Genomic DNA, 48,555 nt, shown 5'->3' with positions numbered 1-48,555 from the left:
TAGTCGGTAATCTCAAGGACGGCTGGTTGTGGGCTTTTACCGGCTGTTCCTTTTTTTATGACTTTAACAGTAATGGATTCAAACAGCGTGTGTATGGCTTTTTTCTGATTTTCAAAATTCAACTCATTCCACTCATCTTTTAGATTTTCTAAAATTTCACTTATGGCTTCCGTAGATATTTGTTCGTCGGCTTCATTCATTATTTCAAGAAGCTTTTTTTCTTCCTGGGCGTACCCGTCCATTAACTCCTGGTAGCGATTTTTCGATAAGTCACCTTCAATATATAATTCCTTAGCACGTTCTTTTTTATTTTGAAGTTTTATTATGTTCTGTTCGAGATCAACTGGATCTACATCTCGATCAGCTGCTATTTCATCTGGCTGATCTAATGTGTATTCTAAGCTATTTAGAAACGCTTCATTCATTGATTCTTCTGAAAAAGAGGAGGAATTACATATTCCGTATTTTCTGCGACCTGAACATGAATAACTACGGTATTTTCTATTGCCGGGTTGCCTGATTTCAGTACGACCAATATATTTATGACCACATTCAGAACAACGCAAAATGGTTGAAAAAGGATAGTGTGTAGTTGATCTAATCTTATTTTTGTGTCGTTCTTTCAAAAGAGAACGTGTTTGTTCATATACTTCTTTTGTAATAATCGGCTTAAAATCTTCTTGCTGCAATTCAGTGAGTATAGGTTCATCATTGAAAACTCGCTTTCCACCACTGATTCCGCGATAGTCCCAACGTAGAAAACCAGCATAAAGAGGGTTATCTAAAATGTACCGTATACTAGATCCGCTCCAGTGATCTCCTTTTTTATTCCGTATACCCATCTGATTCAGCTCTTTTGCGATAGTTTCGGCACCAGTAGAGATATACTTCTCGAATATCCATTTAACCCATTTAGCCTCGTTTTTGTTGACGACAAGTTTACCATCTTTATAATCATAACCGTATGGCCTCGGGGATCCTGGTCTTATTCCCTGTTCAACCATTTGCCTGGTACCGAATTTAACTCGTTCAGCTAGATTTTCACGTTCCCATTGAGCTAAGGACGCAATTAAGGTAAGGAATAAACGACCTGACGCTGTTGAAGTGTCATAAATTTCTGTAGCGGATTTAAAATGGCATCCGTGCTTTTCAAAAGTGTCTAATAGTTTATACAAATCAAGAACAGAACGCGTTAATCGGTCTAAACGGTAAACTAAAATGATATCGATGTTCTCTGTTTTTATATCTTTAAGTAGCGTTTGAACTTGTGGACGATTTAAGTCTTTTGCGGACCAACCTTCCTCGATGTATTCACCAGCTATTTTCCATCCCTGGCTTTTACAGAATGCTCTTAGTCGTTCTTTTTGTGCAGGAATAGAGAAACCTTCATTGGCTTGTTCATCTGTGGAAACACGAATATAAATAGCGCAACGCATATTAAAACACCTCACTTGTCTAAGGATATGACACAATCCATATTAAAATTCTTTGCGTTGCCATACTACTGGTAAAGGTTGTTAAATGTTAAAGAGGTCTTGTTTTACATCCATTTGCATTACTTCTTCGATATCAGCAACGAGGAAGATAAACTGTTCAACGTCAAGCGGATCCCCACCTAATTCCTTTATTTTTTTCTTTACATTCGGAAGATAAACTCCAACATGCTCAGGCATTTCACTTCTTTTAGTTAAATCTCCAATTGAAATTGAAAAACTAAGGGTGTCATCATGAAAGTCTTGGGCAGCCTGTTTTTCAAAGGGAGCATAAACAGGTACATATAAATAATCTTCCTCCCACTTTATCTTTCCAGCGCCAAAATAGAGCACAAACCAAACGGGTACTTGTTCTCCCTCATGGTAATCGTAATAAACAGTCGCTCTAGCCATTTATAACAGCGCCCTTCTTTATCATTTTTTGATTGATTGCTAGTTTTACCAGTTCTTTTGTTTCATATGACCAATTGTTAGGATCAGCTTTCCTGTATTGACTTTGAATTTTATTTACTAGTACCTGATGATTTTCTTCATAAGTGATTCGATTTTTTATTTGTTCCATTCTTTTAGTTACGAGTACTTCTGGAAGTGCAAAAGCTTCTGATACTATTTTGACAAAAACAGAGAAGGGGATATCGTTAAATTCTTCTAACATGTAGATAGGTAGTGCAGCGTACAATTGAAAGTTTCCTGCTTGAACTTCTTGTAGCTGATTAAATAATTTTGATACATTAGGTTGGCTGCCTACATGCTTCAATGGGTGGCACAGTTCATGAAAGAAGTCATAACGCTGTTTTTCAACCCTTTGATATGTATTCAAAAATATTACAAAATAATTTGAACCGTCATCAATCCAACGGGCGTGGGAAGTTCCTTTTGTACTAGCTAGTTCGCCCCCGAAAATTGTAATAATCTTTTCCATATCCAGGTCGTCAACAGAGTAAATTCCATTCGCTTGATATTTGTGGTATATCCATTCTTCAAGTGGAGTAGTTTTATATAGTGCTAGATTCATTGTAATCACCTCAATACTATTCTAAGAATATATGTTCGTCTTGTAAATAAAAGAAAAAGCCCAAATAATAGGCTAAGATTTTATTAATTCAGGGTACTCATCATAAACCTTATCGTCAAGTAACCTACCTGTACGATGTTTTTGTACACCGCCCCATTGTTTAAAGAAGAATGCAACTTTCTGTTCTTTACACTGATCCCTAATATCTCGAACCCAATCGGCTTCCATTGGTCTTGCGCCAGGACCGGATTCTCCACCAACTATAACCCAATGTATTCCATCAAGATTTAAATCCTTTAATGGACCTAATAGGGGTTCAACGGACAAAAAGCGAATATGCCCTGGCACTTTTCGTAAAAAATCAACTCGATCTACTACGGAATCATTCTCTACACTCGTTCCAATCCAAATGTTTGGCGACCAATGAAGTTGAGGAGATAACTCTAATAACCTCTCTGGTCTTTTTGTTAGAACCTGAAAAGAGTGTTGCGATGCCAAATTCATTGTTCTAAAAACATCTTTAATAAAATTTACTGGAATTTCATGGTGGAATAAGTCTGACATAGAATTAACAAAAATTTTTCTGGGCTTTTTCCAAGAAAGAGGCTTAGATATTAAGTCAGGATGCAGAGTTACCTTAAATTCATTTACATACCTTGGATTACCCATAGCGTGAAGTCGTTTTGCCATTGTTGCAGCATAACAATTTCGACATCCTTCAGAAACTTTAGTACACCCTGTGACGGGATTCCAAGTGACTTCGGTCCATTCAATATTAGAGTTTCCGGCCATAATAATCCCTCCTTATAAGTTATTGTAACACACGGAAGGGAATGTATGTTCCTAATTATTAAATTTAATTAATACATCTTTGAAACTACCTTTGTTCCGTCTTTGTCCGTTTATTTTTACCACTTCAGCTATCTTATCTTCATTTTCAAGTAGTTTAAGAGAAGGAATCAAATAATTCTTTATTGGGTAAATTGTTTTTAACAATACAAAATCTTCGATATCCTCTTTTGTGATATGGTCTTTTCCTCTAAATTCTTCAAATACCTTAGATGATAAATGCGAAATGTGTTCTTCTTTTTCGAAATCTTTAAAAAAAGTAAATTGGATTTCGTCTGTTAATGAATTATCATCAAACATGTAAGATCCTGTATCGTCCACATCCCACATTACATCTTTCATCAATTTCAAACCGTTTTTGCTTTTGGTTCCATAAAAGAGAATCAATTTTGTTTTGCCTTTCTTTTTTATTTCAAAATTTAATACATGTTCAATTGGTGAGTTTTTAAGTAATTGAGAAGAATAATAATCGACAACAACTTCTTTTCTAAGTTGGCCAGATTTGTCTCCGATTTTTTCTCGAAGTTGTTCTAGGTTTTCAACGCCGAAAAGTTCACTAATATGTACTTCAATTTTTTCTGATTGAAGTTTTATAAATCTATTAGTTTCTTCAAAAATAAAGTTTAGAAATATTTCAGCTTTTTGATTTTGAAGGTACCTAGAAATTAATGAGAATGGAGTATGACTAAAACCAAACGGATCAATAAAGCAAAAGCTAGGAATCAACGTCTCATTTGATTCAATATTATTTAATAAATCGTTCATCGCTTCTTTGAAATTATTATTTAGACATTTAACATATATACTTTTCCCTGGTATTGGGTAGTAATCTTTATCATTTGGGATATCTAAACCTGTGAACTCAAATATATTAGATTTTAATTGTTCATAATTAGTTTTATTATTTTCAATTAGAAGAATGTATATTTGAGGTTTTTCCCAGTTATTACTAACGCATTGGTCGTAGAAGTTTAGTGCCTCTTTTAAAATAATTATTGGTGAACCTACTTGTTGATCTGACTGGTATAACCCAGCACCAGCAAACCCATCAATAATTAAGCATTTATTATTATGATTCCATCTATCAAGAACTATCTTCCTCATCCAAGGAACTAAATATTCCCTCATAATTGTGAGTTTTATATTACTATGTTTTTGAAGTGCTGAAAAAAAATCGCTTTCTAGGTTTTTTACAGACAATAGAATCCCTCCTAAAAAATGTATAAAGCTACACCTAAACATCTATTTTTTAAGTTACAAAGTGCCAGTTATTTACCTTTGCTACTAACACCACCTTTTTAGAATAAAGACACGCCCTCACATGCTGCGTACCAGGTCTTTTTTTATTTATGTTTTAACTGATTCCTTTATCCTTCTTCATACTTTCAATTAAATAAATAATCCGATCGATCTCTTCATTACTCAAAGTTTCAAAATGATTTAATTCATTTTGTATGTATTGAATTGTTGAGTTTTTTTCTTCACTTCCGATCAGAAAGTAAGTTGCAATTGAACCAGTAACCATGCCAATTAATCCAATACCAAAAATCATGAGAATTATTGCGATTATTCTACCTATACCAGTTACAGGAGATATATCTCCATACCCAACAGTGGTAGCAGTGACAACGCTCCACCATAGACCGTCAGCATATGTTTCCATTGAAGGCTCAGCTATTGTAATTGGTATTGCACAAACAAATATGAGAATACTAGTAAATATAATCACTTTATGAAGTCCGTTTGTTTTTAATATTTCAACCACTGGTTTAGCATATTTTTGGGCTATTGCAGCAAATCGTAGTATTCGGATTAACCTAACTAAACGAGCTAATTGGAAAATAGAATCTAATGGAATAATTGCGATTATATCGAAAGGATTTTTCTTTATATAAGCCAATTTATCCTTGGTTAATATAAAGCGTGTACTGACATCGATAAAAAATATAAACCAAACAAGGTGATTCATCCAAATAGTTGTGTCATTCCATATAAAAGCTACAGAGATGAGTGCCGCAGAAAACATGAGTAGTTCATAAATGACATACAATTTATTCAGTTTTTTCAAAATATCCCCACCTAAAACTTTTAAAAAAAGGCACGCTCTCACATGCTGCGTGCCTCTCGTTAGTCTTTATTCTTATTAGCTTTTGCCTTCATCTTTCTAAACAATTCAAGCGATTCCTTCAAGTATTCCTCTTCTTCTTCAGTTATGTCCTCGCCACCACCAAGGAAGGCTAGTCCATCATTTTTATCTGATTCTTCGTAATTGGGTTTGTCAGATCTGCCTAAGAGATAGTCGGTAGAAACATCGTATAGCTCTGCGATTTTAACAATTGTTTCATTGTCAGGTTGACGAAGTCCATATTCCCAATTTGCATAAGTGGAAACAGTTTTGATGTGCAATAGCTTAGCTACATGTGACTTTGTCCAACCTTTTCTTTCACGTAATTCAGATAATCTTTTGCCTGTTACCGTGGACATGTCATCACCCTTATTTGCATTATATGTGTAAATTTTATCACGTTTTACACATAGTAAATAAATACTTTCACAAAAAGAATAAAAAAGTGTTGACTTACACAAAATGAGTAAGTATTATAAACTTAACAAGTTACACAAAACGAGTAAAAAGGAGTGAGGATAAAATGGTTTTAGAAAAATTGCGTGATACACGTATTTCAAAGGGTGTTAGCCAAACCTTTATGGCAAAACAACTTGGTTATAAATCGGTTAGCGGTTATGCAAACATTGAAATGGGTAGAAACAAATTAAGCATAGATAAAGCTAAGGAGATCGCCGACCTTTTATGTGTTGATGTGAATGAGCTTTTTTTTGAAGAAAAGTTACACAAAAAGGGTAACGGAGAACCTGCTTAATCCATTGCGAACATAACACTTAATTAGTTTACCCAAACCCACATTCAAAATGAGGAGGGACATTATGTAATGGATTACCACAACAAATGGGTAATTTGCGAAATTAAGACCTTGGTCCTTCAAATCTTTTGTGAATTAGAAAATGGGTATGAACTGAATGATGTGAAAAGCAACTTTGAAAAATTAATTGAATCTCTAGATAACCTGGAGAACAAAGGTAAATAAATCAAGGTTGTTAGACAACTTTCGATACACATATAAATTAATATCGAGCGGAAAGGGGATGACATCGTTGGGAGTAAAGATTCGTTTGAATGCTGAACAAACGAAAAAATTCAAAGCTTGTTTTATTGATGATGCTAGGCGAATCCAAGCTGATCGCCAGCGAGCTGCTCGGGAACAACTTGAGAGTCAATCAGATAAAGAGAGCAGTGCATAGAATGAATGCGGTTCAGGGATGTGAATCCCTAAATTTTTTTAGCTGAATTTTGTCGATAAAATACGATAACTAATTGGAATAACTTTTAGGAGAGTGAATAAGAAATGGAATTTACAAAAGAGGACAAAATCAGTCTAACTGTCGGTCTAGTAATTGTGTCCATTACATTGTTTGCTGGTATGTTAAAAAGTTTCGGAGTTTTTTAGGGGGAGATTATGAGTTTAGAAGATCAGGTACTAAAAGAAGATTTAGCAATGACTGTGACATTACGTAATTGGGCTAAATATTGCGCAGCGCAATTAAGTTGTGCTGTAAGGTTAGGGAATTTCGATGATGTCGACTTCTGGACCTATGAATATAAAAGGGCAGTGAACGACCTTAAGTATTACCAGTTTAAGAAAACTGAAAGCGAAAGGAAAAGTGGACATGCCTAATTTATTAAGATACGAAATTTTGTTTCTTCAATTAGCTGAAGAGTTTAATAGAATTGGTGATTACGAGAATTATGTTGAATACATGGAGGAGGCGCTTCGAGTCAGAGGGGAGCGAGTACGATTAGAGGCTAAAAACACAAAAGTGGCAAGCGCTTAAAGCACTTACCACCACATGTTTATCGTAGTTTGGCGACTAACGATTGATCCGTAAATTAATTATACCACTTTACATATGCGGGCGGCAATACTCTGGTCATGCCGTTGGGAACATGACTGTACATCCCCCAGCACTTAATTTAGTCGTGTTTCCAACGGTGTTACCGGGACACCTATTCTTCAGAAGGGAGTTTACTTTTTTTGAAAGACCTAAAACATGTTGTATGCATTAATGGGTGGCCACCCATATTTTTAAACAGAAAGGAGAGGGAACTATGAACAAAGAGTTTGTTTCAAAAAGGGAATTATCACAAGGGGAACTATTTTACATGATTAATCACATTGATGTGTTAGGAGTAGACAGAGGGTGTTTACAAATTTCTCATCGCCTTAACATGGATCCAATCCATATAAAGTATAAGTACTTCGAGGAAAAAGAAAAGGGCCTCAAACATGGCAGTGTAAGAGGTCGATCCGTTAACAAAAACATTATAAATATAGTTTAAGAGACATTTAGATTTAAATCAATGTTTTTGTAAATAGAGGGGAAGGTATAGGTGAGAGTGCTACCGGATGTCATGATTACGATACCACATCAATATCAATGTCTAGCGAATGGAAACAAAGAGCTGTTTATCGGTTATGTGAAAGGTTTTATCAGAAAAAACCATCCAGAACTAAGACCTAAACAAATTCGCGGGATATACGTCATTTGTGAAAGGGATGAAGAGTTTGAAGAGCGGAAAGCGATTAAACAAAAAACAAAAAGTGCTAGTTCAAGAAAACGGACTAAATCCAAGTGAGTGGTTGGTAACAAAAAATTTATCCGACAAGCTTTATTTAGTTCATCGAGAAACCGGAAAAGAAAAATCAGTAGATAATTATTAAACATCGGAATGGGCGTGAGAACGTGAGGAAGTACTTACTTGATGAATATCCATTGATCATAATAAAGTCTCTTGCTGAAGAAGTGGGATTGAATAAATCAATTGTATTACAACAGTTACATTACTGGCTTGAAAAGAGCAATAACCTAATCGATGGCTACAAGTGGGTTTATAACACTTATGAAGATTGGCAACTTCAATTTCCTTTTTGGAGTATTAGTACTATTCGTAGAACAATTACTGAATTGGAAAAAGACGGTCTAATTGTTACAGGAAATTACAATAAAGCCAAAATGGATAAAACAAAATGGTACCGAATTGACTATGAAAAGTTCGACCAATTAATGAACAGTCCATGTGTTCAAAATGAACAGTCGAAGAACCACGAAGAATCCTTTTCTAATGAGGTTTCATCAATGAACAGTCCATGTGTTCAAAATGAACAGTCGATGCGTTCAAGTTGGTCAGTGGAAGAGGTCAACTTGAACAAAGCAATACCAGATATTACTACAGATAGTATTACTACTGCTACTGAAGAAGAAAACCTTGAACACAAAAATGAAGATGGCATAACAAATTCTTCACACGATGATGTAGACACACTTTCTAACCGATTTGTCCAATTACGTGGAAAAGGATTGTTTCTTAACAGTAATGACTACAATTCTATTTCTAGAGTTGTAGAAGAGGTACCAATTGGACAAGCATTGCAATTGCTAGACAGTTGTTTTAAAGATTACAAGCCTAATAGACCTAGAGATACGATAAATGCATTTGTTTATTGTGAAAAATACATTTTGGATAAATACCAGGCACTTGTTTCAAGAGAACAAGCAAAGAAGTCAGCTTATAAAGGGGGAGGAAAGCATGCACGGAATCGAGGAGGTTCTAAACAAGCTACGGGAGAGAGCATCACTGGCGGAGCAGTCGGTAGGATCGGAAGAAAAAACAAACCATAACTATCAATGCGAAAAGTGCAAAGATCAGCTTGGTTACCTAAACGTTAAGGACGGTATAGAAGTTTGGACGAGGTGTAATTGTATTGCCCTTAAACGTGTAGAAAAGTTGATGAAATCCAGCGAGATTACGTCAGAGTTTAGAAAAATGAGTTTTGGAAGTTTCCTAACGGGTGGTAAGCATCCCCTCATAGTTGCTATGTATGTATGTGCAATGGATTACTACAAAGACTTCGATCACGTTCAGAAAAATCGTCAAAATAGTGTCGCGCTTTTAGGTCAGCCAGGATCGGGTAAAACCCATTTGCTTACTGCAATAGCTAACAATCTAATTCAAAAAAAACACCTAGGCGTTCTGTATTTCCCTTACGTAGAGGGTTTTAATGATTTGCGAGATGATTTCGAAGCCCTTGAGGAGAAGCTCGGGAAAATGAAAAAAGTTGATGTTCTTTTCATCGATGATTTATTCAAAAAAGGTTCGACCGAATGGGAAATAAAACAAATGTACGCTGTAATTAACCATCGATACCTGAATCATAAGCCAATCATGATTTCATCTGAACTTGATGTTGACGGTCTATGCGAAGTTGACGAGGCACTAGGAACAAGAATTTGTGAAATGTGCAAGGATTACACTGTAGTCGTAAAAGGTGATCGGAAAGTACTTAATCATAGGCTTGAGGGGTTGGTTTAGATGTGCGCGACCTGCAATGATCTAGGCGTGCTTCATGAACAAGAAGAATCAATAACGATTTTTCTGACATGTCCTTATTGCACATTAGAGGAACGGGAGAAGAGGCAAAATCAGCGGTTAGAAATGATAACTGAGTGGAATAGATTTTTAGCTAAAACCAATGACCAGGAGCCGCTATTGTGAGTGCAGCCCGTCCAGTATACCCAGAAGCCAGGATTCAAACTGGTGACAAGTTAAAGTCACGAAGAAAGATTTATATCATTCTAGAAGAGCATGACTTAGTTGTGGACTATGATGACGTTAAAGAGTTTGACCGATTGTGGGAGGAAGGGTATTCCATTGTTGCAATCGCAAAGCAATTAGAGATGACGTTACCTGTGATTGGAGCTCTTGTAATTGATCGAGAGTTTGAAGGAAAAATAAAACCGCGTTCGGGCGGGTTACGAGGTGATAAGGATGGGTCACCTGAGAAACGCACTAGCAAGAGAAAAGGACAAGCTAATCGGAAAACTCCTGTCTAGCCATCAGTTTGAAGAGAAAGATCGTGAATCATTGGAACAGTTTACTTTAACTGAATTAAAAGAAGAGGTCAGGTGGTTACAGAAAGGATTTGGGGATCATGAATAATTACTCTGAGATTTGTACTGTTTGCCGTAGAAAGTTGAAAGACCCAAAGAGCATTGCAATTGGCATGGGTCCAACTTGTGCTAAAAAGGCAGATATGGAAGGCGTTCAGACCGATTTAATAAAAGAGTTGGTAGGTGACGATGATGGAAAAGTACTTGCTTAAAGTCCATGTCTACGAGTGCAATGATTGTGACGCGATCTTTGCAGTTGATCAAGACTTTGAAGACCATTCTGCAGTACAGTGTCCTATTTGTTTAACCGATAGGAAGTTGAAAGATGTCAGTGAAGGGGAAATACGCATCTAATGGCAAAAAAAATAACCGCTATGCAGCGGTTGAATGATTGTAGAATAGCTCATTCCTTTTGCCTTTCATAAAATTTAAAAGCAATACGTTTATTATAGCACGTTTACCGGTAAGGAGGGGAAACAATGAATTCAGTTAAGTCAATGGGGAAGTGGATGAGTGCTAAGGTCGAGAACATCGCACCGTCATTTGTTGAATTGAGTGACGATGAACTGATCAAAAAATTTAAAGACTTTAAGAATCGTTATAAAACAGCTAAAGAAAATTATGAGTTTACGGAAGCGGAAATGTTGCTTGGTGAAATTAAAATCATCAAAAAAGAATTGAAACGCCGTAATGTAACGAGATAGAGAGTGAGGTTTATAGACATGAATCGAGCGGATCGTCGTAGGATGCAACGGGAAGTAGAAAACGGAAGAACGATTAAAGGTTGGGTTGAGCATCCGTCACCAAAACAATTAAAGAAATTTGGAAGCGGTTGGTTTACAGAAATGAATAAGGTATATAGGCAAGGGGACGAATACGTCGTTATGACAAGAGCAGTAGATACCGTGTGGGGATCCGTTACTCACGCTTGCATGAGAAATCAGGCGGGAACTGATATACCTTGGGCTGAAAAGCAACGTATAAAGAATGAATTGTTCGGTATAGAAAGTCAAGCTATAGAAGTGTTCCCGAAAGAAAGTCAGCTAGTTGATGCCGCAAATATGTATCATTTTTGGGTATTACCAAAAGAAATGAAACTACCTTTTACGTTAAAAGAATGATTCCTGTTAGACGAATAGGGAGGAATGAAAATGCGTTTGAAAGATCGTCTTCCAGAAGAAGAGCAAGACGTTTATGTATTAATGGAAACACCTGAATACAAACATTATAAATTGAATTACGGTTGGCTTCCTGGAACTAAACTTAAAAGAATTTCACGTTGGCTTTCAGGGAATGGTTGTGGAGTAAAACAAGCTTATTTTGTTCCGGTAGATGATAGCACCTATGAGCATACCGCCTGGGAAGATCATGTACTCCCTTTAGTTGGTTTGTTTAGTGAATAGTCGACAACGAAAGGATGAGCGATTTGTCAATTAGAGAATTTAGTTTAGGTGACATTGTTGAATGTGAGCATTGTGGTAAGGAATTTGAATTAAACAACCTTGATGAAGATGAATTCGACGATTTTGATGGTTACTTTGAGCATATCACAACATGTAACGGTTAATGAACAGTCGACAAATGAAGCGCAATAAAAAATATATGAAACGAGGTAGCGAAATGGACTTAAATAAAATGGTTATGGAAAGTTTAGCGAAAATGGAAGCTGAAGGGAAAGTACAGGAAATTGTTGAGAAACACGTTTCATCAACAGTAAATGATGTAGTTAAAGACTTATTTGGTAGCTGGAGCGACTTTTCTAAAGAACTTAAAAATGAAGTGAAAGAAGCTTTACAAATTAACTTTAAAGAGTTGAATTTGAAAACTTACAACCATTTAATTTTACAAGCTATTAAAGATAAATTAGACGATGAAATTACGAATCAAGGTGTCGCTCAAATTAAAAATCAAATCGAAGGGTTGCTCTCTGACGCTAAGCGAAAATACAAATTATCAGAACTTGTTAAGGAACTGGTTCAAGAAGTTGAAGATTTAGATGAACTTGGTTATGAGGAATATCATGAAATGACTCTTCATGTAGACGATTCATACGGATCGTACTGGATAGGTTTAGATTCGAGGAATGATATTAGCGAATACTCTTGTAAATACAGATTACATGTAAGTAAAGAAGGTCTGCTTTATTCAGTGAAGATTAATGAGAAAGAGTATAGTAGAAATCGTTCTAGTGAAGATTTTGATCTTAAAACAGTAATGAAGGGACTTCATGGGCTTGAAGAAACTTTATTTAAAATTTATGCAAGTGGAGCAAAGTTGGTTATTGATGAAGATAAATGTGAATTAGAAATAACTAATCCCGAATATGACTGATACGCATTTCGAATCTTATGCGAAGGAGGAATAAACGTGGAACTTAAAGAGCTGTTACAAATGAAACAAGGTGTAGTTTTACAAAAAGACAATAGGAAACGAATTGTTGTTGGTTTTGATGGAATGTTTGTATATTACAATACACCGTCTTCAAAAGGAACTACTGGTGTGTCCTTTTCAAAAGTGGTTAAAAGGTGCGGAAGTAGTTAGCGAATAGCGAGTTTTTAAATGATACGTGAACATACGTGATGAGGTGAAAGGATGGTTAATAAAGCAAAACGTAAAAGGAGATTAAGGAAAGCGTTGAAACGTCGTTCTAATATTCATCTAAATAAGTGCTGGAGAAACATCTTTATAAAAGCAGGTATTATTTAAAAACCAAATATGAGGAGGAATTTGAGTATGAAATTAGCGGGTAAAGTTGCACTTGTTACCGGTGGGGGATCTGGATTAGGTAGAGAAACTTGCTTCTTGTTTGCGAGTGAAGGAGCTAAGGTGATCGTTGCAGATTACATCGAAGATTCAGCAAAACGTGTTGCAAATGAAATCCAAAGAGAAGGCGGCTCCTCATATTATGTAAAAGTGGACGTATCAAACAGAAATGAAGTTGAGGCTGCAATAGAATCGATCGTCCAGCAATATGATCGAATTGATATTTTAGTGAATAATGCAGGAATTACAGCAGATGCAAAGTTATTAAATATGACCGAAGAACAATGGAATAGAGTCATTTCTGTTAATCAAACCGGGGTTTTTAATTGTGGTCAAATTGTAGCTGCTTATATGGTTAAGCAAGGATCGGGAAGAATTATAAATACAAGTTCAATCGTCGGAAGATTAGGAAATTTCGGTCAGACAAATTATGCAGCTGCAAAAGCGGCGGTAATTGCGATGACTCAAACATGGGCTAAAGAGTTAGGCCGAAAAGGAATAAATGTTAATGCTGTTGCTCCAGGATTCATACTTACCTCAATGACGGAAAAAATGCCAGATAAAGTTCTATCGATGATGAAAGACAAAATTCCTTTGCAACGTTTGGGAGTACCTAGTGATGTAGCTAAAGCTTATTTATTCTTAGCCAGTGACGATGCAGCATATGTGAATGGGACGGTTATTGCTGTTGATGGTGGGCTAGTCATATAACATTCCAAGGGGTGTTCAAATGGATGTAGACAAATTAATGGACGAAACGAATGAGCACTACCAAAAGAAGTTTGATCAATTACATCAAGAGTCAAAGCAACTCCGAAAGGCTAATAGTAAATTGAAAAATGAAGTCAGGGCTCTTAAACGCTCGGTTCATAAATTAAAGCAGGAAAAACAAAAGAATCACTACAAAAACGGCCGTAGAGGCTCAAAATTTAATGGATAAATGGAGGTAATAACAATGAACTATGAATTTATCTTAGCGAGTTTTCCAATGATGGATGAAAACAATATTCTAGAGCAATTGAACGGAGGTAAATAATGAGATTTGTTCATTACAAAGGTGGAATTTATAGGTTTTTAAGATATGCAAAATGTTCCGAAACTTTGAAAACACTGGTAGTTTACCAAAGTGAAGCAAACGGAGATGTGTGGGCTAGACCTCTTGAAATGTGGAATGAAAAAGTTATGGTAGACGATATAGAAATGCCGAGATTCCAATTAATAAACGGTTATCCGGATATTCCTAGACCGTCATCTGATTTGAGAAATACTGATTAATGGAGGAGAAATAATGGTTAGAAAAAATATTAATACATTATGTTTAGAAGCATATGAAACTGCTAAGTCTAAGGGTTGGCATGATGAAGAAAGAGAAACTGGTACTCTATTAGCATTAATTCATTCTGAGGTATCGGAAGCACTGGAAGCCGATCGAATAGGAGATAAAGATAATTTTGTTGAAGAGCTGGCTGATGTATGTATTCGAATTTTTGACTTGTGTGGATCTAAGGAAATTGATTTAGAAACTGCAATTTTAAAGAAGATGGATCGGAATAAGCAAAGATCTTATAAACACGGCGGGAAGGCTTACTAATGTCAGCTGTTAAATATAGGTCGAAAAAAAATGCAAAGCATTCGAAATACAAAAATAGAAAAGTTGAACTCGATGGATATAAATTCGATAGCATAATGGAATCTCAGTATTATAAACAACTCGTATGGCTAAAAAAAGCACGGCAAATCAAAGGATTTATCCTACAACCAAGATTTGTACTCCAGGAAGCATTTGAAAAAGATGGCGTAAAATTTAAGAAGATTGAATATGTTGCAGATTTTGAGATTCATAATCTTGATGGAACAACTGAGATTATTGATGTAAAAGGAGTAGAAACAAAGGAGTTTTTACTTAAAAAGAAATTATTCCACGCCAAGTATCCTCATAAATTAACAGTCGTCACCAATGACTCTACATACGGATGGATAGAATTAGACCGGTTAAAAACGTTGGAAAAATCAAACAAAAGACGGTGATTAGGTGTCTAGAAAGCGAAAAAGAAAACCGACTTGGTATCTGTTATACCGCCGAGAGAATTTTCAAGAAGTTTTTCTGTATGAACCGTTGCAAAAACACGAATTGAATAGCCGGAAGAGAAATGGTTGGAAAGTGATTTAAGAAAGGGGGAAAGACATGGGACAAGCTAAAAATTGGTCTCAAGAAGAATTAGATTACCTGCAAAATAAGTGGGGTGTCATATCGATAAAAGCGATATCGAATCAGCTTGGTCGGTCAGTAAATGCTATTAAATTAAAGGCACGAAAACTAGGCTTAGGTGATGCATCGCTTCACTATGACGGGATAACTGTGAGTCAACTTTGTAACGTACTAAATGTTAGTTATTCGTATACGATGAAGGTTTGGATAGAGAAGCATAATCTCCCCATTAAACACAAAATATTTGCCGAGAAGAGTAAGGTCAAGGTTATAAAATACGATGATTTCTGGAAATGGGCTGAAGCGAATAAACAAATGATTAATTTCGCGAAATTGGAGCCATTATCTTTAGGACCTGAGCCTTCCTGGGTAGAAGAAAAAAGGAACGCTGATTTAATTGATGTACAAAGAAAAAAACAACGATCCTGGTCAACAGAGGATGAACAAACGCTAAAAGGAATGATTAGTGCATTCAGCTATACCTATGCCGATATTGCCAATCGCTTAAATCGTACAGAGGGAGCGGTTAAACGACGGATACAAGAACTAGGATTAAAAGGGCGCCCCGTTCAACGTAACAATCATACTAAGTACACGGATGAAGAAGTTAAGTTGTTAATTGAGATGTATCACAAAGGATATGGATTTAATACAATCGCAAATAAATTAGGTAAAAGCGAGCTAGGAGTAAGAGGTAAGCTTGAAAGAATGGGATATAGATTTAAAAATAAAGTCCCTGTAAAAGTTGGATAGACCTTACCAAGTTCTAATACCAATAAATTATATGTGGAGGGACTCTAATGACAAAAGAAATTAAAGTTGATCCAAAAACTATGAAAGCTGAAATTGATGTTATGAAAGAAAATACTTTATATATTGTTAAGCAAGGGAAGGTAATTTCATTTGAATTACCTGCATTCGGTTCATCGGAAGTGATTTCTTTTGGAGGGAAAGTTGATCGGATTGAGACTAAAACAAGTACAAAGATTTGATTACTTAAGGTTCGAAATGATTAGATAAATGCTATTCAATAAAATTGAAATGGAGTGTAAAACCATGAACACTGTATTTGCTACCAGTAATATTTTATCCAAAAATGACCAAATGATGTTCCAAGTGCTTAAGGAGCTGAGGTTAGTTCGCCAAGAGCTAGACGAATTAAAAAGAACGGTTGTTGCTTCTCAAATGGAAGAAGCTACTGACTTAATTGAAACTTCACTTGAATATAAAAGTAGTGGTTCACTAGAAGAAAAAGTCACTAACTTGCTTCGCAAAATTAGGATTCCTGCAAATTTGAAAGGATATTACTTTCTTAGGGAAGCAATTATGATAAATTATAATGGCTGTGGACAAATGATGAAATCAATTTATCCAAATGTTTCACAAAAATTCAATACTACACCTTCCAGAGCAGAACGAGCGATGAGACATGCTATTGAAGTGGCTTGGAGTAAGCGAAATGAAACATGTATAGGATCGTTAATTAGCTATAGGAGTGGTAGACCAACTGTTAGTGAGTTTGTTACAGGTATTGCCGATAGAATAAGATTGGATGACGGATCATTAGAAAATAAATAAAGCCTAACCGAAAAACGGAGGGCGCTGATTGAATAGTAGTTTGCCAGCTACTGTTAATTAGTGCTCTTTTTCGTTTTTACATAGAGGTGATAATGATGGATATGTTTAAAAATCAGTTAATATCTTGGTGTGATAAAAATGGCATGACAATAAAGAAAACACCACCGAAGAAAAAGCAAATAAAACAACGAAACACTAAGCCGACAAGATCTAGCTGAATTAATGGGTACTAACCGGAGGATACATAAACGCGGTCGTGGAGGAGCATTAAAACAGTAATAAAGGCGGTAATATTTCATGAATGATAAGGATATACAGTCGGATGTAATAGAAGAATTGCGAAATTATAGGGCGTTGAGAGTTTGGATGGAAAACAAAACTGAACAAGAAAGCTTTGGCATCACTGGTTTATTTACCCCAGTAATAAAATGTGAAAAAAATGAAGTGATGGACGAACTAAAAGTAAAACAAATAAATAGAGCTCTTCAGCACAGCTTAGATGCAATAGAAAGAAAGATTATTGAACAAAAATATCTTTCTTCAATTGAAACTAATGACATACAAATATATATGGATCTTGGCCTTAAAAAAGGGAAATTTTATGAAAAGAAGAGGTCAGCATTATTAAGTTTAGCTAAATCTCTTGGGAAAATTTAATTTTTGGAGAAATTTCGGACAAAAACCGAACAAATAGGGTACCAAATTGGGTACCTTTTTTTATTGGAGAAATTTGTATCCTTATGGATAAGGGGAGATACGTCGACCTCCCTTATCAACGGCGTACTCGAATGCGATCTATAGATCTGTGAAAAATGTTGGCTGAACGAGAGGAACATTTGGAGATCTGAACGCGCTAGTCTAAAAAGGTCCTATTTTGGATCTGCGACGGTCGATGCGGGGACTAATACTTTGTGTATTAATTTTTTCAATATGCATGTATTACGTTCTCAATCTCAAGCCCGCCCTCTCGGAGTATTGGGTAGAGTAATACTATGTATTCAGTGCCTCTATAGTGTAACGGAAGCACATGACGCTTCTATCGTTAGAGTCTGGGTTCGAATCCTGGTAGGGGCTTATATGATAAATAAGGTTGTGATTAAATGAATTTTGTGCAGCCTATTCGTGATCAAGAAAAAATAAGTAAGATGAAAGAGTATTTCAAAAGGTGTAATCAAAGAAATTACATCCTTTTTTTATTGGGTATTAGCACTGGATTGCGAATATCTGACATACTGCAACTTAAAAAAGAAGATTTGTTAGGAACACATATTATTATCAGGGAAAGAAAGACACGGAAACAAAAGCGCATTAGAATACCGCCATCATCCAGAAACGAATTATCAGAGTACGCAAAGAGTCTAAATGATGGTGATTATATCATTAAGAGTAGGCAAGGTTGTAATAATCCTATTGATCGTTCAACAGCTTACCGGATATTAAGGCAAGCAGCCGAGTTTATAAATCTTAAAGAGATCGGCACTCACACTTTACGTAAAACATTTGGCTATCATTTTTATAAGCAAACAAAAGATGTTGCAATGCTGCAGGAACTTTTCAATCACTCGAGTCCAAGTGTCACTTTGAGGTATATCGGAATTAACCAGGACTCAATGGACAAAGCGATGGAAAAGTTCAAAATCTAATTTTTTTACCTTCACTACAACATAATTTAATAAAGAGTGCAGTCAATTAGAAAAGTGAAATAAAAGTAGTGATAACAAGGCTTAGAGAAATTATCTAGATGCAACAGAATATATGATATGGTGTAGTCATTATCAGTATAAGTGAGAATATGTGTTGGAGACAGGCTCTGTGTTGCAACGAAATCTAAAACCATGATGAGTTGTCCGTATAAGTGCAAATATGATTTGATATACTGAAAGTGCCATGAGGCCAGTCATACCAAGGGTTTCAAGCGTTTGGGTCCTTCTGAGCATTTATAAACCATGCGGGTGCGTACGAGCCCGAAAATGGTCCAGTTTCTGTGCGGAAAAGGTCATTTCGTTTTCAGTCAAAAAAAATGTGGGAAATAATTTGAGGGGGTGGGAAAAGTCCATGTCTGTCAAGGGTTTAGAAGAAAAAAACTATATTGTAACAACGAAGGAAATTAGCGAAATCCTAAGTCTGTCAACCCGAAGAATTCAGCAATTGGCAAACGAAAATGCTCTTGTAAAATCGTCACGTGGAAAATTCGACCTTCCAGCCTCAATTATTGCCTATATAGACTATTTGGTTGAAAAAGAAAAACCGGATGAAGAATTGGATAAATATGAGGAAGAAGCGAAGTGGACTCGTGCTCGTCGGCAAAAAACTGAGCTTGAATTACAAATCATGAAGGGTGAACTTCATCGTTCTGAAGATGTTAAAAGGGTTATGAATGATATGCTGGGGGCATTTAGGGCAAGGTTGTTATCACTCCCTTCTAAAACGTCACCTCAAATATTAGGAAAAACTGATATACCGGCAATAAAAGAAATTCTAAAAGATGCTGTATACGAGGCCATGAACGAACTGTCTGATTATGATCCTCATGTTTTCTATGATTACAGTAAGGACAAGCTGTATTTAGATGATGAAGAGCTAGAGGAGGAACCGGAAGAAAACGAGCTTGCGGACAAGGAGTTCAAGCATGGTCGAAAAAAGAAGAAGAACTAAAAGTACTGAAGCTCTTTTTCGGGACATTGCTAAAGAAATTCTATCTCCTCCTCCTGATTTGACAGTTTCAGAATGGGCCGATGCATATAGAAAACTTTCTAGTGAATCATCAGCTGAGCCTGGGCAGTGGAGGACAGATCGTGCTCCATATCAACGTGAAATATTAGATTCTGTTAATGATCCAGAGATTGAAAAGATCGTTATAATGGCAAGTGCCCAAGTCGGTAAGACCGAATTGATACTAAATGCGGTTGGATATCATATAGATTTTGATCCAGCTCCTATTCTCTTAATGCAACCTACTGAGGCATTGGCAAAAAGTTTTTCTAAAGAGCGTCTGGCACCTATGTTAAGAGATTCTCCAGCATTAAAGCATAAAGTTGCCGATGTAAAAACACGTGATGGCGGTAATACTACACTTCAAAAGTCATTTGCTGGTGGTTATATTGCGTTGGTTGGTGCGAATGCTCCTTCTGGTTTGGCATCAAGACCAATAAGAATATTGCTTGCTGATGAAGTGGACCGGTTTCCTGTTAGTGCTGGAACTGAGGGTGATCCTTTATCGCTAGCAGAAAAAAGAACAAACAACTTTTATAACCGAAAAAAGATAATGGTTTCTACTCCAACAATTAAAGGAGCATCAAGAATAGAGGCTGAGTATGAATTAAGTACTCAAGAGCATTGGAATTTACCTTGCCCTTCATGTGATGAGTATCAACCATTACGATGGGCACAAATTCACTTTGATTCTGTGACACACGCTTGTAAACATTGTGGATCTATGCATAACGAATATGAATGGAAAGCTGGCAAAGGGAAATGGATTGCTGATAAACCAGTTGCTGAAAGCCGTGGATTTCATTTGAATGAGTTGGTGAGTCCTTGGCGTAAGTGGAAAGAGATTATCAGGGACTTTTTAGAAGCAAAACGGAAAGGCCCTGAAGCAATGAAGGTATGGGTTAATACTTCATTAGGGGAAACATGGGAAGAAGAAGGAGATCAACTTGAAGAGGATGATCTTCTTAAGCGTTCAGAAGGGTATCGTGCTGATGTTCCTGAAGGTGTGAAAGTTCTTACTGCAGCTGTTGACGTACAAGATAATCGTTTTGAAATTGAAGTTGTTGGTTGGGGCGCTGATAAGGAATCATGGGGAATACAGTACCATACGATTTTCGGTGATTTAAAATCAAAACAGATTTGGAACGAGCTTGATGAATTTCTTTCTCGAACCTGGTCTAATGAAGATGGCAATCATTTTGGGATTGCTTGTACATGTATTGACTCAGGTGGACATTATACTCAAGAAGTATATCGATTTGTTTCACCAAGAGAATCCAGGCGTATATTCGCAATCAAGGGAGAAGGAACTACAGGTCAATACATCCCTCTTATTAATGGGGTTACAAAAAAGAAAAGGGAAAAAGTCAATCTATTCAGGATAGGCGTAGACGAAGGAAAAGCAAAGGTTATGTCTAGACTGAAAATTAATGAAGTGGGACCCGGTTATTGTCATTTTCCGATTGACCGAGGTTACAACTTAGATTATTTCAAGGGACTAACTGCAGAAAAAATGGTTAAACGATACAAAAACGGTGTCGTTTATTTTGTTTGGCAGAAAGTAAGAGAACGAAATGAACCGATTGATTTGCGTGTTTATAATACAGCAGCACTCGAGATTATAAATCCTAATTTAGAAAAAGAATATAAGAGTGATCCTAAACAACAGAAAAAGCGCCCTTCAAAACGTAGGAAAGTGGTATCAAAAGGCGTGAAAGTTTAACATCCATTGATCATGGGTGTTTTTTTATTGGAATGAGGTGAAACGATGGATGGAATAACTTTAGATCGAGCAAAACAACATTTACAAGCATGGTTAGATGCCGAATTAGCTGTTTCAACAGGGCAAGCATATCGATTAGGTACAAGGCAACTACAACGTGCAAATTTACCGGAAATCCGCAAACAAATTAACTACTGGAGAAGTGAAATAGCTAAATTACAAGGTAGCGGCCGCAGGAAGGTTACGAGAGCAATTATTAGAGATTTGTAAGGGTGTGATATGAATTGAGTATAAACAGAGTAAGAAGTCCTAGTGGTAGAAAAAGAGCGAGGGTAGTCAATCAGGGGTACAGTCAACATGGGGCAAATACAAGGAAAAACAGTTTAGCTGGTTGGATGAGTAGCCTTGGTTCTGTTCTTGAGGATATTGAAAGAAATGTACCTAAACTTCGTGAAAGATCACGTGATTTGTTCATGGGTGCTCCATTAGCTACCGGTGCTCTCAAAACAATCCGTACTAATGTAGTTGGTTCAGGATTGAAATTAAATTCTCAAATTGATTATGAGTATTTAGGAATGACCCTTCAAGAGGCTGACGATTGGGAAACCAAAGTTGAAAGAGAGTTTGCATTGTGGGCAGATAGCGTTCATTGCGATGCTCAAAGAATGAATAACTTTTATGAGTTACAGCAATTAGCTTTTCTATCTTGGTTGATGAGTGGAGATTGTTTTAGTCTCTTGCCGATTATACCAAGACCTAACATGCCTTATGATATACGCGTTCAATTAATCGAAGCTGATCGAGTTTGTACTCCATTACGAAAAGAGTTAAGTGGTGACCACAAGATTGTTAATGGAGTGGAGATTAACCATTTAGGTGAGGTAGTTGCCTATCATATCGCTCAGAACCATCCTCACTCGATATCATTGAAATGTAATGACTGGACGCGGGTGCCTAAGTTTGGTAAAGCAACAGGTAGACCGAACATAATTCACCTAATGGAATCAGAAAGGCCGGAACAAAGAAGAGGAGTTCCTATTCTTGCTCCAGTAATCGAATCATTAAAACAGTTAGCGCGTTATTCAGAGGCTGAATTAATGGCAGCTGTTGTTAGTGGTATGTTTACTGTTTTTATAAAAAGCGAAAATCCGCAAGAAAACCAATTGGGTGAAGCAATACCAGAAGAGGAACAGCTAGATAGTTATGATGACGATTCTTATGAACTTGGAAACGGATCAATTGTAGCTTTGGGAGAAAACGAATCAATTCAAGAAAGTAATCCTGGTCGTCCGAATACAGCTTTTGATGGTTTCGTAACGTCCATTTGTCGTCAAATTGGTTCTGCTCTTGAGGTTCCTTATGAGCTATTACTTAAACATTTCACAGCATCTTACTCAGCTAGCCGTGCCGCACTTCTTGAAGCGTGGAAGATGTTCAAAATGAGACGCTCTTGGATGGCAGCGGATTTTTGCCAACCGATTTATGAAGAATTTTTAGCAGAGGGCGTTGCAAAAGGACGTATTCATGCGCCGGGTTTCTTTACTGATCCACTTGCTAGGAAGGCATATAGTACCGCAGAGTGGAATGGACCAAGCCAAGGGCAGATTGATCCATTGAAAGAAGTTAACGCTGCACAAAAACGTGTTGAAAATGGATTTAGTACGCGTACTCGTGAAACTGTTGAGTTGGGTAATGGTGATTTCTTTAGAAACCACAGACTTCGAGTAGTTGAAGAACAATTGAGAAGGGAAGGTGGAGTGACTTCTGATGTTTATGAGGAAAGTACCACTACTGAACCAAAAGAAAATAATGAGGACTAAAAGAGGGGAGGTGTAAACAATGAGGATTCCAGTAAAAGGTGTAATAGTTAGTAATAGCGACAAATGGATTTACGATTGGTTTGAAATGGAATCGACTTGTCCTAATGATGTAGCTAATGCATTAAAAGAAGCAAAAGGGGAACAAGTTGAAATTGAGGTTAATAGCGGTGGTGGGTCTGTTTGGGCTGGCAGTGAGATTTACACTTTATTAAAAGCCTATGGAGGTGATGTTGTTGCAGAAATATTCGGTATTGCAGGAAGTGCTGCATCAGTTATAGCTATGGCTGGTAAAGTTAAAATGTCACCGACTGGCCAAATTATGATCCACAATTCATCTACATGGGGTGGTCGAGGTGACAAAACAATATTTCAGCAGACCTCGGATATGCTAGCGAGTGTTGATGAAGCCATTGCTAATGCTTATATGCTTAAAACTGGTAAGTCAAAAGAAGAATTACTTGATTTGATGTCTAAAGAAACATTTATGACTGCTCAAAAGGCAATAGAATTAGGCTTTGCTGATGAAATCATGTTCGATGATGAAAATGAATTAGTTGCAAGTGCTAATCAATCGACACTTTTACCAAAAGAAGTTATCGATAAGGTGAAAAATGAGCTTGTAAAAGCAAAACAAACTGATTTTATTAATTTTCATCAAGAACAGGGTGCACCAAATAATGATGAGCCATTACAAAATCATTCAGAGGGGGAAAAAGAAACCATGAATCTTGAAAAACTGAAAAACGATTACCCTGAACTTTATAACCAGGTAAAGCAAGAAGGTTATGAAGAAGGTGTAAATGCTGAGAATGAAAGAATGAAAGAAATTGAGGATTTGAGTTTGCCAGGTAATGAGGATTTAGTTAACAAAGCTAAATTTGAAGATAGAACAACCGCAGCCCAATTAGCTATGGATATTATTAAAGCTCAAAAAGAACAAGGGACAAATTACTTGCAGAATCGTCAATCAGATGCAGAACCATTAAATAGTGTTAAAGGATCATCAGCACCTGAAAATAATACTGGAAACAGTCAAGAAGAAATGGATAAAGAAGCAGAAGCAATTGCTAATGCTATGAATTCAAAAAGGGGGATTTACTAATGGAACAGCTTCACAAAACAATTGGAGAGCACACTCCAGATAACTTAATTGCAGGTCATGAAGTGCCTATTTTAGTCAAAGGTGTAACAGTTGCAAAAGGGCAAGGGGTTTTAGTTAGAGGAACAGTTATTGGTATTATTTCAGCTACTGGTTTAGCCGCTCCTGTAGACAGTACAAAAACAGATGGCAGTGAAGTACCATATGGCATTCTAACAGATGACATTAATACTGAACAAGATGTTGATGTTAAATCAACTGGTTATGTTTCGGGATTGTTTAACAGCGCTGCTTTAACTTTTGGTGGAACTGATACAATCGAAAACCACGAAAACCGATTACGTGAACGTGGAATCTTTGTGAAAGAAAATATTGCATATTAATAAAGGGGGATTATAACTATGGGAAACGTTAATATTTACAGCACTCGAACAATGATGAGGGCGATTAGCCTCATGAAACCAACACACACATTCTTAATGAGTACATTCTTTCCTAATTTTGAAACGGTTGTTACAGAAAATGTAGACGTAGATTTCAAGAAAGGAAAACGTAAAATGGCTCCATTTGTTGCCCCTCGAGTCGGTGGGAAGGTAATGGATCGCCAAGGTTTTGAAACTAAAACCTATTCTGTACCAAAGATTGCTCCTGAGCGTGTATTATCAACTGATGATATTAAATATCGTAGTATGGGTGAATCATTATACAGCTCTAAAACACCAGAAGAGCGTGCAAGAGAATTGTTAGCAACAGACATCATTGAGTTAGATGACTACATTACACGTCGTGAAGAATGGATGTGTCGTGAAGTTTTATTCGGTGGAAAAGTTACAATGATTGGTGAAGAATTTGAACAGGAAGTAGATTATAAGTTTACAAATAAAGAAGTTTTAACTGGTGGAGCATTATGGTCTGAAAGTACTTCTAAACCGCTAGAAGACTTAAAACGTTGGAGACTTTCGGTAATTCAAAAAACAGGTAAGGCACCAAATATTGCGGTATTTGAATCAAGTGTTGTTGATGCCTTCTTGAAAAACCCTGAAGTAAAGGAAATGATGGACCTTCAGCGATTAAATGTTGGTGCTATCGAGCCTTCTATCAGGAATGAGGCTATTACATTTGTTGGAAAAATCTCTTCACTTGGTTTAGAAATTTATAGCTATGATGAATGGTATATCGATGATGAGGGAAATGAACAGCCAATGGTTCCAGAAGGATTTATTATGATGGGATCTCGTGGGATGAATAAACGTATCTATGGCGCAGTCACTCAAATTGAACAAGGAGAGAACTTTGTAACAATTGAAGGTACTCGTATTCCTAAATCATGGGTGGACAAAGATAATGAAGTTCGAAAATTACGTTTAACAGCACGTCCATTACCAGTTCCAGATGATGTAGATGGATGGTTTGTAGCGGAAGTGATCTAATATTTAGGAGGTAAAAAGCTATGGCTTTAATTGCAAAGTTTAATATAAGCACGCGTGACAAAGATGGTAATCTAAAAATTTTTGAAGCTGGTAAAGCTATCACTGGTTTAAACAAAACAGAGGAAAAACGATTAATTGATAAAGGTGCTGCTGAACAAGGTATTGAAACTAAAAATAGTGAGGAGAAGTAATCATGCCTAAATTGCGTGATTATTTTTTTTCTGATTTAAACACATTTATAAACGAAGATGAGTTTGCAACGGAAGCTATTATAGAAGATGAAATAGTAAGTGTAGTAATCGATAATGATAAGCTTGCTGAACGTCAATTAAATAATCATGCCGAGGGGCTCCATACAGAGGAGCTCCTTTTTCATGTTTCAAAGATTTCTCTAACTTTTTATCCAAGACCGGATAATCGTGTTAGGGTGGACGGATCGTTATGGAACATTACCGACGTTCAAGAAGATGAAGGGCTATTTACCATTACAGCAAAGATGGTGAGAGCATGAAATTATTAATAACGAGCGATGATAAATTGCTAAATGATGTCCAAGAACGTCTAGGGGGTTTTCATAAGAAAGCTCCAAATGCAATTACAAATGCTCTAAATCGCGGAATAACAAATATGAATTCCAACACAAAGAAGGAAGTTCGTAAAGATTACAACATCAAAGCAAGTGATGTTAATCCAACACTCAAAGTTACTAGAGCTAGCAGATCAACATTAGGTGGGGAAGTGCGATCTAACGGCGAGGTTATTGGACTCGATAAATTCAAAGTGTCCCCTAAAACCATTAATCCAAAACGTAAAACACCAATAAAGGCAGCTGTTAAAAAGGGTAGTGCTAAATCGTTAGCTAGTGGATTTATGGCTGATATTAATGGTGCAAAAGTTTTTAAACGTACCGGTAAAAAGAGACTACCTATTAAACGGCTTTTTGGTCCATCTGTACCGCAAATGTTGGAAAACGAACGGGTTCGTGAGGAAATTCATAGCAAAGGTCAAGAGACTTTCGAGAAAAGACTTGAACATGAAATCTCTCGAATTCTTGATAAGGGGAGGTCATAGACATGACACCGCTTGAGCTACAAAACGCATTAAAAAAACGTATTGAACATTTAGTTAGTGGTATGCGTTTAAATTCTGCAGTAGGTGAACAAAAAGAAATTCAAGTTTTTGAACAACACCTTCCAGCAAAAACTAAATCAGTATCTAGAAATCCAGAAACTGATCTTTATCCTTGTATAATCGTTTATCTTGATGAGGGAGAGCGTGGAGGAATTGACGCTTCCCATTCTACAAAAGTCTTTTTTGTCGTTGGTGTTTATGACGATAAACTAGATAACCAGGGATACCGAGATACCCTTACAATAGCACAAAAAATAATTCAGGATTTAGAGCGTAATCCAAGGATTGATAACAAATTTGAATTACAATACCCAATCAACTGGAAGTACAGTGATGAAGAAAATGGACCTTATCATTTCGCTTGGGTTGAATCTAATTTTGAAATACCAAGTTCGTTACGCGAAGATGTGGAGGGAATGATATGAGTAGAAATAAAAAGATAAAAACAATTATTTATTGTGGACCGTCCTTAAAGAATCTTCCTCAATATAGCGTTTTCAGAGGCGAACCTCCGGAATATGTAAAATGGCATATGAAACAAAGTGGTATTGTAAAGGAACTCTTTGTTGAAACTGGGGAATTCGGACGTATTCGTAGGAATATAAAAACACAAGGAACTCGAGAAAATCATTTATATTTGAAGGCTCTTGAGTATGCGAGAGGAGCGAATAATTAATGACTTATAAGCACGGAATATCCATTTTAGAAAATCCCACATCAATAGAGCAACCAATTGAGGCGATGTCTGCTGTTCAAGTAGTGTTTGGTACTGCACCTATTAATTTGTCTGAGGATATAACTTCTGTTGTAAATGAACCTGTATTAATTCGTTCATTTGATGAGGCAAAACGAAAACTTGGCTATTCAGATGACTGGGAAAGTTTCACCTTATGTCAATCGATGGACGCAACATTCAAACAATTAAAAATATCTCCTATTGTTTTTGTAAATGTATTAGACCCAAGCATGCATAAGGAATCTGTCACTAACTTAACAGTTGATGTAATTAATAAAGAATCTAAAATTAACCAAGAAGGTGTAATATTAAATACACTTGTTGTTAAAAACGCTGATGGATCAACAACTTATGAAAAGGAAACTGACTACATTGCTAACTTTAACAGTGATGGTGAGGTTGTTATCTCGATTCTAACTGGAGGAAACATTACGGGTTCAGAAATACAAGTATCATTCGATAAGTTGAATCCTTCAGCAGTAACAAATTCAGATTTAATTGGCGGATATGACTCTGCAAGTAATACGTACACAGGCATTGAAACAATTAAGTTAATTTATCCTAAACTGAACATTGTGCCAACAGTTTTACTGGCACCAGGATTTTCTCATTACGAAGAAGTCGGCACTGTGTTAGTTGCTAAATCACAGAAAATTAACGGTTGTTTCAATGCAACAAATGTTCTGGATGTAACAGGGATTACAAAAGAAAATGCAATCGAAGATAAGGAAACAAAACTATATGATGATAAGACTTCAATAGTTTGCTGGCCAAAAGCTAAAATTTCGGGAAAAACGTACTGGTACAGTGCAATAGTAGCTGCAACTTTATCAAGAGCTGTAGCAGAAAATGAAGATGTACCATTTAAGTCCCCTTCTAATAAACGTATTCCTGTTAATGCAATGGTTAACGAAAATGGACAAGAAGTTTTCTTAGACCAAGTGGAAGCAAATGTATTAAACGCCAAAGGAATTTTTACTGCCATCAATATGAGAGGGTGGCGCACATGGGGGAATGGTACTGCTGCGTTTGATACAGATCAAGAAGGTATCATGGACCCTAAAGACCGATTCATCGCAGTACGTCGTATGTTTGATTGGTGGGGTAACTCATTTATTCAAAACTATTTTGATAAGGTAGATGATCCAACGAACTATCGTCTTATCGAAAGTGTTGTAGATAGTGAGAATATTAGAGCAAATGGTTTTCAGGCAAGAGGACAAATCGCAGGAGCTCACATTGAGTTTAGACGAATTGACAACCCAATTAATCAAATTCTTGATGGAAAGATTCAATTTATCCAAAAGGTAGGGTTCTATACTCCGGCAGAGGAAATTGTTAATGTGCTTGAATTTGATCCTACTATTCTTGAAGATAGCTTATTTGGAGGTGAATAATAATGAGTAATCCAATCCCAGAAAAAGTGATTAACTATAACGTATATGATGAGACAGATAAGCTAATGGGTGTAAATGCCTCAGTTACACTACCGAACTTCGAGGGTATGACTGAGACAATTTCAGGAGCAGGAATTGCAGGTGAATTCGAATCAGTTACACCTGGACATTTTGGAGCTCAAGAGTTGGAGATTCAATTCCGAACACTAAATGATCAATCATTTAAACTTTTCCGACAGCGTGGCCGTTCTATTGTATTAAGAGCAGCTCAATCTAGCTACGATGTGGCAGGTGGGGTGTCGCGTCCTCGAGCTCTTAAAATCACTTTTCGAGGTCAACCTAAAAACTTAAATTTAGGTACTGTTGCTGTAGGTGGTATGACTGAGACTACAAACGTTATGGAAATTCTTTATATTAAGGTTGAGGAAGAAGGTAAAACATTACTTGAGTTTGATAAATTGAATTTTGTTTACATTGTTGATGGTGAAGATATTTTAGGTGAAATTCGAAATATGATTTAATCTGAGGTGATTATGTTGGGAGAATATAAGGTTTTTTTTAAAAAGCCCTATCGTTTTGAAAATGAGGATTATAAGGAGATCGATTTATCAGGACTTGAAGATCTTACAACAAATGAACTTATTAGTGCTGATAAACAATTTAATGCATCTGGACAAATGGCATTAATGAACGAAATGACGACTGGATATTCATGTATTTTAGCTTCTAAGGTAACAGGTAAACCAATAGAATTTTTCGAAAAACTACCTGCTTCGGAAGGGTTGAAAGTGAAAAATGTGGTGATGAGTTTTTTAAACGCATAGGTCATCTAACATTTGATGGCCACAAGGTTTTTAAACCAACAGGCGGACGTTTACTTAGAAAAGTATGCGTTCGCCTTTCTTTATCAACTTACACAAATATTGAACACTATTTAAACTTAACTCTTTTAGAACTTTGTGAAGTTTCAGACGAGGTACAAAAGGCGGTGAAAAATAAATGAGTAGCAAGAAAAATTTTGAGATCGCCTTTCAACTTGGCGCCAAACTTAACCCATCTGTGAAAAAAGCATTTGGAGATGCTAGTAAACAATTAGGTAATATGAAAAAAAATATCGGTAATGTTATTAAAACCAGCGCAAAGATGGCAGCGGGTTTAGCAGTTGCTGGCGCAGCCGTAGTAGGTGCAGCTGGAGCAATGGCAAATAAATTTGCCGCTACTGGTGATAGAATTGATAAGTTAAGCCAAAAGATAGGATTAAGCCGCCAAGCTTTTCAAGAGTGGGAATTTATCCTTTCTCAGAGTGGAACCGATATTGAAAAAATGCAAACAGGACTTAAAACATTAAATCAACGAATGGAGGAAGCCACAAGAGGAACTGGAAAAGGTGCAGATGCTTTTAAAACACTCGAGCTTTCTGCATACGATAGTACAGGAGCTTTAAAAACTCAAGAGCAAATGTTTGAGGAGACTGTTGTTGCCTTACAAGAAATGGAAGACGGTTCAGAAAAGGCTCGATTAGCAACAGAATTGCTCGGTAAGGCCGGACAAGAGCTTATGCCATTACTTAACGGTGCAGCAGGTAGTGTTGATGAAATGAAACAGAAAGCCCATGAATTAGGGATTGTTGTTGGAGATGATGCTGTTGATGCTGCAATCTTGTGGACTGATACCATGGACCAGGCCAAAAGGGCAATGGGTGGTTTATTTAATACTATTGCTGCAGGTGTACTCCCTACAATGCAAAAATTTTTAGATATGGGCATGTCTAAATTACCTGCCCTTCAAAAAACAGTGAAAACTTCAATGAGTGTAGCAGGTAATGTACTTAGTTGGGTTGGAGAAAAAGGAATGCAGGCTTTTAATGGAATTCAATCGGCAATAAGAGACAACCAACCAACTATAGAACGAGTACGCCAATTAGGGTACGATCTAGGTGAAGTTCTTAAGAATGCTTTTAATAACGCTCAACCCTATATTTCATGGCTTAGTAATGAAGGAATTCCACTAGCTAGGGATATGATTGTTGAATTAATTAATAAAGGATTGGATTTTTACAATCTAGTTAAAGATAATTGGTCGACCATTAAACCAATTGTTATTGGAGCTGCAATTGCACTAGGTAGTTTGAAATTGGCAATGATAGCTATGTCAGTAACACAAACGGTCACCACACTTTTAAAAGGTTTTAAAGCGGCAACTGTAGCCGCCAGATTATCAATGTTGGGGTTAAATGCAGCGATGCTTATGAATCCGATGACTTGGGTAGTTGCTGGTGTTATCGCTCTCGTAGCTGGCATTTACTTACTAGTGAAAAATTTTGATTGGGTAAAAGAGAAGGCAGCACAATTATGGCAAAAGTTACTTGATAACCCAATGCTAGCTTTGGCAGCTGGACCTATTGGGATCTTAATTGCAGCAGGCATCTCACTTTACAAAAATTTTGATACTGTTAAAGAAAGATTTGGTCAAGCGTGGGAAGGGATGAAATCTGTAGCTAGAACTTCTGCAAACGGAATAATTAGTTTTATTAATGGAATTATTGGAGCCTTTGAAGGAATGATAAATGGGGCAGCTAATGCTGTAAATAAAATGCCTAGTGTAAAAATCCCTGATTGGGTACCGAAATATGGGGGCAATGAATATGGTATACCTAATATACCTACAGTTAGCATGGGTAGAATTCCGATGCTTGCTCAAGGTGGTATCACTACTGGACCTACGCTAGCGATGATTGGTGAGGGTGCAGAACAAGAAGCAGTTTTGCCGCTCTCAAAACTTAAATCACTTTTGAATATGCCAGGTAGTAATGATCAATCACTTCAAGTTGTATATAGTCCGCAAATTGTAATTCATGGTAATACAGACAAACAAACAATAGATCAGGCTTTAGATCAAGGTTACAACAAATTCAAACAATGGATGAAAAAGTTTGAATCCGAACGTAACCGTAAGAAACTTTAGGAGGTGGGGGATTTGATTTATACAACAAATTCTGGGGACACGTTTGATAAGATAGCTTTAGAAAAACTTAACGATGAAAAATTAGCAGGGATTATTATTGAGGCTAATATTGATTATGCTCACATAGTTATCTTTGAATCGGGTGTAAAACTTACAATCCCAGAGCCCTCAGAACAACAATCGACCCACCTTCCTCCTTGGAAACGGGGTGACAGTTAATGTTATCACGTCGCTCTAGTGTTTCAGTTGAATATGAAAGTATTGATATAACAAAAGAAGTTAGTAAGGATCTAAAAAATTTCGTCTACACAGATAATGCATCAGGAGAATCAGATGATATTAGTCTCACACTTAAAGACGAGAAAAAGAAATGGATAAATGATTGGTTCCCTGAAAAAGGAGATGTAATTACTCCTGTTATTCATACATTAAATTGGAGGAAAAATGGCGACACACAAAAATTACCTTGTGGTCGTTTTTTTGTGGATGAACCAGAATTTAGTGGGCGCCCCAGTGAAGTGACAATTCGCGCTATTTCTTCTCCATTGTTCACCGACTTTTCCCAAACTGATAAAAGTCGAACTTGGAATAGCATAACACTCAAACAAATCGCAAGCGATATAGCTAAAAGAGCAGGTTTAACATTACAATATATTGGTAATAACAACCCGAGGTTTTCGAGTGTAGAACAGACTGAAACAACGGATTCGTCCTTCCTTTCTGCATTGTGTGAAGAGGAAGGTCTTGCAATGAAAGTGACAGACAAAAAGCTTGTCATTTTTGATGAACAAGAATTCGAAAAGCGAAATGCTGTGGCCATGATCCAAGAGTGGAGTAAAAATACACTCCATTACTCTTTTAAGTCTTCATTAGCTGATACTTGCTATGCAGGTGTAAATGTTAAATTTCGAGACACTAAGACAAAAAAGACAATAGAATATCTATATAAAGCTCCGAATTATAAACCTAAAATCCATAAAATTTATCAACTTAATAAAAAGGTTGAATCACGTGCTGAGGCAATGAAGTTAGCCAAGCGTACATTACGAAATCTTAATAAAAAAGAGGTAACGGGAAACCTTTCGGTAATTGGTAACGTAGAGATTCTTGGTGCTACATGTGTTAACTTGAAAGGTTTCGGCAAATTTGATGGTAAGTATTTTGTTGAGAAATCAACACATTCAATAGGCTCAGGATATGTGACAGACATCGAGGTGCGAAAAGTACTGGAGGGATATTAATGGATGATAAAACTACCCTTGCTCTTGTTCGAAATATTATTAAAGTTGGACAAGTAAATAGCATTAACATGAACATGGGTACTGTAAGGGTGTTGTTTGAAGATCGAGATAATTCTATTAGTAATGACCTTCCAGTGCTTAATAGTTCCCCAATGCCTATAGTAGGTCAGCAAGTAGTTTGTGTATTTTTAGGTAATGCAATTAAAGATGGGTTTTGCCTTGGTGGATTTAGAGAGGGTGGTTCCTCATGATCGGTTTTTTTGGTGATATTGTTTTTGAAGCGAATGACAAACGCATTCTTACTTTTGCAGGGTTTCAACGAAATTCTTCTGGTAGGTGGGTATCGCATGAGTTAATAGGCAGAAGGCCGGTTACTGAACGCATTGGACCGGGTCTTGATACTATATCATTTACCATTACATTAAATGGTAACCACGGTGTTAAACCACGGCACGAAATGGAACGTTGGCTTATTAAAGAGCGCGATGGTTTGGCAGAAACATTAGTTATCGGAAATAAAGGCTTAGGTGTAAGCAAATGGGTGGTTAAGAGTGTATCGCAGATGTGGGACGTTGTATTGAATAAGGGTGAAGTATTTTCAGGCAAAGTAGACATAGAACTTGAAGAGTATGTAGAGGTGCTGTGATGATTGACTATAAAGCAGTTAATGTTGAAGTTATTAACTTTTCAGCAATAGGAATCGATGAGGTTTATCAAAATTTAAAAGTCCTTTATACAACTCCTGAAGGTACCGTTCCATTTGATCGTGAGTTTGGTATTAATACAGACTTTATCGATGAACCTATCCCGATAGCCCAAGGCCGTTTAATAGTAGAATATACAGATAAGACTAGGCGTTTTGAACCTCGTGCAACAGTAGACGAGGTTTTTTTTCATACAGATGTAAACACAGGCAAGTTAGTTCCGAGGGTGGTGATTAGAATTGACATTGAAGCTGAGTGATTTACCTGAAGTCAGTTTTACTGAAAAGGATATTAACCAAATTTTAAATGACATGATATCCGGATACGAACAAGCTTATTTTGAACAAACTGGACAACGAAAAATATTACGTCCTGGTGACCCTATTCGTATTTTCTTGTACTCTCAGGCTTTAAGGGAAATGCAATTAAGGATCATGATCGAGGATGCAGCTAAGCAAAATTTATTGAAGTACAGTCGTGGGGATAACCTTGAAGGTTTGGCGGCATTTTCAAGAACAGAACGGTTTCAATCCGCACCATCTAAAGTAAAAATGAAATTTAATTTAAGTATGCCTCGCTCTACTAATGAGATTATAAACGCAGGAACACGTTCAAGTCCTGGTGGCGAGATTTATTTCATTCCTACTGATGATGTTATTGTTCCAGCCGGTGCTACGGAAGTTGAATTTACAACCGAGTGTACCCAAGCCGGCACCATCGGTAATGGATTCTTACCAGGACAAATTAACATACTTGTTGATCCACTACCTTGGATAGAAAGTGTAGAGAATGTTGAGGAAAGCCAAGGGGGAGTGGATGTAGAAAGCGATGAGAGTTTTAGTAATAGAATCCACTTAGCTCCAGAGGGATTTAGTTCAGCAGGGCCAACAGGTGCATATGAGTATTTTGCACGACAGTTTAGCCCGCTTATTCAAGATATTTTAATCACATCACCAAACGCAGGTGTAGTTGATATTCGGGTATTATTAAATAATGGTGAACTCCCTTCGACAACGTTTCTTGAAGATTTAGATAAGCATTTAAGTGCAAAGGATAAAAGACCACTAACTGACAACGTTCAAGTCGGAGCACCAAATACTGTTACGTATGATTTAGATGTAATCTACTATATCCGCTCTTCCGATGCTGATAAGGAAGAAGAAATGAAAGCGAAAATCGAATCTGCAATTGATGATTATGTAACATGGCAGCGTTCAAAAATTGGTCGTGATGTAAACCCTTCTGAATTAATGGCACAAATCGTATTAGCTGGAGGTAAACGAGCAGAAATACCTTCCCCTCTTTTTACTGTAATTAATGACGATGAGATAGCTATCGTGGGTATAAAAACCATTACGTATGGAGGCCTCGAATAATGAGCAATAGGACCATTTATGAGTTACCTCTTATAGAATTGTTGCCAGAAAATTTACGATCAAACCCTGATATCATTGCTGCATCTAAGGCAGTTGATTCAGGGTTTTTAGCTATTGTTGATGATGTTGAAAAACTTATCATGTTACCTCGAGTAAATAGCATGTGTGAAGATATCCTAGATCACTTAGCATATTTCCTTCACGTTGATTTTTATGATCAATCATTAGATATCGACACAAAAAGAAAGCTAGTACAAGAATCAGTTTATCTCCACCAAATTAAAGGGACGCCTAAAGCAGTTGAAATACTCATTGAGACTCTTTTTGACGAAGGAGAAGTGACTGAGTGGTTTGAATATGGTGGCGATCCTTATACATTTAGAGTTGTCACCACTAATAAATCAGTCACAAATGAACGTGCTGAAGAATTCGTTCGGGCTTTAAATACAGTAAAGAATAGAAGGTCGCATCTCGACAGTGTCATCATCTTGCAAACAGAACAGATGGACATTTATTACGGTGGTTTTCTGCATGTAGGAAGTTATGAAACATATAAACAGGTAGGTGAATAACGATGAGTGCTTTTGGTGGTTTAACTTTGACTAATCGAGGAAAAACGCTACAGTCAAAAGCCCAAACGGGTGTGCAGCTAAATTACACACGAATAGCTTTAGGTGATGGAGAGTTGGGATCATCATCTATATTGGAATTAAATGCGTTAAAAAATGAAAAGAAATCACTACCTATTACAAAATTAAAAATAATGAGTGGTGGTAGGGCTGTTATAGGTACAGTACTATCCAATCAGGAAATGAATTCAGGATTTTATTGGCGTGAAATTGGGGTGTTTGCTCAAGACCCGGACGCTGGTGAAATCCTATATTGTTATGCTAATGCTGGAGCTCTTGCTGAATATATACCAGCGGGTGATGGTAGTGACATCATTGAAAAGAGTATTGATGTACAAACTTTGGTAGGCAATGCCGTTAATGTAACGGCAACAATTGATAGCTCTTTATTATATGTAACAGAGGCTGAATTGCAAGAAGTAGACAATAAAGTTACTACGCATTTGGCCGATGATATTCAGCATATTACATCAGAAGAACGCACAACTTGGAACGCTAAAGAAACAACAGACGGAACTAGAAAAAAAGTAGAACAAACAGACTATAAAGTTTACAAAAGTAGTAAAGATTCAGAGGGTATTTTTACAATGGTTGAGTACAGAAGAAACGATAACACACTAGCAATCAAATCTGTTCTAAGTGGTGGAACGTCTCCACAGTATACTACAAGAACAATCACCTATTACGGATTAAATGGTACTACGATTGAAAAAACAAGTACCCGTACTTTGACGTATGATGCTGATGGTGTTTTAGTAAGTGAGGTGTAGACATGATTGATATTCGAGAACATGGCGGTAGTTTTGGTGGAGGTGGAAAAAGAAAAAACATACCAACGGCTAAAACTAGCTTTTATTATGTGTCTCCTTTTATTTCTGTACCTTCAGGAGCAGCGGCGCATTTCATTAATTCATCACTACCGAACGGGCATTTTTTTAGTAGTGGCAACGCTTCAACGACCACTACCCATCAACTATCTTTTAGAAATGAAAGAGGGGTAGGGATCGGCAGTTATAATATTACATTCGTTAGTGCGCCACAACAATCTGCGCCCAAAGTAGCAACAACTGACGAACAAGGGAATTATTACATTATAGAAAATGCTAGAGTTCATAAAATAAATAAAAATTTAGCGAGTCACACCTCTTTAACTACAACCAATATAGGCTTCCCTGTTTTTGCATGGTTTAAAGATGAACTTATTTATATACTTTATAGTAATAACGCTATTAGGTGTATAAATTATGAGACTAGCACAATTATTTACACAGTTAATGGCCCCAGTTTTACTTATACTTCTTATGCAACTAGACAAGCGCATATGGATGGCAATTACATTTATATTAAAAGTGGTGATACTAACGGACCAATTGTGAGGATAAGATGGGACACAATTAGTTCAAGTGTATTTGAATTTGCGAGCGGTAGTTCTTTTTTTGCTCAAGGTTTAGCGGTAGGAGAAAATGAACTGTACTTAAATGACACCGGAAATAATCTTTTTAGAGTTTATTCTAAAAGTACACTAGGGCAAATAAGAACGACATCAATTAATGGTGGCGCGGATAACTTGATCTACGACAAAGTCAGTAAAAACCTTCTAATCTTATATAGTAATGCAATAAGATTTCACGATGTGTCTAATAATGATGTTTTTATTGCGTCTACTGGATTTAATGGTATTGGTTCTATATCATTGTCGGCAATAAACATTAAAGAACAGAATATTATCGGTTCGCCTAATATTTATTATTCAAAATTGGATTTAATTTAAAGGAGTGCATAGTAATGATTTATATTAGAATTAATGAATTTGGTCGTGCGAATGAACATCACATGCCTTTTCACCCCGAGTACGGTTTAAACAAAAGTAAAGAAGAGTTAGAAAAAGAAGGTTTTTTTGTAGAAAATATTCCAGAACCTATTGAACAAGTCGGAAAAGTGGCGATATTGAAAGGTGATTCAGAGAATAAAGAATTGTGGTATGAGTATGAGGAAAGATCTTTATCGGAACAAGAAGAAGTCAAATTATTAAAACAAGAAAACGAGTCGCTAAAACAATCACAAGCCGAGCAAGACATGATTATCATGGAATTATTATTTCGATAGGAACGATAGGAGGGTATATTATGAGCGTATATTACAACTTCTTTTTAAGACAATGGAACGAGTGCAGGGCAAATGAGGAAGATATCGATAAAGCAGTTGAACGCAGATATATTACTGTAGAGCAAGGCGAACAAATCAAGAATACGGAAAGAAATTGCGCTTAGTTAATGCACTTCAGGAAGATTATGTGCAGCAAACACCACTTTCAGAGTAGGTGTATTTTTTATGGACTATTTCCAATATCCCCCTCTGTGTTATAATTCTGAAAAGGATGATTAAAATGAAAAAAGGCTTTAGTATAATTTGTCTTGAATGCAATGAACAAATGATTTTAAAAGAAGATTACCTAAAGGATAAAGATGAATCTAAATTATCTACTACGGTATTTGGTTCTTACCCATACCAATCTATTTATTTCGTTTGCTCAAATTGTGGAAATGAAATTGAAGTGGAATCTTAGTTAATAATTATTATAGGTGGGGGAATATATGGATCGTTCAAAATTTGGAGCATTTATGATTCAATGTAATAAATGCTCAAGAGGTTGGTCAGTTTCAGAAGAGGATTTAATTAAAGAAAAAATCATTTGCCAAGATCCAGAATGTAAAAGTGAATTCACCATATATGAGGGTATAAAGAATGGGTTAAAAAAAGTGGAAGATCATATAACACCGAATTTCTTTCTAGCAAATAATGCATATAGTCTTATGGTTGATATTAAAATTGGCTATTCTGCTTATGTTCATTTACCTGAAGATATCAAAAAAATTTATAAAATAATGCTGTTCCCAATGGGCCCATTTGTTTCAGGTGCAACTGATATTACAAATAACGGCTTTAATTTATTTACTTCGTTAGCTAATGATAGTGACCCTTCAATTGTTGGTGATCAAGGTAAAGTAATGGCAATGATTCACTTTAAATCAGAAGATTATGAGGTACCCTGGCTACACTTACTTCAATACGCATTCGATCAACTTCGTTCCGGGGAGTATCTTACAAGTATTTTGCTATCCGAAATAGCATTAGAGGCATATGTCGATTCAACATTAACAATAGGTTATTCGGAAATCGGATTGGATAAAGATAGTATCTCCAGATTGCTAGTAGCAACAGAAATTCCTGTTAAAGTTAATCCTTTAATGAATAACTTATTTGAAGTAAAATTGGCTTCTTCAGCATCATGGAAAGATTGGGAAAGAAAAGCTCTAAAATGGAGAAATGGAATAGCGCATGGAACTAAAGTTACTGCTACAAAAGATGAGGCGTTGACGGTTTATAAAACTGTTGTAGATTCTATTTTTCATTTTATTGAAGGTGTAGATAACTATAGAAAAAAACAAGGTCATACAGAAGGTTTATTTTTTAGAAGTAAGTAATTGTTACAGACCTTTAAGCACCTAACAATTCAGGTGCTTTTTTAATTTGGAACATTATGTGCAGGTTAGATAGTAAATATTAAAAAACCAAAAGAGCCTTTGAAACGTAATACGTTCCTGGCTCTGATTAGTTTTTATTCGTATCTCCACGACTTATTAATAGGCATCATCGATGTGTCATCTTTATAAAAGATGGTCCAATAATCAGATATGTCGAGGTAATTAGCAACTTGCTCATATTGTCTAGGGCCGTAGTTCATAGCCGAAGTACCTGTTTTATGTTCAAAAATGTGATAAAAATGTTCAGAATTATCTACACGTTTTATATATGACTTGACTAAATGGATACTAGGATAACCATCATGAAAGCCTTTGATTTGAACACTTGTCTCACCAAGGTATATATCATTTTCCGGGTCAATATCTTTCGGGAACAATGTTTTTATCTCATCCATGAGCAACACTCCTTAGTATTTGATACATGGAATATATGATCAAAGAAGAAATCTTATGTTAATTTAAGAATTTATGAAAAGAAAAAACGCGAACAACATAAAAAATATCTTGTACAATAGAGTCCTTTTGGGGCTCTTTTTATTTTGGAAGGGGAGAGGTCATGAAATATCAAACAGATACACTATATACCTACATTACTGGTGGCGCATTTGCTGGCGCTGCCTTTTTATTAGGGGGAATAGATAATCTAATAATAGCACTTGGTATTATTATGGCGGTAGACTTTGCCACCGGGGTAGGTGCTGGTTGGGGGAAAGAAAAAACAAGTTCCAAAAGGGCATTCAAAGGTTTAATGAAGAAGGGTGCAATGATATCACTAGTTATTGTAGCAAATCAATTAGATGTGATTTCTGGTAGTGAGAGTGGTTTTTTAAGAAATGCAATGATTTTCTTTCTAATTGGAACAGAAGGTATTTCGATTTTAGAAAACATGAACAAGTTAGGAGTAAAATTCCCAGCTTTCCTTTCTCAACGTTTTGAACAAATGGTGAATCACAATGAAAAAAATAACAGGAAGGATGATAAGGAATGATTAAAGTTTTTATCGATCCTGGTCACGGCGGCCGCGATCCGGGAGCAGTAGCTAATGGATTAAAAGAAAAAGATTTAGTATTAACAATTTCTAAACATATAAAGGAAATGCTTAGTGAGTATGAAGGTGTGGAAATCCGCCTAAGTCGTGAAGATGATCGTTTTATTGAGCTCACTGAAAGGGCGAGAATGGCAAATGTTTGGGGAGCAGATTTCTTTTGTTCGATTCATTTAAATGGTGGAGGAGGAGATGGATTTGAATCATTTATATCTCAAAATGCTTCAACTAAATCAATAGCGTATCAAAATGTTATTCACGCAGCGATTCTAAAAGAAATAGGAGTTAATGACAGAGGAAAAAAACGGGCAAATCATATTGTTACTACAGCAACAAAGATGCCAGCAACTCTAACTGAAACTCTGTTTATAGATCATGCACCCTCAGCAAAAAAATTAAAAGAACCTGAGTTTTTAAAGAAAGCAGCACAAGGTCATGTAAATGGATTAGTACAAGTATTTGGGTTAAAGAGAAAGGAGGGTGTTCAAGTGAGTAAAGATCAAACAGTTAGTAATTGGGCTAAATCATCTTGGGAATGGGCAACTAAAGAAGGCATCACAGACGGTACACGTCCTAAGGATCTACTAACTAGAGAAGAATTTATTACAATGCTTCACCGATACGGTCAAAAGAAGTAAAATGAAAAGCCCTCACTAGTGTGGGGGCTTAACTTTTAAGTTTTTGTAGTAATTCATTTAATCTTTTCTTTGCACCCCAATATTCCGCATCAATATGAGTAATTATATTAAAAATAAGATTGTTACTTAACTCTCTTCGCATTATAGAAAATAATGTTGGTTTTTCACGTTTAAGGATAGACATAATTTCTGAAGTAGGTAGTGGAACAGATCTCGTCTTAATACGTAGAAAAAAGAGAATAAATTTTTTGAATTGGGGTAAAGACTCCCTTCTATCGGGGAGTTCACGCATTAATGATTCAAATTGAATTAATGCACACTTAAGTTCGGGTTCTTGTAATTTCATTGCTTAGCATTACTCCTTTAAAATTTAATAGCGCCATATGAAAACCAAATTTTCTAGGTTAGGTAAGTTTCTAAAGGAGTTTATTTTCATTTGGCAGCTGGCTAACATGGGCTAACAGCCTTTAGTTCCTATAGCTTTGCGTCCTTATTTTTCAATAAGTTTGCCTTTTGCAAATCTTGTAGAATTATAACGAAAAACTTCCGTTTAGTAAAGATAAGAAAATGTGGACCATGTTATGGAGAGCAGCCGGAAGCCCTAAAGCACAAGAAAAAGCCCTCACTTTCGTAGGGGCCCCATATTATGTTTAATTTTTTATATCATAGCCACCAAACAGTTTAGGTTTAGCAACATCTTTACCGTAAGAATCTTTAAAGTAAACTTGAATTGATCCTTCTGCTTGACCTGTATTTAAGACCATTTTCTCAACAAGGCCACCTATTTGTTCTGCAAATCTTTCTTTTTCGTAATCCTGAGAATAATACCACGCATCACTTACTATAACATCAACAATCTTCCAATCACCTAAGGCTGGCTTAATATCAACAATGACACCTTCAGATAAGGTTTTCATTTCTTCGATTGCTTCATTGAATAATTCTTTTGATTTTGCAGCAAGTGTTTCTTCATCGGGATAAGCCAAAGTTACTGATTCAAAGTTGCCATTTTTACCATTCAGATGATTTTCAACAGCTAGAGTACCCTCCATTTTTTCTCCTGTTTCACCGTATATTTCTTTGATATGATCAGGTTGTGGATTATCTTCGAAGTTGAATGGAAAGCTGGCCATTGCCGAAATATACCCATAATTCCAGCTAGATATATCAAATGTTACCTCAGCAATACCATTTTTGACTTCTACAAAATCACTTTCAACATCAAATTCTGTATTCAGCACGGATAGTTCAAAAATAGATCCGTCTGGAGCATTAGTATTTACAGTTAAAGTAATTTGTCCATCGGTATTTTTTACCGATAATTCACCTTCCAATTCCAGTGGTTGCACTTCTTCCTCAGGCTCTTGGACTTCTTCTTCAACTTCCTCAACAGGTTCCTCTATTTCTGGCTCATCGATCTCAGCAATTGTTTCCTCAGTAGTTTCAGGAACTACAATTACAGAAATAATAAAAAACACGAGCGTCGAAGCACCTAGTACTTTAAAAACTTTCTTACGCCCTTCCATTTTAAGAATATTTGGCTTAATTAGACCCACTATAAGACCTATTAAAGAAATGAAAAATAAAAAGAAAAACAAACCAAACACAAAATCTCCCCCTTTTTACCATTTTTTTATATCAATTGAATTATACAAGTTTTGGTAATAAAGGAGTATAGATTCGACAAAACAAGACATGAGTAAGAATTGAATATTTATTGACTTAATTGATAAAATATTATCCTATTGGTGAACTTTAATGTTTCCCTTTATACTCATGAAGTCCTGAAACAATATGACTCTTCCAGATCGACCTCATGTATTCAATCAGATCTTCGTCTAGCTTATGCTCCATCAAAGCATCTTCCGTAAAATTAATAATCCTTCCTTCTTTAAAATCCATAACTGAGAATTTCCTTTGTGCAGCAGACCATCTAAAATCCAGTAATTTATATCTCATATCCACACCTCATTTTAGAAACGTTTGTTCTTATTATAAGTGATAAAATAATTTATTACCATTTATAAAATTCTAAAGGAAATCAGATAAATGTGTAGAATATTATCGAAAATGAAAGGAGGAGTTTGCTATTGGACTGGAAAGATGATAAAGAATTAATGGTTCTAGGTTATGCATTACTGTACGATATCGAAATCAATATCGTACATCACATTGTTGATTGTTTCCAAGATTATTATGGTGGTAGCTGGAGGAGGTATATAGATCAAGAAGGTAATTTTGATAAAGCCACCTACGTTGGATTGATAAGATACTTCGTAAAGTACCCCAGAGTTTTCCCTCATATCGATACCCACACAAATAAAAAACTCTACAAATTAAAAGATATCCGTAATGCAATATGCCACATGAAGCCTATCACTGATAAAGAGTTCCAATTTTTAGTTGAGTGTTATGAATTGATTAAAGAGATTATTTCATTTGAAAACGCATGTTTAATTAGGTATTAAGGGGATATTAAAAAGCCCTCACTATTGTGGGGGCTATTTAAACAACTTTCTCAGGGCTTTACCAGTAGCTTTACCTGCTACTCGCCTACCGATCCTCTTTCCTACCTTTCCTTTCTTAACTGCATTGACGTCTCCTAAAATTTTAGCCAACTTGTAGAGAAAACTTCTGAACTTATTAATGCTCATTTTTATCCTCCTTTTACTACTGAATTAAATGCCCCCATAAATCTTCCACAGTTGTGCCTAATACTTTAGCGATTCTTAGAGCAACTGGCAAAGTAGGAGTGGCACCTTTCAAAATATTAGATAGTGTTCCAGGTGCTATTTTAGCTTCTTTAGCTAACCACCCTTTATTTTTATCTAAATCAATTAGTAAATGTTCAATTTTTTTCATTTTCATCACCAAAGTTTCCATTCTACAAGCATAGTTTGAATTCCTTTAAAATATTTTCACGTGGACAGGCAACTGTACAGGCATTAGCCCATAAAGTGAATTAAGTAATTAACCACTTACACAGGGAGGTAAAGGTAATGGAAAAGGTTATCTTAAAAAGAAAGCAAGTGTGTTTTAACGTAGCGGATGATGACCAAAAACAAATTTTTGATTATGTCGCTCAAAAAACTAATTTTAGCAATTATATTAAGAGGCTGATTGAACGTGATATGTTGCAACGACAAAAATAGAAACCGCCTAGGGATCCTAAGCGGCTGCCGAAAAAAGTTACTAACACGTTGTGTTAATAACTTATGCAGGAGTGTTGTAAAAATTGCAAGTACCCATTTATTTAATTTTGTTAATAACGTTAATAACCAATGAGGTGATCATATTGAGTAAAAACAAAATTATAAAATCGGTCGGTTTTATTGTTACTAATCCAGATGACGAGAAAATCTTGAAAGCAATTAAGAGGCGAAAGAATTTCAGTGGATATGTAAAAAAGTTAATCCTAGATGATATAGAGAGAAAAAATTATCAAGAAACTAATATAGAGGAATCAGATGTTGCAGTAAATGAAAAACCAGTTGAAAAGAAATTATCAGTAGCGGAACGTCTGGAACAACACAAAAAGCGACCTAGTAAAAATACTAAGCCGCATGTATTTATTCCTAACCAACCAAAACGTTAACAAGGGAGCCAATTGCATAGCCAGCTGCAATAGCAATTGCAATATGCATATCTCTAACCTCCTAATTAGGTTTAATTGTATTATGTTCGTTTGTTTAATCAAATATTCAAGGAGTGATTGTAATGCGTAAAACGGAAACGATAAATTTTAAGAACTTTATGAACGGAGATTGGAAGAAGCCAAAGGTGAATACGGAAATTAAAATATTAACCGCTTCAAGTGCTGGCGCCGTTATATTAGTGCCGAATGCAGTTTTTGCTGCAAGTGTAGATGGTACGTTTGGAAATGTACACAGTGCCATCATGAATATGTTTGATTCAGGTGTAGTACTTGTCATAATCTTTGCTGGTGCTGCTTGGGGTTTAGGACATCGGACGAAAGCAATTGAGATACTGATCGGAGTTTGTATTGGTTATATTTTGGCCCGTCATGCTGTTGATATTCGTGATTTCTTAAAGTCTATATAGGGGAGGAGGTACCATGAAATTTATACTGACCGGGAAGTTTGAAGAGGTTGCAGAGATCCGCGGTGGAAGAGCTCACACTGGTATTGATCTAGCCATGCCAGAAGGAACAGAACTAAGAAGTGTTGGAAATGCCATCGTTGAAAAAGTATTTGATTATGGATCGCAAAATGCAGGTAAAGGTGTTGTTTTAAAACTTCAAGATGGATCAAGGGCTGTGTATGGGCACATGTCAGAAATCACAGTAGAAAAAGGCCAGAAATTAAATTTCATGGACACAATTGGCTATTCGGGTAACACTGGGAATAGTTCAGGGGCCCATCTCCATTTTAGTTTGCAATCACCGGACGGAAAATATATTGATCCTACTCCATATGCAGACGGAATTAATGCAATTACTGGCAATATTGAAGCAGAAAAAAGCAATTTCTTTTTAGAAAAATTTAATGCATTTTCTGATTGGGTTGTTGGTAAAGAAGTTGAATTTGTTTTTAAACCACTTGGAGACTTTTTGAAACAGGTATCAATTGATACTTGGAATTGGATAATTGTAAATTTACCAGACATTATGGGATATACGACAATGGCAGCTGGTGCTTTCGTTATTTTGTTTTCGATGATCGGTAAAGGTGGAATGATGAAACCGCTTGGTATTTATGCAGGGTTATTAATTTTAGCTTTGGCAATATTAACGGGGGTGAAGGCTTGAAAGAGGTTAATTTTACCTTAGTTAATGAAAATAGTAATGTGCCAGTTGTACGTAAAAATAATTTGCCAGGCCCTTCCAGACCACGTAGACCAATAAAGGTTGTAACTGATTGGAAATACCCTTGGTATAATCGTGCCCTAAAATCAATTAAATGGGGAGATTTTTTCAAAGTAGAGAAAAACAAAATGGTCACTTACCGCATTATCCCACATAGCGGAGTAACCAATAACAATAAACGATTATGGAGAGCTATTTATAAGATGTATGAAATGTATGAAAGTCCTGGATCGAGGCTAGAACGTAATGGATTTAAGTTTACATTTAGAGAAAAGGATTACTTTTGGTTTGATGTAGTGTTTAAGCAAATTAAAGAGGAAAAGAAAATTGAATTTTATGTTTCTACATCTGAATATCAAGCTCTCAAATTAAAAAGAAAATTAGCAAACAAAATGAACGTGACAATAAAAGAATCCTCTATCAACAACTTAAAGATCCCCGAAACAAATACAGTAGTTCAAGAACTAAAATATTTAAAGCACGATATTTTTTCGATGAACACAAACTCTAATGAAAGTAAGACTCCTATAGCATCGATTCTAAATACAGTTGATGAGCTTCAATATGATGGTGATGTTGCTAGACTTAGCATATGCAATGAGGCTGAAAATCGTCAAAAATGGGTAAAGAATGCTCAATGGGCTATGGAAAAGATGAGTAAAGGTAAAGTACCTCAACGTGCTAATATGAGCGGAAAAAAGGTGAGTAAATACGTTAAAACAGGTGTAGCTGGGGTTATTAATGAAATAAACTCACTTTTAGTTGATACATTCCAAGCTTTCTCAAATGTGTTATTCAAATCAGATAAGGATTTTAAGAAAGATAAGATTATAGAAAAGGCATACAGTCTAGAAGACGAGATCGATGCCGCACGAATGAAAAATAGAGATAAGATCAATCAACCTGTTTTTAAAAGTCGTATTCGAGTTGCAGCACATAGTAAGGATAAATTAACTAGGGAAACATTAGGAGAAACATTAGCTTTATCTATGGGGGAAATCGCAGAGGATAACGAGTTACATGGTATTAAAATTACAGTTAACGGAAAAAGAATAAGAGCGATTAAAGAGATAAACGAATTAAGACTCTCTAAACAAACAAAATATGATACAGATGTAAACCTAATTGGAACAGATGAAATGAATAAGCTAGCGCTCCAAATGCCAACTAGTGAGTTGCAAAGACGTTATGATGATGCTTTAAGCGTGAAAAAGAAAGTTGAGGTTGATATACCTAAAATCATGACATTAAAGAGCGGCATCCCACTTGGAGTTGCTGAGTTTAAAGATGCCAAAATACAAATATTTATGCCCGTCACAAATCCTGATACATTTTATAGAGGTTATGTGTTCATCGGAGGTCAAGGAGCCGGAAAAGATACTGCCATTAAAAATTGGGTAGTTGATGGGTGTTTAAATCATGGGATTAGCGCTGTTATTCCAGAGGCAATTGTGGAAGAAGGAGAACGAGGGATGGCCGATGGGATACGTGATGCATTACCACCAGATAAAGTGATCGATATTGATTTAGGTGATGAGGATTGGATTGTTCCGATGGATCTAACAGAGGTTATAGCTAAATTAGGAAGGAAAGGTGCTTCTCGTTTTGGTGATGAGATGATTGATTTCATTAACTTAGAAGGTTTATCACGTTCACAAAAATATTTAAGAGAAGCAGCTAAAGCTTCTGGTGGATCACTATATAACATTAAACGGATTATTGAAGATGAGAATTTTAGGGAGGAAATCAAACATCGTTTAATCGATGAAGGAAATTTTAGATTAGCTCAAGATCTTGAGAGTTGGGGAACAAATGAAGAGCTAGGAAGCAAAGCGGATGCTATTTTAAACCGGTTAGATATGTTTTTTGGTAATGATACTCTTTTTGATATCTTTGCTCAGCCATCTAAAAAAGAAGTTGATTTTGAAAAGTGGATGAAAGAAGGAAAGGTTATCATTATACGGATCCCAAATCGCAAACTCGGTGAGTTAGCAACGAAAACACTGGTACACTGGGTAACCCTCAAAACATTTATGACCAGAATGCTTATGAGCAAGGAAGATCAAAAAAATGGTTGTTTTATGGTATTTAATGAGCCTGAGCAATATGTAACTGAGGGATTAACTAAACTTATGGGGCGTATTGGAACAGAGGGAAGAAAAGAACGCTTCGGATCATTATATGCATTTCATCACTGGAACAAGTTACCGCAAAGTTTACAAGAAAATCTACAAGGTGGAGGAGTGCAGCAGTTCTTATTTGCAAATGACCACACTAAAACTTTCGAGTTATCCAAACATAGACTTGAGCCTACAATTACAGTAGAAGACGCTTCTCGCTTGCCTGTGCATCACGCCATTGTTTCTGTGAGAGCAGGGAAGGGCATACAGAATGCTTTTATTTGTAAAATGAAACCTCCAGTAGAGAAGAAGTACGATAATTCATTTTTAACGAAACGTCATGCAAGAATGTTTGGTCGTAGTTGGCATGAGTTACAAGAAGCATTATAATAAACGTTGGTATATAAGGGTTTTTAATTACGTACTTATCAACGGTTCGGGCATCCTATGTGTTGATAAGTACGCGAAAAGAAAAGACTATCTGAATTGA

Annotated in this window: 80 protein-coding genes, 1 tRNA gene and 1 riboswitch; of the genes, 68 read left to right on the top strand and 13 right to left on the bottom strand. The window is 36.2% G+C overall.

Features of this window, described 5'->3' with window-relative positions:
• From ACJ2A9_RS21555 to ACJ2A9_RS21525, 7 genes are all read right to left on the bottom strand, one after another.
• The coding region (locus ACJ2A9_RS21555; protein WP_441423765.1) for a recombinase family protein at window positions 1–1,436 on the bottom strand (1,436 nt) is incomplete at its 3' end.
• An 81-nt stretch (window positions 1,437–1,517) separates the two neighbouring features.
• A complete protein-coding gene (locus tag ACJ2A9_RS21550) occupies window positions 1,518–1,886 on the bottom strand; it encodes a hypothetical protein (protein WP_441423764.1) in 369 nt (122 codons plus the stop codon).
• Window positions 1,879–2,508 carry an ImmA/IrrE family metallo-endopeptidase gene (locus ACJ2A9_RS21545; protein WP_441423763.1) on the bottom strand — a complete coding sequence of 210 codons (630 nt, stop codon included), beginning with the start codon at window positions 2,506–2,508 and terminating at the stop codon, window positions 1,879–1,881. Before ACJ2A9_RS21545 ends, ACJ2A9_RS21550 begins: the two co-directional genes overlap by 8 nt.
• A gap of 72 nt (window positions 2,509–2,580) precedes the next feature.
• Entirely contained in the window at window positions 2,581–3,300 is a 720-nt protein-coding gene (locus ACJ2A9_RS21540; protein ID WP_441423762.1) for a DUF5131 family protein, read from the bottom strand.
• A 51-nt stretch (window positions 3,301–3,351) separates the two neighbouring features.
• Window positions 3,352–4,557, bottom strand: a complete 1,206-nt coding sequence (tcmP, locus tag ACJ2A9_RS21535; RefSeq protein ID WP_441423761.1) for a three-Cys-motif partner protein TcmP — start codon at window positions 4,555–4,557, stop codon at window positions 3,352–3,354.
• A gap of 154 nt (window positions 4,558–4,711) precedes the next feature.
• Window positions 4,712–5,425: a potassium channel family protein gene (locus ACJ2A9_RS21530; RefSeq protein ID WP_441423760.1), complete on the bottom strand. Its 714-nt coding sequence runs from the start codon at window positions 5,423–5,425 to the stop codon at window positions 4,712–4,714.
• A gap of 59 nt (window positions 5,426–5,484) precedes the next feature.
• On the bottom strand, window positions 5,485–5,841 hold the full coding sequence (locus tag ACJ2A9_RS21525; RefSeq protein ID WP_441423759.1) for a helix-turn-helix domain-containing protein: 357 nt from the start codon (window positions 5,839–5,841) through the stop codon (window positions 5,485–5,487).
• Between the two features lie 164 nt (window positions 5,842–6,005).
• On the opposite strand from ACJ2A9_RS21525, the gene ACJ2A9_RS21520 reads away from it, so the two are divergent.
• The 60 genes from ACJ2A9_RS21520 to ACJ2A9_RS21225 all read left to right on the top strand — a co-directional run bounded on the left by ACJ2A9_RS21520 (window position 6,006) and on the right by ACJ2A9_RS21225 (window position 39,377).
• Entirely contained in the window at window positions 6,006–6,236 is a 231-nt protein-coding gene (locus ACJ2A9_RS21520; RefSeq protein ID WP_441423758.1) for a helix-turn-helix transcriptional regulator, read from the top strand.
• A gap of 292 nt (window positions 6,237–6,528) precedes the next feature.
• On the top strand, window positions 6,529–6,675 hold the full coding sequence (locus ACJ2A9_RS21515; protein WP_441423757.1) for a hypothetical protein: 147 nt from the start codon (window positions 6,529–6,531) through the stop codon (window positions 6,673–6,675).
• 215 nt (window positions 6,676–6,890) lie between these two features.
• Window positions 6,891–7,109, top strand: coding sequence for a hypothetical protein (locus ACJ2A9_RS21510; protein WP_441423756.1), 219 nt, complete (start codon window positions 6,891–6,893; stop codon window positions 7,107–7,109).
• Window positions 7,102–7,266, top strand: a complete 165-nt coding sequence (locus ACJ2A9_RS21505; protein ID WP_441423755.1) for a hypothetical protein — start codon at window positions 7,102–7,104, stop codon at window positions 7,264–7,266. Before ACJ2A9_RS21510 ends, ACJ2A9_RS21505 begins: the two co-directional genes overlap by 8 nt.
• Window positions 7,267–7,540: 274 nt before the next feature.
• Window positions 7,541–7,771 carry a hypothetical protein gene (locus tag ACJ2A9_RS21500; RefSeq protein ID WP_441423754.1) on the top strand — a complete coding sequence of 77 codons (231 nt, stop codon included), beginning with the start codon at window positions 7,541–7,543 and terminating at the stop codon, window positions 7,769–7,771.
• A 51-nt stretch (window positions 7,772–7,822) separates the two neighbouring features.
• A complete protein-coding gene (locus tag ACJ2A9_RS21495) occupies window positions 7,823–8,068 on the top strand; it encodes a hypothetical protein (protein WP_441423767.1) in 246 nt (81 codons plus the stop codon).
• Window positions 7,989–8,153: a DUF6906 family protein gene (locus ACJ2A9_RS21490; RefSeq protein ID WP_441423766.1), complete on the top strand. Its 165-nt coding sequence runs from the start codon at window positions 7,989–7,991 to the stop codon at window positions 8,151–8,153. The genes ACJ2A9_RS21495 and ACJ2A9_RS21490 overlap by 80 nt, the downstream gene beginning before the upstream one ends.
• A gap of 22 nt (window positions 8,154–8,175) precedes the next feature.
• Window positions 8,176–9,111, top strand: a complete 936-nt coding sequence (locus ACJ2A9_RS21485) for a replication protein (RefSeq protein ID WP_441423753.1) — start codon at window positions 8,176–8,178, stop codon at window positions 9,109–9,111.
• Window positions 9,020–9,802, top strand: coding sequence for an ATP-binding protein (locus ACJ2A9_RS21480; protein WP_441423752.1), 783 nt, complete (start codon window positions 9,020–9,022; stop codon window positions 9,800–9,802). Before ACJ2A9_RS21485 ends, ACJ2A9_RS21480 begins: the two co-directional genes overlap by 92 nt.
• Complete coding sequence (locus tag ACJ2A9_RS21475; RefSeq protein WP_441423751.1) at window positions 9,803–9,985, top strand: hypothetical protein; 183 nt, start codon at window positions 9,803–9,805, stop codon at window positions 9,983–9,985. It begins immediately after the preceding gene.
• Complete coding sequence (locus ACJ2A9_RS21470) at window positions 9,982–10,323, top strand: hypothetical protein (protein WP_441423750.1); 342 nt, start codon at window positions 9,982–9,984, stop codon at window positions 10,321–10,323. Before ACJ2A9_RS21475 ends, ACJ2A9_RS21470 begins: the two co-directional genes overlap by 4 nt.
• Window positions 10,259–10,429 (top strand): Fur-regulated basic protein FbpA, encoded by a 171-nt coding sequence (fbpA, locus tag ACJ2A9_RS21465; protein ID WP_441423749.1) that lies wholly within the window; start codon window positions 10,259–10,261, stop codon window positions 10,427–10,429. Before ACJ2A9_RS21470 ends, fbpA begins: the two co-directional genes overlap by 65 nt.
• Window positions 10,422–10,592, top strand: a complete 171-nt coding sequence (locus tag ACJ2A9_RS21460) for a DUF6011 domain-containing protein (protein WP_441423748.1) — start codon at window positions 10,422–10,424, stop codon at window positions 10,590–10,592. The genes fbpA and ACJ2A9_RS21460 overlap by 8 nt, the downstream gene beginning before the upstream one ends.
• On the top strand, window positions 10,573–10,734 hold the full coding sequence (locus ACJ2A9_RS21455) for a hypothetical protein (protein ID WP_441423747.1): 162 nt from the start codon (window positions 10,573–10,575) through the stop codon (window positions 10,732–10,734). Before ACJ2A9_RS21460 ends, ACJ2A9_RS21455 begins: the two co-directional genes overlap by 20 nt.
• Before the next feature lie 125 nt (window positions 10,735–10,859).
• Complete coding sequence (locus ACJ2A9_RS21450) at window positions 10,860–11,084, top strand: hypothetical protein (RefSeq protein ID WP_441423746.1); 225 nt, start codon at window positions 10,860–10,862, stop codon at window positions 11,082–11,084.
• An 18-nt stretch (window positions 11,085–11,102) separates the two neighbouring features.
• Window positions 11,103–11,501, top strand: a complete 399-nt coding sequence (locus ACJ2A9_RS21445) for a DUF7694 domain-containing protein (protein WP_441423745.1) — start codon at window positions 11,103–11,105, stop codon at window positions 11,499–11,501.
• Between the two features lie 30 nt (window positions 11,502–11,531).
• Window positions 11,532–11,783, top strand: coding sequence for a hypothetical protein (locus ACJ2A9_RS21440; RefSeq protein WP_441423744.1), 252 nt, complete (start codon window positions 11,532–11,534; stop codon window positions 11,781–11,783).
• Between the two features lie 23 nt (window positions 11,784–11,806).
• On the top strand, window positions 11,807–11,947 hold the full coding sequence (locus ACJ2A9_RS21435; RefSeq protein WP_441423743.1) for a hypothetical protein: 141 nt from the start codon (window positions 11,807–11,809) through the stop codon (window positions 11,945–11,947).
• Window positions 11,948–12,000: 53 nt separating this feature from the next.
• A complete protein-coding gene (locus ACJ2A9_RS21430; protein WP_441423742.1) occupies window positions 12,001–12,711 on the top strand; it encodes a hypothetical protein in 711 nt (236 codons plus the stop codon).
• Window positions 12,712–12,747: 36 nt separating this feature from the next.
• The gene (locus tag ACJ2A9_RS21425) at window positions 12,748–12,921 is read left to right on the top strand and encodes a hypothetical protein (RefSeq protein ID WP_441423741.1); all 174 of its coding nucleotides are present in this window, start codon (window positions 12,748–12,750) and stop codon (window positions 12,919–12,921) included.
• Between the two features lie 192 nt (window positions 12,922–13,113).
• On the top strand, window positions 13,114–13,854 hold the full coding sequence (gene fabG, locus ACJ2A9_RS21420) for a 3-oxoacyl-ACP reductase FabG (protein WP_441423740.1): 741 nt from the start codon (window positions 13,114–13,116) through the stop codon (window positions 13,852–13,854).
• Window positions 13,855–13,873: 19 nt separating this feature from the next.
• Window positions 13,874–14,083, top strand: coding sequence for a hypothetical protein (locus tag ACJ2A9_RS21415; protein ID WP_441423739.1), 210 nt, complete (start codon window positions 13,874–13,876; stop codon window positions 14,081–14,083).
• Between the two features lie 95 nt (window positions 14,084–14,178).
• Window positions 14,179–14,418, top strand: a complete 240-nt coding sequence (locus ACJ2A9_RS21410; protein WP_441423738.1) for a DUF1653 domain-containing protein — start codon at window positions 14,179–14,181, stop codon at window positions 14,416–14,418.
• A gap of 13 nt (window positions 14,419–14,431) precedes the next feature.
• On the top strand, window positions 14,432–14,734 hold the full coding sequence (locus ACJ2A9_RS21405) for a MazG nucleotide pyrophosphohydrolase domain-containing protein (protein WP_441423737.1): 303 nt from the start codon (window positions 14,432–14,434) through the stop codon (window positions 14,732–14,734).
• Window positions 14,734–15,171 (top strand): DUF1064 domain-containing protein, encoded by a 438-nt coding sequence (locus ACJ2A9_RS21400; protein ID WP_441423736.1) that lies wholly within the window; start codon window positions 14,734–14,736, stop codon window positions 15,169–15,171. Before ACJ2A9_RS21405 ends, ACJ2A9_RS21400 begins: the two co-directional genes overlap by 1 nt.
• Window positions 15,172–15,328: 157 nt before the next feature.
• The gene (locus tag ACJ2A9_RS21395) at window positions 15,329–16,105 is read left to right on the top strand and encodes a hypothetical protein (protein ID WP_441423735.1); all 777 of its coding nucleotides are present in this window, start codon (window positions 15,329–15,331) and stop codon (window positions 16,103–16,105) included.
• Between the two features lie 47 nt (window positions 16,106–16,152).
• On the top strand, window positions 16,153–16,344 hold the full coding sequence (locus ACJ2A9_RS21390) for an XtrA/YqaO family protein (RefSeq protein WP_441423734.1): 192 nt from the start codon (window positions 16,153–16,155) through the stop codon (window positions 16,342–16,344).
• A gap of 64 nt (window positions 16,345–16,408) precedes the next feature.
• Window positions 16,409–16,930 (top strand): sporulation initiation factor Spo0A C-terminal domain-containing protein, encoded by a 522-nt coding sequence (locus tag ACJ2A9_RS21385; RefSeq protein WP_441423733.1) that lies wholly within the window; start codon window positions 16,409–16,411, stop codon window positions 16,928–16,930.
• Window positions 16,931–17,227: 297 nt separating this feature from the next.
• Complete coding sequence (locus tag ACJ2A9_RS21380; RefSeq protein ID WP_441423732.1) at window positions 17,228–17,587, top strand: ArpU family phage packaging/lysis transcriptional regulator; 360 nt, start codon at window positions 17,228–17,230, stop codon at window positions 17,585–17,587.
• A gap of 346 nt (window positions 17,588–17,933) precedes the next feature.
• Window positions 17,934–18,004, top strand: a tRNA-Arg gene (locus tag ACJ2A9_RS21375).
• Between the two features lie 26 nt (window positions 18,005–18,030).
• Window positions 18,031–18,573 (top strand): site-specific integrase, encoded by a 543-nt coding sequence (locus ACJ2A9_RS21370; RefSeq protein WP_441423731.1) that lies wholly within the window; start codon window positions 18,031–18,033, stop codon window positions 18,571–18,573.
• 412 nt (window positions 18,574–18,985) lie between these two features.
• On the top strand, window positions 18,986–19,585 hold the full coding sequence (locus tag ACJ2A9_RS21365) for a hypothetical protein (protein WP_441423730.1): 600 nt from the start codon (window positions 18,986–18,988) through the stop codon (window positions 19,583–19,585).
• Window positions 19,560–21,365: a phage terminase large subunit family protein gene (locus tag ACJ2A9_RS21360; RefSeq protein WP_441423729.1), complete on the top strand. Its 1,806-nt coding sequence runs from the start codon at window positions 19,560–19,562 to the stop codon at window positions 21,363–21,365. The genes ACJ2A9_RS21365 and ACJ2A9_RS21360 overlap by 26 nt, the downstream gene beginning before the upstream one ends.
• Window positions 21,366–21,410: 45 nt before the next feature.
• Complete coding sequence (locus ACJ2A9_RS21355) at window positions 21,411–21,635, top strand: DUF6148 family protein (RefSeq protein WP_441423728.1); 225 nt, start codon at window positions 21,411–21,413, stop codon at window positions 21,633–21,635.
• 14 nt (window positions 21,636–21,649) lie between these two features.
• A complete protein-coding gene (locus tag ACJ2A9_RS21350) occupies window positions 21,650–23,185 on the top strand; it encodes a phage portal protein (RefSeq protein ID WP_441423727.1) in 1,536 nt (511 codons plus the stop codon).
• Window positions 23,186–23,204: 19 nt separating this feature from the next.
• Complete coding sequence (locus ACJ2A9_RS21345; RefSeq protein WP_441423726.1) at window positions 23,205–24,287, top strand: head maturation protease, ClpP-related; 1,083 nt, start codon at window positions 23,205–23,207, stop codon at window positions 24,285–24,287.
• Complete coding sequence (locus tag ACJ2A9_RS21340; RefSeq protein WP_441423725.1) at window positions 24,287–24,667, top strand: head decoration protein; 381 nt, start codon at window positions 24,287–24,289, stop codon at window positions 24,665–24,667. Before ACJ2A9_RS21345 ends, ACJ2A9_RS21340 begins: the two co-directional genes overlap by 1 nt.
• An 18-nt stretch (window positions 24,668–24,685) precedes the next feature.
• Window positions 24,686–25,714, top strand: a complete 1,029-nt coding sequence (locus ACJ2A9_RS21335; protein ID WP_441423724.1) for a major capsid protein — start codon at window positions 24,686–24,688, stop codon at window positions 25,712–25,714.
• 20 nt (window positions 25,715–25,734) lie between these two features.
• Entirely contained in the window at window positions 25,735–25,905 is a 171-nt protein-coding gene (locus tag ACJ2A9_RS21330) for a hypothetical protein (protein WP_441423723.1), read from the top strand.
• A gap of 2 nt (window positions 25,906–25,907) precedes the next feature.
• Entirely contained in the window at window positions 25,908–26,225 is a 318-nt protein-coding gene (locus tag ACJ2A9_RS21325) for a hypothetical protein (protein WP_441423722.1), read from the top strand.
• Window positions 26,222–26,785 (top strand): phage tail protein, encoded by a 564-nt coding sequence (locus ACJ2A9_RS21320; RefSeq protein WP_441423721.1) that lies wholly within the window; start codon window positions 26,222–26,224, stop codon window positions 26,783–26,785. The genes ACJ2A9_RS21325 and ACJ2A9_RS21320 overlap by 4 nt, the downstream gene beginning before the upstream one ends.
• A gap of 2 nt (window positions 26,786–26,787) precedes the next feature.
• Entirely contained in the window at window positions 26,788–27,270 is a 483-nt protein-coding gene (locus tag ACJ2A9_RS21315) for a hypothetical protein (protein ID WP_441423720.1), read from the top strand.
• Window positions 27,267–27,521 (top strand): hypothetical protein, encoded by a 255-nt coding sequence (locus ACJ2A9_RS21310; RefSeq protein WP_441423719.1) that lies wholly within the window; start codon window positions 27,267–27,269, stop codon window positions 27,519–27,521. Before ACJ2A9_RS21315 ends, ACJ2A9_RS21310 begins: the two co-directional genes overlap by 4 nt.
• Window positions 27,521–28,978 carry a phage tail sheath family protein gene (locus ACJ2A9_RS21305; protein ID WP_441423718.1) on the top strand — a complete coding sequence of 486 codons (1,458 nt, stop codon included), beginning with the start codon at window positions 27,521–27,523 and terminating at the stop codon, window positions 28,976–28,978. Before ACJ2A9_RS21310 ends, ACJ2A9_RS21305 begins: the two co-directional genes overlap by 1 nt.
• Before the next feature lie 2 nt (window positions 28,979–28,980).
• Window positions 28,981–29,499 (top strand): phage major tail tube protein, encoded by a 519-nt coding sequence (locus ACJ2A9_RS21300; protein ID WP_441423717.1) that lies wholly within the window; start codon window positions 28,981–28,983, stop codon window positions 29,497–29,499.
• 15 nt (window positions 29,500–29,514) lie between these two features.
• Window positions 29,515–29,802: a hypothetical protein gene (locus ACJ2A9_RS21295; protein WP_441423716.1), complete on the top strand. Its 288-nt coding sequence runs from the start codon at window positions 29,515–29,517 to the stop codon at window positions 29,800–29,802.
• Window positions 29,803–29,977: 175 nt separating this feature from the next.
• Window positions 29,978–31,942, top strand: a complete 1,965-nt coding sequence (locus ACJ2A9_RS21290) for a hypothetical protein (RefSeq protein WP_441423715.1) — start codon at window positions 29,978–29,980, stop codon at window positions 31,940–31,942.
• A 12-nt stretch (window positions 31,943–31,954) separates the two neighbouring features.
• A complete protein-coding gene (locus tag ACJ2A9_RS21285; RefSeq protein WP_441423714.1) occupies window positions 31,955–32,161 on the top strand; it encodes a phage tail protein in 207 nt (68 codons plus the stop codon).
• A complete protein-coding gene (locus ACJ2A9_RS21280; RefSeq protein WP_441423713.1) occupies window positions 32,161–33,183 on the top strand; it encodes a phage late control D family protein in 1,023 nt (340 codons plus the stop codon). Before ACJ2A9_RS21285 ends, ACJ2A9_RS21280 begins: the two co-directional genes overlap by 1 nt.
• Entirely contained in the window at window positions 33,183–33,434 is a 252-nt protein-coding gene (locus ACJ2A9_RS21275) for a hypothetical protein (RefSeq protein WP_441423712.1), read from the top strand. Before ACJ2A9_RS21280 ends, ACJ2A9_RS21275 begins: the two co-directional genes overlap by 1 nt.
• On the top strand, window positions 33,431–33,829 hold the full coding sequence (locus ACJ2A9_RS21270; RefSeq protein ID WP_441423711.1) for a phage tail protein: 399 nt from the start codon (window positions 33,431–33,433) through the stop codon (window positions 33,827–33,829). The genes ACJ2A9_RS21275 and ACJ2A9_RS21270 overlap by 4 nt, the downstream gene beginning before the upstream one ends.
• Window positions 33,829–34,146 (top strand): hypothetical protein, encoded by a 318-nt coding sequence (locus tag ACJ2A9_RS21265; protein ID WP_441423710.1) that lies wholly within the window; start codon window positions 33,829–33,831, stop codon window positions 34,144–34,146. The genes ACJ2A9_RS21270 and ACJ2A9_RS21265 overlap by 1 nt, the downstream gene beginning before the upstream one ends.
• The gene (locus ACJ2A9_RS21260; RefSeq protein ID WP_441423709.1) at window positions 34,127–35,263 is read left to right on the top strand and encodes a baseplate assembly protein; all 1,137 of its coding nucleotides are present in this window, start codon (window positions 34,127–34,129) and stop codon (window positions 35,261–35,263) included. Before ACJ2A9_RS21265 ends, ACJ2A9_RS21260 begins: the two co-directional genes overlap by 20 nt.
• Window positions 35,263–35,835 carry a phage tail protein I gene (locus ACJ2A9_RS21255; RefSeq protein WP_441423708.1) on the top strand — a complete coding sequence of 191 codons (573 nt, stop codon included), beginning with the start codon at window positions 35,263–35,265 and terminating at the stop codon, window positions 35,833–35,835. The genes ACJ2A9_RS21260 and ACJ2A9_RS21255 overlap by 1 nt, the downstream gene beginning before the upstream one ends.
• 2 nt (window positions 35,836–35,837) lie before the next feature.
• Entirely contained in the window at window positions 35,838–36,662 is an 825-nt protein-coding gene (locus tag ACJ2A9_RS21250; RefSeq protein ID WP_441423707.1) for a phage tail-collar fiber domain-containing protein, read from the top strand.
• Between the two features lie 2 nt (window positions 36,663–36,664).
• Window positions 36,665–37,663 carry a hypothetical protein gene (locus ACJ2A9_RS21245; protein WP_441423706.1) on the top strand — a complete coding sequence of 333 codons (999 nt, stop codon included), beginning with the start codon at window positions 36,665–36,667 and terminating at the stop codon, window positions 37,661–37,663.
• A gap of 14 nt (window positions 37,664–37,677) precedes the next feature.
• On the top strand, window positions 37,678–37,998 hold the full coding sequence (locus ACJ2A9_RS21240) for a hypothetical protein (RefSeq protein ID WP_441423705.1): 321 nt from the start codon (window positions 37,678–37,680) through the stop codon (window positions 37,996–37,998).
• A 20-nt stretch (window positions 37,999–38,018) separates the two neighbouring features.
• Entirely contained in the window at window positions 38,019–38,162 is a 144-nt protein-coding gene (locus ACJ2A9_RS21235) for a hypothetical protein (RefSeq protein WP_441423704.1), read from the top strand.
• 116 nt (window positions 38,163–38,278) lie between these two features.
• Window positions 38,279–38,458, top strand: coding sequence for a hypothetical protein (locus tag ACJ2A9_RS21230; protein WP_441423703.1), 180 nt, complete (start codon window positions 38,279–38,281; stop codon window positions 38,456–38,458).
• 28 nt (window positions 38,459–38,486) lie between these two features.
• Window positions 38,487–39,377, top strand: a complete 891-nt coding sequence (locus ACJ2A9_RS21225) for a hypothetical protein (RefSeq protein WP_441423702.1) — start codon at window positions 38,487–38,489, stop codon at window positions 39,375–39,377.
• Window positions 39,378–39,511: 134 nt separating this feature from the next.
• Here ACJ2A9_RS21225 and ACJ2A9_RS21220 read toward each other — a convergent pair whose 3' ends face one another.
• Window positions 39,512–39,832, bottom strand: a complete 321-nt coding sequence (locus ACJ2A9_RS21220; RefSeq protein ID WP_441423701.1) for a hypothetical protein — start codon at window positions 39,830–39,832, stop codon at window positions 39,512–39,514.
• Between the two features lie 161 nt (window positions 39,833–39,993).
• Here ACJ2A9_RS21220 and ACJ2A9_RS21215 point away from each other — a divergent pair, with 161 nt between their 5' ends.
• Together ACJ2A9_RS21215 and ACJ2A9_RS21210 are read left to right on the top strand one after the other, a co-directional pair.
• The gene (locus ACJ2A9_RS21215) at window positions 39,994–40,425 is read left to right on the top strand and encodes a phage holin family protein (protein ID WP_441423700.1); all 432 of its coding nucleotides are present in this window, start codon (window positions 39,994–39,996) and stop codon (window positions 40,423–40,425) included.
• A complete protein-coding gene (locus ACJ2A9_RS21210; RefSeq protein WP_441423699.1) occupies window positions 40,422–41,120 on the top strand; it encodes an N-acetylmuramoyl-L-alanine amidase in 699 nt (232 codons plus the stop codon). The genes ACJ2A9_RS21215 and ACJ2A9_RS21210 overlap by 4 nt, the downstream gene beginning before the upstream one ends.
• Window positions 41,121–41,148: 28 nt before the next feature.
• Here ACJ2A9_RS21210 and ACJ2A9_RS21205 read toward each other — a convergent pair whose 3' ends face one another.
• From ACJ2A9_RS21205 to ACJ2A9_RS21195, 3 genes are all read right to left on the bottom strand, one after another.
• The gene (locus ACJ2A9_RS21205; RefSeq protein WP_441423698.1) at window positions 41,149–41,466 is read right to left on the bottom strand and encodes a hypothetical protein; all 318 of its coding nucleotides are present in this window, start codon (window positions 41,464–41,466) and stop codon (window positions 41,149–41,151) included.
• A gap of 89 nt (window positions 41,467–41,555) precedes the next feature.
• Window positions 41,556–41,641: riboswitch (cyclic di-GMP riboswitch) on the bottom strand.
• A 129-nt stretch (window positions 41,642–41,770) separates the two neighbouring features.
• Window positions 41,771–42,727 (bottom strand): hypothetical protein, encoded by a 957-nt coding sequence (locus ACJ2A9_RS21200; protein WP_441423697.1) that lies wholly within the window; start codon window positions 42,725–42,727, stop codon window positions 41,771–41,773.
• A 148-nt stretch (window positions 42,728–42,875) separates the two neighbouring features.
• Entirely contained in the window at window positions 42,876–43,079 is a 204-nt protein-coding gene (locus ACJ2A9_RS21195; RefSeq protein WP_441423696.1) for a hypothetical protein, read from the bottom strand.
• A 131-nt stretch (window positions 43,080–43,210) separates the two neighbouring features.
• Here ACJ2A9_RS21195 and ACJ2A9_RS21190 point away from each other — a divergent pair, with 131 nt between their 5' ends.
• On the top strand, window positions 43,211–43,588 hold the full coding sequence (locus ACJ2A9_RS21190) for a hypothetical protein (protein WP_441423695.1): 378 nt from the start codon (window positions 43,211–43,213) through the stop codon (window positions 43,586–43,588).
• A 33-nt stretch (window positions 43,589–43,621) separates the two neighbouring features.
• Here ACJ2A9_RS21190 and ACJ2A9_RS21185 read toward each other — a convergent pair whose 3' ends face one another.
• Both ACJ2A9_RS21185 and ACJ2A9_RS21180 read right to left on the bottom strand, forming a co-directional pair.
• Window positions 43,622–43,774: a hypothetical protein gene (locus ACJ2A9_RS21185; RefSeq protein WP_441423694.1), complete on the bottom strand. Its 153-nt coding sequence runs from the start codon at window positions 43,772–43,774 to the stop codon at window positions 43,622–43,624.
• A gap of 16 nt (window positions 43,775–43,790) precedes the next feature.
• Window positions 43,791–43,982: a helix-turn-helix transcriptional regulator gene (locus ACJ2A9_RS21180; RefSeq protein WP_441423693.1), complete on the bottom strand. Its 192-nt coding sequence runs from the start codon at window positions 43,980–43,982 to the stop codon at window positions 43,791–43,793.
• Window positions 43,983–44,119: 137 nt separating this feature from the next.
• On the opposite strand from ACJ2A9_RS21180, the gene ACJ2A9_RS21175 reads away from it, so the two are divergent.
• The 5 genes from ACJ2A9_RS21175 to ACJ2A9_RS21155 all read left to right on the top strand — a co-directional run bounded on the left by ACJ2A9_RS21175 (window position 44,120) and on the right by ACJ2A9_RS21155 (window position 48,455).
• Window positions 44,120–44,272, top strand: a complete 153-nt coding sequence (locus ACJ2A9_RS21175; RefSeq protein WP_441423692.1) for a hypothetical protein — start codon at window positions 44,120–44,122, stop codon at window positions 44,270–44,272.
• Between the two features lie 143 nt (window positions 44,273–44,415).
• On the top strand, window positions 44,416–44,715 hold the full coding sequence (locus tag ACJ2A9_RS21170; RefSeq protein ID WP_441423691.1) for a hypothetical protein: 300 nt from the start codon (window positions 44,416–44,418) through the stop codon (window positions 44,713–44,715).
• Between the two features lie 122 nt (window positions 44,716–44,837).
• Complete coding sequence (locus ACJ2A9_RS21165; protein WP_441423690.1) at window positions 44,838–45,182, top strand: glycosyltransferase; 345 nt, start codon at window positions 44,838–44,840, stop codon at window positions 45,180–45,182.
• Window positions 45,183–45,195: 13 nt separating this feature from the next.
• Window positions 45,196–45,888, top strand: a complete 693-nt coding sequence (locus tag ACJ2A9_RS21160; protein ID WP_441423689.1) for a M23 family metallopeptidase — start codon at window positions 45,196–45,198, stop codon at window positions 45,886–45,888.
• Window positions 45,885–48,455: an ATP-binding protein gene (locus tag ACJ2A9_RS21155; protein ID WP_441423688.1), complete on the top strand. Its 2,571-nt coding sequence runs from the start codon at window positions 45,885–45,887 to the stop codon at window positions 48,453–48,455. The genes ACJ2A9_RS21160 and ACJ2A9_RS21155 overlap by 4 nt, the downstream gene beginning before the upstream one ends.
• Window positions 48,456–48,555 lie beyond the last annotated feature (100 nt).

The organism is Anaerobacillus sp. MEB173 (assembly GCF_052119505.1).
Classification (GTDB): domain Bacteria; phylum Bacillota; class Bacilli; order Bacillales; family JBJMAU01; genus JBJMAU01.
The sequence above is the reverse complement of the archived record's forward strand: the minus strand, read 5'-3'. Positions and strand labels throughout refer to the sequence as shown.

Bases quoted from the DNA above. Each gene is read 5' to 3' on its own strand.
- ACJ2A9_RS21255 (WP_441423708.1), top strand. From the start codon at position 35,263: ATGAGCAATAGGACCATTTATGAGTTACCTCTTATAGAATTGTTGCCA.
- ACJ2A9_RS21365 (WP_441423730.1), top strand. From the start codon at position 18,986: ATGTCTGTCAAGGGTTTAGAAGAAAAAAACTATATTGTAACAACGAAG.
- ACJ2A9_RS21520 (WP_441423758.1), top strand. From the start codon at position 6,006: ATGGTTTTAGAAAAATTGCGTGATACACGTATTTCAAAGGGTGTTAGC.
- ACJ2A9_RS21175 (WP_441423692.1), top strand. From the start codon at position 44,120: ATGGAAAAGGTTATCTTAAAAAGAAAGCAAGTGTGTTTTAACGTAGCG.
- ACJ2A9_RS21215 (WP_441423700.1), top strand. From the start codon at position 39,994: ATGAAATATCAAACAGATACACTATATACCTACATTACTGGTGGCGCA.
- ACJ2A9_RS21315 (WP_441423720.1), top strand. From the start codon at position 26,788: ATGACACCGCTTGAGCTACAAAACGCATTAAAAAAACGTATTGAACAT.
- ACJ2A9_RS21160 (WP_441423689.1), top strand. From the start codon at position 45,196: ATGAAATTTATACTGACCGGGAAGTTTGAAGAGGTTGCAGAGATCCGC.
- ACJ2A9_RS21240 (WP_441423705.1), top strand. From the start codon at position 37,678: ATGATTTATATTAGAATTAATGAATTTGGTCGTGCGAATGAACATCAC.
- ACJ2A9_RS21460 (WP_441423748.1), top strand. From the start codon at position 10,422: ATGAATAATTACTCTGAGATTTGTACTGTTTGCCGTAGAAAGTTGAAA.
- ACJ2A9_RS21320 (WP_441423721.1), top strand. From the start codon at position 26,222: ATGAAATTATTAATAACGAGCGATGATAAATTGCTAAATGATGTCCAA.
- ACJ2A9_RS21480 (WP_441423752.1), top strand. From the start codon at position 9,020: ATGCACGGAATCGAGGAGGTTCTAAACAAGCTACGGGAGAGAGCATCA.
- ACJ2A9_RS21505 (WP_441423755.1), top strand. From the start codon at position 7,102: ATGCCTAATTTATTAAGATACGAAATTTTGTTTCTTCAATTAGCTGAA.
- ACJ2A9_RS21385 (WP_441423733.1), top strand. From the start codon at position 16,409: ATGAACACTGTATTTGCTACCAGTAATATTTTATCCAAAAATGACCAA.
- ACJ2A9_RS21265 (WP_441423710.1), top strand. From the start codon at position 33,829: ATGATTGACTATAAAGCAGTTAATGTTGAAGTTATTAACTTTTCAGCA.
- ACJ2A9_RS21490 (WP_441423766.1), top strand. From the start codon at position 7,989: ATGAAGAGTTTGAAGAGCGGAAAGCGATTAAACAAAAAACAAAAAGTG.
- ACJ2A9_RS21210 (WP_441423699.1), top strand. From the start codon at position 40,422: ATGATTAAAGTTTTTATCGATCCTGGTCACGGCGGCCGCGATCCGGGA.
- ACJ2A9_RS21280 (WP_441423713.1), top strand. From the start codon at position 32,161: ATGTTATCACGTCGCTCTAGTGTTTCAGTTGAATATGAAAGTATTGAT.
- ACJ2A9_RS21355 (WP_441423728.1), top strand. From the start codon at position 21,411: ATGGATGGAATAACTTTAGATCGAGCAAAACAACATTTACAAGCATGG.
- ACJ2A9_RS21475 (WP_441423751.1), top strand. From the start codon at position 9,803: ATGTGCGCGACCTGCAATGATCTAGGCGTGCTTCATGAACAAGAAGAA.
- ACJ2A9_RS21305 (WP_441423718.1), top strand. From the start codon at position 27,521: ATGACTTATAAGCACGGAATATCCATTTTAGAAAATCCCACATCAATA.
- ACJ2A9_RS21225 (WP_441423702.1), top strand. From the start codon at position 38,487: ATGGATCGTTCAAAATTTGGAGCATTTATGATTCAATGTAATAAATGC.
- ACJ2A9_RS21180 (WP_441423693.1), bottom strand. From the start codon at position 43,982: ATGAAAAAAATTGAACATTTACTAATTGATTTAGATAAAAATAAAGGG.
- ACJ2A9_RS21195 (WP_441423696.1), bottom strand. From the start codon at position 43,079: ATGAGATATAAATTACTGGATTTTAGATGGTCTGCTGCACAAAGGAAA.
- ACJ2A9_RS21395 (WP_441423735.1), top strand. From the start codon at position 15,329: ATGGGACAAGCTAAAAATTGGTCTCAAGAAGAATTAGATTACCTGCAA.
- ACJ2A9_RS21270 (WP_441423711.1), top strand. From the start codon at position 33,431: ATGATCGGTTTTTTTGGTGATATTGTTTTTGAAGCGAATGACAAACGC.
- ACJ2A9_RS21380 (WP_441423732.1), top strand. From the start codon at position 17,228: ATGAATGATAAGGATATACAGTCGGATGTAATAGAAGAATTGCGAAAT.
- ACJ2A9_RS21360 (WP_441423729.1), top strand. From the start codon at position 19,560: ATGGTCGAAAAAAGAAGAAGAACTAAAAGTACTGAAGCTCTTTTTCGG.
- ACJ2A9_RS21275 (WP_441423712.1), top strand. From the start codon at position 33,183: ATGGATGATAAAACTACCCTTGCTCTTGTTCGAAATATTATTAAAGTT.
- ACJ2A9_RS21540 (WP_441423762.1), bottom strand. From the start codon at position 3,300: ATGGCCGGAAACTCTAATATTGAATGGACCGAAGTCACTTGGAATCCC.
- ACJ2A9_RS21335 (WP_441423724.1), top strand. From the start codon at position 24,686: ATGGGAAACGTTAATATTTACAGCACTCGAACAATGATGAGGGCGATT.
- ACJ2A9_RS21345 (WP_441423726.1), top strand. From the start codon at position 23,205: ATGAGGATTCCAGTAAAAGGTGTAATAGTTAGTAATAGCGACAAATGG.
- ACJ2A9_RS21415 (WP_441423739.1), top strand. From the start codon at position 13,874: ATGGATGTAGACAAATTAATGGACGAAACGAATGAGCACTACCAAAAG.
- ACJ2A9_RS21525 (WP_441423759.1), bottom strand. From the start codon at position 5,841: ATGTCCACGGTAACAGGCAAAAGATTATCTGAATTACGTGAAAGAAAA.
- ACJ2A9_RS21550 (WP_441423764.1), bottom strand. From the start codon at position 1,886: ATGGCTAGAGCGACTGTTTATTACGATTACCATGAGGGAGAACAAGTA.
- ACJ2A9_RS21290 (WP_441423715.1), top strand. From the start codon at position 29,978: ATGAGTAGCAAGAAAAATTTTGAGATCGCCTTTCAACTTGGCGCCAAA.
- ACJ2A9_RS21445 (WP_441423745.1), top strand. From the start codon at position 11,103: ATGAATCGAGCGGATCGTCGTAGGATGCAACGGGAAGTAGAAAACGGA.
- ACJ2A9_RS21410 (WP_441423738.1), top strand. From the start codon at position 14,179: ATGAGATTTGTTCATTACAAAGGTGGAATTTATAGGTTTTTAAGATAT.
- ACJ2A9_RS21310 (WP_441423719.1), top strand. From the start codon at position 27,267: ATGAGTAGAAATAAAAAGATAAAAACAATTATTTATTGTGGACCGTCC.
- ACJ2A9_RS21185 (WP_441423694.1), bottom strand. From the start codon at position 43,774: ATGAGCATTAATAAGTTCAGAAGTTTTCTCTACAAGTTGGCTAAAATT.
- ACJ2A9_RS21405 (WP_441423737.1), top strand. From the start codon at position 14,432: ATGGTTAGAAAAAATATTAATACATTATGTTTAGAAGCATATGAAACT.
- ACJ2A9_RS21235 (WP_441423704.1), top strand. From the start codon at position 38,019: ATGAGCGTATATTACAACTTCTTTTTAAGACAATGGAACGAGTGCAGG.
- ACJ2A9_RS21220 (WP_441423701.1), bottom strand. From the start codon at position 39,832: ATGGATGAGATAAAAACATTGTTCCCGAAAGATATTGACCCGGAAAAT.
- ACJ2A9_RS21165 (WP_441423690.1), top strand. From the start codon at position 44,838: ATGCGTAAAACGGAAACGATAAATTTTAAGAACTTTATGAACGGAGAT.
- ACJ2A9_RS21205 (WP_441423698.1), bottom strand. From the start codon at position 41,466: ATGAAATTACAAGAACCCGAACTTAAGTGTGCATTAATTCAATTTGAA.
- fbpA (WP_441423749.1), top strand. From the start codon at position 10,259: ATGGGTCACCTGAGAAACGCACTAGCAAGAGAAAAGGACAAGCTAATC.
- ACJ2A9_RS21340 (WP_441423725.1), top strand. From the start codon at position 24,287: ATGGAACAGCTTCACAAAACAATTGGAGAGCACACTCCAGATAACTTA.
- ACJ2A9_RS21230 (WP_441423703.1), top strand. From the start codon at position 38,279: ATGAAAAAAGGCTTTAGTATAATTTGTCTTGAATGCAATGAACAAATG.
- ACJ2A9_RS21325 (WP_441423722.1), top strand. From the start codon at position 25,908: ATGCCTAAATTGCGTGATTATTTTTTTTCTGATTTAAACACATTTATA.
- ACJ2A9_RS21390 (WP_441423734.1), top strand. From the start codon at position 16,153: ATGACAAAAGAAATTAAAGTTGATCCAAAAACTATGAAAGCTGAAATT.
- ACJ2A9_RS21330 (WP_441423723.1), top strand. From the start codon at position 25,735: ATGGCTTTAATTGCAAAGTTTAATATAAGCACGCGTGACAAAGATGGT.
- ACJ2A9_RS21300 (WP_441423717.1), top strand. From the start codon at position 28,981: ATGAGTAATCCAATCCCAGAAAAAGTGATTAACTATAACGTATATGAT.
- ACJ2A9_RS21400 (WP_441423736.1), top strand. From the start codon at position 14,734: ATGTCAGCTGTTAAATATAGGTCGAAAAAAAATGCAAAGCATTCGAAA.
- ACJ2A9_RS21250 (WP_441423707.1), top strand. From the start codon at position 35,838: ATGAGTGCTTTTGGTGGTTTAACTTTGACTAATCGAGGAAAAACGCTA.
- ACJ2A9_RS21500 (WP_441423754.1), top strand. From the start codon at position 7,541: ATGAACAAAGAGTTTGTTTCAAAAAGGGAATTATCACAAGGGGAACTA.
- ACJ2A9_RS21545 (WP_441423763.1), bottom strand. From the start codon at position 2,508: ATGAATCTAGCACTATATAAAACTACTCCACTTGAAGAATGGATATAC.
- ACJ2A9_RS21245 (WP_441423706.1), top strand. From the start codon at position 36,665: ATGATTGATATTCGAGAACATGGCGGTAGTTTTGGTGGAGGTGGAAAA.
- fabG (WP_441423740.1), top strand. From the start codon at position 13,114: ATGAAATTAGCGGGTAAAGTTGCACTTGTTACCGGTGGGGGATCTGGA.
- ACJ2A9_RS21455 (WP_441423747.1), top strand. From the start codon at position 10,573: ATGGAAAAGTACTTGCTTAAAGTCCATGTCTACGAGTGCAATGATTGT.
- ACJ2A9_RS21370 (WP_441423731.1), top strand. From the start codon at position 18,031: ATGAATTTTGTGCAGCCTATTCGTGATCAAGAAAAAATAAGTAAGATG.
- ACJ2A9_RS21450 (WP_441423746.1), top strand. From the start codon at position 10,860: ATGAATTCAGTTAAGTCAATGGGGAAGTGGATGAGTGCTAAGGTCGAG.
- ACJ2A9_RS21510 (WP_441423756.1), top strand. From the start codon at position 6,891: ATGAGTTTAGAAGATCAGGTACTAAAAGAAGATTTAGCAATGACTGTG.
- ACJ2A9_RS21430 (WP_441423742.1), top strand. From the start codon at position 12,001: ATGGACTTAAATAAAATGGTTATGGAAAGTTTAGCGAAAATGGAAGCT.
- ACJ2A9_RS21440 (WP_441423744.1), top strand. From the start codon at position 11,532: ATGCGTTTGAAAGATCGTCTTCCAGAAGAAGAGCAAGACGTTTATGTA.